The 55523-nt window shown below is 72.3% G+C and carries 55 protein-coding genes and 2 pseudogenes (2 of these 57 cut by a window edge); 37 read left to right on the top strand and 20 right to left on the bottom strand.

Translation table 11 applies throughout. The annotated features are described in order from the left end of the window. From AMK21_RS16910 to AMK21_RS16870, 9 genes are all read left to right on the top strand, one after another. On the top strand, nucleotides 1-328 hold the 3' end of the coding sequence (locus AMK21_RS16910; protein WP_073878684.1) for an ABC transporter permease. The gene continues 599 nt to the left of window position 1, outside the view; the window shows 328 of its 927 coding nt (coding positions 600-927); its start codon lies beyond the left edge, outside the window; its stop codon occupies nucleotides 326-328. Beyond that, nucleotides 321-1283 (top strand): ABC transporter permease, encoded by a 963-nt coding sequence (locus tag AMK21_RS16905; RefSeq protein WP_073878682.1) that lies wholly within the window; start codon nucleotides 321-323, stop codon nucleotides 1281-1283. The genes AMK21_RS16910 and AMK21_RS16905 overlap by 8 nt, the downstream gene beginning before the upstream one ends. A gap of 11 nt (nucleotides 1284-1294) precedes the next feature. Further along, nucleotides 1295-2350 (top strand): ABC transporter ATP-binding protein, encoded by a 1056-nt coding sequence (locus AMK21_RS16900; RefSeq protein ID WP_073878680.1) that lies wholly within the window; start codon nucleotides 1295-1297, stop codon nucleotides 2348-2350. Further along, nucleotides 2343-3485: an ABC transporter ATP-binding protein gene (locus tag AMK21_RS16895; RefSeq protein WP_073878678.1), complete on the top strand. Its 1143-nt coding sequence runs from the start codon at nucleotides 2343-2345 to the stop codon at nucleotides 3483-3485. Before AMK21_RS16900 ends, AMK21_RS16895 begins: the two co-directional genes overlap by 8 nt. A 163-nt stretch (nucleotides 3486-3648) precedes the next feature. Next, entirely contained in the window at nucleotides 3649-5280 is a 1632-nt protein-coding gene (locus tag AMK21_RS16890; RefSeq protein WP_073878676.1) for a peptide ABC transporter substrate-binding protein, read from the top strand. 111 nt (nucleotides 5281-5391) lie between these two features. Next, nucleotides 5392-6315, top strand: coding sequence for an ABC transporter permease (locus AMK21_RS16885; protein WP_073878674.1), 924 nt, complete (start codon nucleotides 5392-5394; stop codon nucleotides 6313-6315). Continuing rightward, complete coding sequence (locus tag AMK21_RS16880; RefSeq protein ID WP_073878672.1) at nucleotides 6308-7285, top strand: ABC transporter permease; 978 nt, start codon at nucleotides 6308-6310, stop codon at nucleotides 7283-7285. The genes AMK21_RS16885 and AMK21_RS16880 overlap by 8 nt, the downstream gene beginning before the upstream one ends. Before the next feature lie 13 nt (nucleotides 7286-7298). Next, the gene (locus AMK21_RS16875; protein WP_073878670.1) at nucleotides 7299-8276 is read left to right on the top strand and encodes an ABC transporter ATP-binding protein; all 978 of its coding nucleotides are present in this window, start codon (nucleotides 7299-7301) and stop codon (nucleotides 8274-8276) included. After that, entirely contained in the window at nucleotides 8266-9516 is a 1251-nt protein-coding gene (locus AMK21_RS16870) for an ABC transporter ATP-binding protein (protein ID WP_073878668.1), read from the top strand. Before AMK21_RS16875 ends, AMK21_RS16870 begins: the two co-directional genes overlap by 11 nt. Before the next feature lie 31 nt (nucleotides 9517-9547). On the opposite strand, the gene AMK21_RS16865 is transcribed toward AMK21_RS16870, so the two are convergent. Both AMK21_RS16865 and AMK21_RS16860 read right to left on the bottom strand, forming a co-directional pair. Beyond that, nucleotides 9548-10018 (bottom strand): DUF3515 family protein, encoded by a 471-nt coding sequence (locus AMK21_RS16865; protein ID WP_073878666.1) that lies wholly within the window; start codon nucleotides 10016-10018, stop codon nucleotides 9548-9550. 206 nt (nucleotides 10019-10224) lie between these two features. After that, complete coding sequence (locus AMK21_RS16860) at nucleotides 10225-12351, bottom strand: S9 family peptidase (protein WP_073878664.1); 2127 nt, start codon at nucleotides 12349-12351, stop codon at nucleotides 10225-10227. Nucleotides 12352-12521: 170 nt separating this feature from the next. Here AMK21_RS16860 and AMK21_RS16855 point away from each other — a divergent pair, with 170 nt between their 5' ends. The 5 genes from AMK21_RS16855 (at nucleotide 12522) to AMK21_RS16835 (ending at nucleotide 17628) form a co-directional block, all read left to right on the top strand. Continuing rightward, nucleotides 12522-12716 carry a hypothetical protein gene (locus AMK21_RS16855; protein ID WP_015611142.1) on the top strand — a complete coding sequence of 65 codons (195 nt, stop codon included), beginning with the start codon at nucleotides 12522-12524 and terminating at the stop codon, nucleotides 12714-12716. Between the two features lie 119 nt (nucleotides 12717-12835). Next, nucleotides 12836-13813, top strand: a complete 978-nt coding sequence (mshB, locus tag AMK21_RS16850) for an N-acetyl-1-D-myo-inositol-2-amino-2-deoxy-alpha-D-glucopyranoside deacetylase (RefSeq protein WP_073878662.1) — start codon at nucleotides 12836-12838, stop codon at nucleotides 13811-13813. Then, nucleotides 13810-14331, top strand: coding sequence for a DUF6113 family protein (locus AMK21_RS16845; protein WP_073878660.1), 522 nt, complete (start codon nucleotides 13810-13812; stop codon nucleotides 14329-14331). The genes mshB and AMK21_RS16845 overlap by 4 nt, the downstream gene beginning before the upstream one ends. A 175-nt stretch (nucleotides 14332-14506) precedes the next feature. Beyond that, on the top strand, nucleotides 14507-16774 hold the full coding sequence (locus AMK21_RS16840) for a hypothetical protein (RefSeq protein WP_073878658.1): 2268 nt from the start codon (nucleotides 14507-14509) through the stop codon (nucleotides 16772-16774). Between the two features lie 326 nt (nucleotides 16775-17100). Next, entirely contained in the window at nucleotides 17101-17628 is a 528-nt protein-coding gene (locus tag AMK21_RS16835; RefSeq protein ID WP_073878656.1) for a DUF4265 domain-containing protein, read from the top strand. Nucleotides 17629-17647: 19 nt separating this feature from the next. On the opposite strand, the gene AMK21_RS16830 is transcribed toward AMK21_RS16835, so the two are convergent. After that, nucleotides 17648-18214: a sugar O-acetyltransferase gene (locus AMK21_RS16830; protein WP_073879186.1), complete on the bottom strand. Its 567-nt coding sequence runs from the start codon at nucleotides 18212-18214 to the stop codon at nucleotides 17648-17650. Nucleotides 18215-18392: 178 nt separating this feature from the next. Between AMK21_RS16830 and AMK21_RS16825 the strand changes: the two are divergent. From AMK21_RS16825 to AMK21_RS16805, 5 genes and pseudogenes are all read left to right on the top strand, one after another. After that, nucleotides 18393-18686: pseudogene (locus AMK21_RS16825) on the top strand (ArsR/SmtB family transcription factor); the annotation flags it as partial. A gap of 165 nt (nucleotides 18687-18851) precedes the next feature. Beyond that, nucleotides 18852-21473 (top strand): class III lanthionine synthetase LanKC, encoded by a 2622-nt coding sequence (lanKC, locus tag AMK21_RS16820; protein WP_073878654.1) that lies wholly within the window; start codon nucleotides 18852-18854, stop codon nucleotides 21471-21473. A 69-nt stretch (nucleotides 21474-21542) separates the two neighbouring features. Then, nucleotides 21543-21674, top strand: a complete 132-nt coding sequence (locus AMK21_RS16815; RefSeq protein ID WP_018956281.1) for a SapB/AmfS family lanthipeptide — start codon at nucleotides 21543-21545, stop codon at nucleotides 21672-21674. A gap of 181 nt (nucleotides 21675-21855) precedes the next feature. Further along, nucleotides 21856-23625 carry an ATP-binding cassette domain-containing protein gene (locus AMK21_RS16810; protein WP_073878652.1) on the top strand — a complete coding sequence of 590 codons (1770 nt, stop codon included), beginning with the start codon at nucleotides 21856-21858 and terminating at the stop codon, nucleotides 23623-23625. After that, nucleotides 23622-25472, top strand: a complete 1851-nt coding sequence (locus AMK21_RS16805; RefSeq protein WP_073878650.1) for an ATP-binding cassette domain-containing protein — start codon at nucleotides 23622-23624, stop codon at nucleotides 25470-25472. Before AMK21_RS16810 ends, AMK21_RS16805 begins: the two co-directional genes overlap by 4 nt. Here the strand turns inward: AMK21_RS16805 and AMK21_RS16800 are convergent. From AMK21_RS16800 to AMK21_RS16790, 3 genes are all read right to left on the bottom strand, one after another. Next, nucleotides 25441-26058 (bottom strand): response regulator transcription factor, encoded by a 618-nt coding sequence (locus tag AMK21_RS16800; RefSeq protein ID WP_073878649.1) that lies wholly within the window; start codon nucleotides 26056-26058, stop codon nucleotides 25441-25443. The genes AMK21_RS16805 and AMK21_RS16800 overlap by 32 nt on opposite strands. Before the next feature lie 212 nt (nucleotides 26059-26270). Continuing rightward, entirely contained in the window at nucleotides 26271-27152 is an 882-nt protein-coding gene (locus AMK21_RS16795; RefSeq protein WP_073878647.1) for a transglutaminase-like domain-containing protein, read from the bottom strand. A 68-nt stretch (nucleotides 27153-27220) separates the two neighbouring features. Continuing rightward, on the bottom strand, nucleotides 27221-28216 hold the full coding sequence (locus tag AMK21_RS16790; RefSeq protein WP_073878645.1) for a GNAT family N-acetyltransferase: 996 nt from the start codon (nucleotides 28214-28216) through the stop codon (nucleotides 27221-27223). Between the two features lie 117 nt (nucleotides 28217-28333). Between AMK21_RS16790 and fdxA the strand changes: the two genes are divergently transcribed. Together fdxA and dapC are read left to right on the top strand one after the other, a co-directional pair. Beyond that, nucleotides 28334-28654 (top strand): ferredoxin, encoded by a 321-nt coding sequence (gene fdxA / locus AMK21_RS16785; protein ID WP_018956287.1) that lies wholly within the window; start codon nucleotides 28334-28336, stop codon nucleotides 28652-28654. Between the two features lie 142 nt (nucleotides 28655-28796). Next, complete coding sequence (gene dapC, locus AMK21_RS16780) at nucleotides 28797-29891, top strand: succinyldiaminopimelate transaminase (RefSeq protein ID WP_073878643.1); 1095 nt, start codon at nucleotides 28797-28799, stop codon at nucleotides 29889-29891. Between the two features lie 78 nt (nucleotides 29892-29969). Here dapC and AMK21_RS16775 read toward each other — a convergent pair whose 3' ends face one another. Beyond that, on the bottom strand, nucleotides 29970-30407 hold the full coding sequence (locus AMK21_RS16775; RefSeq protein WP_073878641.1) for an ATP-binding protein: 438 nt from the start codon (nucleotides 30405-30407) through the stop codon (nucleotides 29970-29972). 288 nt (nucleotides 30408-30695) lie between these two features. Beyond that, nucleotides 30696-31619: a hypothetical protein gene (locus tag AMK21_RS16770; protein ID WP_199863213.1), complete on the bottom strand. Its 924-nt coding sequence runs from the start codon at nucleotides 31617-31619 to the stop codon at nucleotides 30696-30698. Between the two features lie 131 nt (nucleotides 31620-31750). Between AMK21_RS16770 and dapE the strand changes: the two genes are divergently transcribed. Further along, nucleotides 31751-32830: a succinyl-diaminopimelate desuccinylase gene (gene dapE / locus AMK21_RS16765; RefSeq protein ID WP_073878639.1), complete on the top strand. Its 1080-nt coding sequence runs from the start codon at nucleotides 31751-31753 to the stop codon at nucleotides 32828-32830. Between the two features lie 137 nt (nucleotides 32831-32967). Further along, nucleotides 32968-33753, top strand: a complete 786-nt coding sequence (locus tag AMK21_RS16760) for a TIGR00730 family Rossman fold protein (RefSeq protein WP_073878637.1) — start codon at nucleotides 32968-32970, stop codon at nucleotides 33751-33753. Nucleotides 33754-33830: 77 nt separating this feature from the next. Here AMK21_RS16760 and folP read toward each other — a convergent pair whose 3' ends face one another. Continuing rightward, the gene (gene folP / locus AMK21_RS16755) at nucleotides 33831-34703 is read right to left on the bottom strand and encodes a dihydropteroate synthase (RefSeq protein WP_073878635.1); all 873 of its coding nucleotides are present in this window, start codon (nucleotides 34701-34703) and stop codon (nucleotides 33831-33833) included. Between the two features lie 65 nt (nucleotides 34704-34768). Here folP and AMK21_RS16750 point away from each other — a divergent pair, with 65 nt between their 5' ends. Continuing rightward, a complete protein-coding gene (locus AMK21_RS16750) occupies nucleotides 34769-35224 on the top strand; it encodes a cell division protein DivIVA (RefSeq protein ID WP_073878633.1) in 456 nt (151 codons plus the stop codon). Further along, the gene (locus tag AMK21_RS16745) at nucleotides 35221-35817 is read left to right on the top strand and encodes a DNA-3-methyladenine glycosylase I (protein ID WP_073878631.1); all 597 of its coding nucleotides are present in this window, start codon (nucleotides 35221-35223) and stop codon (nucleotides 35815-35817) included. Before AMK21_RS16750 ends, AMK21_RS16745 begins: the two co-directional genes overlap by 4 nt. Nucleotides 35818-35821: 4 nt before the next feature. Here the strand turns inward: AMK21_RS16745 and AMK21_RS16740 are convergent, their stop codons facing one another. Continuing rightward, nucleotides 35822-36634, bottom strand: coding sequence for an enoyl-CoA hydratase/isomerase family protein (locus AMK21_RS16740; protein WP_073878629.1), 813 nt, complete (start codon nucleotides 36632-36634; stop codon nucleotides 35822-35824). Nucleotides 36635-36951: 317 nt separating this feature from the next. Here AMK21_RS16740 and AMK21_RS16735 point away from each other — a divergent pair, with 317 nt between their 5' ends. Continuing rightward, nucleotides 36952-37119 carry a DUF3117 domain-containing protein gene (locus tag AMK21_RS16735; RefSeq protein ID WP_003966491.1) on the top strand — a complete coding sequence of 56 codons (168 nt, stop codon included), beginning with the start codon at nucleotides 36952-36954 and terminating at the stop codon, nucleotides 37117-37119. A gap of 89 nt (nucleotides 37120-37208) precedes the next feature. Here the strand turns inward: AMK21_RS16735 and AMK21_RS16730 are convergent, their stop codons facing one another. Next, nucleotides 37209-37874, bottom strand: coding sequence for an O-methyltransferase (locus tag AMK21_RS16730; protein ID WP_073878627.1), 666 nt, complete (start codon nucleotides 37872-37874; stop codon nucleotides 37209-37211). Between the two features lie 178 nt (nucleotides 37875-38052). Here AMK21_RS16730 and sigE point away from each other — a divergent pair, with 178 nt between their 5' ends. The 5 genes from sigE (at nucleotide 38053) to AMK21_RS16705 (ending at nucleotide 43030) form a co-directional block, all read left to right on the top strand. Next, nucleotides 38053-38811 (top strand): RNA polymerase sigma factor SigE, encoded by a 759-nt coding sequence (gene sigE / locus AMK21_RS16725; RefSeq protein WP_179115456.1) that lies wholly within the window; start codon nucleotides 38053-38055, stop codon nucleotides 38809-38811. After that, nucleotides 38808-39875, top strand: a complete 1068-nt coding sequence (locus AMK21_RS16720; RefSeq protein ID WP_073878625.1) for an anti-sigma factor family protein — start codon at nucleotides 38808-38810, stop codon at nucleotides 39873-39875. The genes sigE and AMK21_RS16720 overlap by 4 nt, the downstream gene beginning before the upstream one ends. A 144-nt stretch (nucleotides 39876-40019) precedes the next feature. Continuing rightward, nucleotides 40020-41615 carry a S1C family serine protease gene (locus AMK21_RS16715; protein ID WP_073878623.1) on the top strand — a complete coding sequence of 532 codons (1596 nt, stop codon included), beginning with the start codon at nucleotides 40020-40022 and terminating at the stop codon, nucleotides 41613-41615. Nucleotides 41616-41740: 125 nt separating this feature from the next. Beyond that, nucleotides 41741-42238, top strand: coding sequence for a sec-independent translocase (locus tag AMK21_RS16710; RefSeq protein WP_073878622.1), 498 nt, complete (start codon nucleotides 41741-41743; stop codon nucleotides 42236-42238). A gap of 126 nt (nucleotides 42239-42364) precedes the next feature. Continuing rightward, entirely contained in the window at nucleotides 42365-43030 is a 666-nt protein-coding gene (locus AMK21_RS16705) for a hypothetical protein (protein WP_073878620.1), read from the top strand. A gap of 60 nt (nucleotides 43031-43090) precedes the next feature. Here AMK21_RS16705 and AMK21_RS16700 read toward each other — a convergent pair whose 3' ends face one another. From AMK21_RS16700 to AMK21_RS16690, 3 genes are read right to left on the bottom strand one after another with little or no spacing between them, the layout of a single operon-like run. Further along, the gene (locus AMK21_RS16700) at nucleotides 43091-44224 is read right to left on the bottom strand and encodes an Mrp/NBP35 family ATP-binding protein (protein WP_073878618.1); all 1134 of its coding nucleotides are present in this window, start codon (nucleotides 44222-44224) and stop codon (nucleotides 43091-43093) included. 43 nt (nucleotides 44225-44267) lie between these two features. After that, on the bottom strand, nucleotides 44268-44777 hold the full coding sequence (locus AMK21_RS16695) for a DUF1003 domain-containing protein (protein ID WP_073879184.1): 510 nt from the start codon (nucleotides 44775-44777) through the stop codon (nucleotides 44268-44270). 40 nt (nucleotides 44778-44817) lie between these two features. Beyond that, a complete protein-coding gene (locus AMK21_RS16690; protein ID WP_073878616.1) occupies nucleotides 44818-46095 on the bottom strand; it encodes a magnesium transporter MgtE N-terminal domain-containing protein in 1278 nt (425 codons plus the stop codon). A gap of 162 nt (nucleotides 46096-46257) precedes the next feature. Between AMK21_RS16690 and AMK21_RS16685 the strand changes: the two genes are divergently transcribed. After that, nucleotides 46258-47019: a hypothetical protein gene (locus tag AMK21_RS16685; protein ID WP_073878614.1), complete on the top strand. Its 762-nt coding sequence runs from the start codon at nucleotides 46258-46260 to the stop codon at nucleotides 47017-47019. 28 nt (nucleotides 47020-47047) lie between these two features. Here AMK21_RS16685 and AMK21_RS16680 read toward each other — a convergent pair whose 3' ends face one another. Next, the gene (locus AMK21_RS16680) at nucleotides 47048-47569 is read right to left on the bottom strand and encodes a hypothetical protein (RefSeq protein ID WP_073878612.1); all 522 of its coding nucleotides are present in this window, start codon (nucleotides 47567-47569) and stop codon (nucleotides 47048-47050) included. Between the two features lie 29 nt (nucleotides 47570-47598). Continuing rightward, on the bottom strand, nucleotides 47599-48726 hold the full coding sequence (locus AMK21_RS16675; RefSeq protein ID WP_073878610.1) for a magnesium and cobalt transport protein CorA: 1128 nt from the start codon (nucleotides 48724-48726) through the stop codon (nucleotides 47599-47601). Between the two features lie 454 nt (nucleotides 48727-49180). Between AMK21_RS16675 and AMK21_RS16670 the strand changes: the two genes are divergently transcribed. Beyond that, nucleotides 49181-49765 (top strand): suppressor of fused domain protein, encoded by a 585-nt coding sequence (locus tag AMK21_RS16670; protein ID WP_030561113.1) that lies wholly within the window; start codon nucleotides 49181-49183, stop codon nucleotides 49763-49765. 91 nt (nucleotides 49766-49856) lie between these two features. On the opposite strand, the pseudogene AMK21_RS16665 reads toward AMK21_RS16670, so the two are convergent. Beyond that, nucleotides 49857-50191: pseudogene (locus AMK21_RS16665) on the bottom strand (MFS transporter); the annotation flags it as partial. 196 nt (nucleotides 50192-50387) lie between these two features. Here AMK21_RS16665 and AMK21_RS16660 point away from each other — a divergent pair. The 3 genes from AMK21_RS16660 (at nucleotide 50388) to AMK21_RS16645 (ending at nucleotide 52931) form a co-directional block, all read left to right on the top strand. Continuing rightward, nucleotides 50388-51065, top strand: coding sequence for a DUF6758 family protein (locus tag AMK21_RS16660; RefSeq protein ID WP_073878609.1), 678 nt, complete (start codon nucleotides 50388-50390; stop codon nucleotides 51063-51065). Between the two features lie 99 nt (nucleotides 51066-51164). Next, nucleotides 51165-52031 carry a PHP domain-containing protein gene (locus AMK21_RS16655; protein ID WP_073878608.1) on the top strand — a complete coding sequence of 289 codons (867 nt, stop codon included), beginning with the start codon at nucleotides 51165-51167 and terminating at the stop codon, nucleotides 52029-52031. Between the two features lie 294 nt (nucleotides 52032-52325). Beyond that, nucleotides 52326-52931 (top strand): MarC family protein, encoded by a 606-nt coding sequence (locus tag AMK21_RS16645; RefSeq protein ID WP_026241124.1) that lies wholly within the window; start codon nucleotides 52326-52328, stop codon nucleotides 52929-52931. A 127-nt stretch (nucleotides 52932-53058) separates the two neighbouring features. Here the strand turns inward: AMK21_RS16645 and AMK21_RS35430 are convergent, their stop codons facing one another. Next, a complete protein-coding gene (locus AMK21_RS35430; protein WP_199863212.1) occupies nucleotides 53059-53211 on the bottom strand; it encodes a hypothetical protein in 153 nt (50 codons plus the stop codon). Between the two features lie 219 nt (nucleotides 53212-53430). Between AMK21_RS35430 and AMK21_RS16640 the strand changes: the two genes are divergently transcribed. Continuing rightward, the gene (locus AMK21_RS16640) at nucleotides 53431-54342 is read left to right on the top strand and encodes an NYN domain-containing protein (protein WP_073878606.1); all 912 of its coding nucleotides are present in this window, start codon (nucleotides 53431-53433) and stop codon (nucleotides 54340-54342) included. A gap of 24 nt (nucleotides 54343-54366) precedes the next feature. Here the strand turns inward: AMK21_RS16640 and AMK21_RS16635 are convergent, their stop codons facing one another. Together AMK21_RS16635 and AMK21_RS16630 are read right to left on the bottom strand one after the other, a co-directional pair. Then, nucleotides 54367-55227: an alpha/beta fold hydrolase gene (locus AMK21_RS16635; protein WP_073878604.1), complete on the bottom strand. Its 861-nt coding sequence runs from the start codon at nucleotides 55225-55227 to the stop codon at nucleotides 54367-54369. Nucleotides 55228-55413: 186 nt separating this feature from the next. Further along, nucleotides 55414-55523, bottom strand: the end of a protein-coding gene (locus AMK21_RS16630; protein WP_073878602.1) for a DEAD/DEAH box helicase. The gene runs 2158 nt beyond the window's last position; the window shows 110 of its 2268 coding nt (coding positions 2159-2268); its start codon lies off the right edge, out of view — the gene reads right to left on this strand; it ends in the stop codon at nucleotides 55414-55416.

Genomic DNA, 55523 nt, shown 5'->3' with positions numbered 1-55523 from the left:
GAACCTGCGCATGGACTACGTGCGCACGGCCAAGGCGAAGGGCCTTTCCCCGTCCCGCATCACCGGGATCCATGTCCTGAGGAACTCGCTGATCCCCGTGGTCACGTACCTCGGCGCGGACCTCGGAACGCTGATGGGCGGGGCGATCGTCACCGAGCGGATCTTCAACATCCCCGGTGTCGGCTACAACCTCTTCAAGGCGATCCAGATCGAGGACGGACCGGCGCTGGTCGGTTTCGTGACCCTTCTCGTCATCGTCTACGTGGTGATGGCGCTCGTCGTGGACCTGCTCTATGCCGTGCTTGACCCGAGGATTCGCTATGCGTGACGCAACCAAGACTTCCGTCGCCCCGGCGTCCGGCGAGGAGCCCCTGGCCGGTTCGGCCGAGGCCCCCAAGGCCCCCGTGAAGGAGCTGGCCAAGCCGCGCAGCCTCCTCCAGGACGCGGTACGCGACCTCGTTCGCCGACCGCTCTTCCTGATCCCCTCCGGCATCATCCTGGTGCTGGTGGCCATGGCGGCGTTCCCGTCCCTGTTCGCCAGCGCCGACCCGCAACTGTGCGAGCTGGGCCGCTCGTTGCAGAAGCCCAGCGCCGACGCCTGGTTCGGTTACGACGCCCGTGGCTGCGACGTCTACGCCCGCACCATCCACGGCACCCGCACCTCGATCACCGTCGGCGTCCTCGCCACCCTGGGATCGGCCCTCATCGCCCTGATCTTCGGCCTCGTCGCCGGGTTCTACGGCCGGTGGGTCGACGCGGTCATCTCCCGCGGCATCGACATCGTGATGGGCATTCCGTTCCTGGTCGGCGCCATCGTGATCCTCAACAGCTTCCGCGACGACGACGGATTCCGCATCGGCGGCATCTGGGGCGTGCTCAGCGCACTCACCGTGCTCGGCTGGATGAGCATGGCCCGCATCATGCGGTCCACCGCCATGCAGACCAAGCAGTCCGACTACGTGACCGCCGCCCGCTCGCTCGGCGCCTCCACCGGCCGGCTGATGTTCCGGCACGTGCTGCCGAACGCGCTGACCCCGCTGATCGTGCTGGCGACCATCTCGCTCGGCGTGATCATCTCGGCCGAGGCGACGCTGAGCTTCCTCGGTGTCGGTATCCAGGAGCCGACCATCTCCTGGGGCGTCATGATCAACCAGTCCCTGGGGCGCATCCGCGAGGCGCTGCACCCGCTGCTCTTCCCGGCCGGCTTCGTCAGCATCACCGTGCTGGCGTTCATCATGCTCGGCGACGCGGTCCGCGACGCCCTCGATCCCAAGCTGCGCTGAGGGAGGCGTACGTGACCACCATGGAAAAAACTGCGAACGTCCCCGCCCCTCGCGACGACGACCACCAGGGCCCGCTGCTCGAAGTCCGGGACCTGCACGTCGAGTTCCACACCCGCGAGGGTGTCGCCAAGGCGGTCAACGGTGTCAACTACACCGTCGACGCCGGTGAGACGCTGGCCGTGCTCGGCGAGTCCGGCTCCGGCAAGTCCGTGACCGCCCAGGCGATCATGGGCATCCTCGACATGCCGCCGGGCCGCATCCCGCAGGGAGAGATCCTCTTCCGCGGCAAGGACATGCTCGCCATGCCCGAGGAGGAGCGCCGCAAGATCCGGGGCCGCAAGGTCGCGATGATCTTCCAGGACGCCCTCTCCTCGCTCAACCCGGTCCTGACCGTCGGCTACCAGCTCGGCGAGATGTTCCGCGTACACCTGGGCATGTCCAAGAAGGACGCCAGGCTCAAGTCCATCGAGCTGATGGACCGGGTCCGCATCCCGGCGGCGAAGGAGCGGGTCGACGACTACCCGCACCAGTTCTCCGGCGGTATGCGCCAGCGCATCATGATCGCGATGGCGCTCGCCCTGGAGCCCGACCTGATCATCGCGGACGAGCCGACCACCGCGCTCGACGTGACCGTCCAGGCCCAGGTCATGGACCTGCTCGCGGAGCTCCAGCGCGAGTACAACATGGGGCTCATCCTGATCACCCACGACCTCGGCGTGGTCGCCGACGTCGCGGACAAGATCGCGGTGATGTACGCGGGCCGGATCGTGGAGACCGCTCCGGTGCACGAGCTCTACAGCCGCCCGTCGCACCCCTACACCCGCGGTCTGCTCGACTCGATCCCGCGTCTGGACCAGAAGGGCCAGGAGCTCTACGCGATCAAGGGCCTGCCGCCCAACCTGACGCGTATCCCGCCGGGTTGCGCGTTCAACCCCCGGTGTCCCAAGGCCGAGGACATCTGCCGTACGGACATCCCGCTGCTGCACCCGGTCACCGAGCGCGACGGCACCGACCTGCCGGGCCGCGGCAGCGCGTGCCACTTCTGGAAGGAGACGATCCATGGCTGAGCTCGACAAGGAGTCCGTGGACGCCACCCCCAACGTCACCGAGGTGGAGACGGTCGACGCCGCCACCGAAGAGGAGGCCGTGGCCGCCATCCAGGCGCCGGTCGAGCGGGGCGAGCCGATTCTCCAGGTGCGCAACCTGGTCAAGCACTTCCCGCTGACCCAGGGCATCCTCTTCAAGAAGCAGATCGGTGCGGTCAAGGCCGTGGACGGGATTTCCTTCGATCTCTTCCAGGGCGAGACGCTCGGCATCGTGGGCGAGTCCGGCTGCGGCAAGTCCACCGTCGCCAAGCTGCTCATGATGCTGGAGAAGGCGACCGCCGGCGAGGTCTTCTACAAGGGCCAGGACATCACCAAGCTGTCCGGGCGCGCGCTGAAGGCCGTGCGACGCAACATCCAGATGGTGTTCCAGGACCCGTACACCTCGCTGAACCCGCGCATGACGGTCGGCGACATCATCGGGGAGCCGTTCGAGATCCACCCCGAGGTGGCTCCGAAGGGGGACCGGCGGCGGAAGGTCCAGGATCTCCTGGACGTCGTCGGCCTGAACCCGGAGTACATCAACCGGTACCCGCACCAGTTCTCCGGCGGTCAGCGCCAGCGCATCGGCATCGCCCGCGGCCTCGCGCTCAACCCGGAGATCATCATCTGCGACGAGCCGGTCTCCGCGCTCGACGTGTCGGTGCAGGCGCAGGTCATCAACCTGATGGAGAAGCTCCAGGACGAGTTCAACCTCTCCTACCTCTTCATCGCGCACGACCTCTCCATCGTCCGGCACATCTCGGACCGGGTCGGCGTCATGTACCTCGGCAAGATGGCCGAGATCGGTACGGACGCGCAGATCTACGACCACCCGACGCACCCGTACACCCAGGCGCTGCTCTCCGCGGTGCCGGTGCCGGACCCCTCAGCGCGTGAGGGCCGCGAACGGATCATCCTCACCGGTGACGTTCCGTCGCCGGCGAACCCGCCGTCGGGCTGCCGCTTCCGCACCCGGTGCTGGAAGGCGGAGGAGCGCTGCGCCACGGAGATGCCGCTGCTGGCGATCCCCGAGCGCTTCGTCACCTCGGGCGGGCCGGCCGCGCACGAGTCGGCGTGCCACTTCGCCGAGGAGAAGGACGTCGTCCACGCGGCGTGACCGAACGCTGAGCAGTACGTCGGATGCCCGGCCCTCTCCGAGGGGCCGGGCATCGTCGTGTCCGGACGCGCCCGTGCCCGTACGGGGTAAGCCCGCATGCAATACATGGCGGTATGGGGTGATATGAGGCATTGGGCTACTCGATGACTCTAGGAGGCACTTCATGCGCGGAGCCACACGGACCAGGTGGGCCGCATGTGCGGTGGCCGTCGCCCTCGCAGCGACGGCCTGCGGCGGCGGAGGTGACGACAGCGGCGGCAGCGGCGCCGACGGGATCGTCAGCTCCTCCTGGGGCGACCCGCAGAACCCGCTGGAGCCCGCGAACACCAACGAGGTGCAGGGCGGCAAGGTCCTCGACATGGTCTTCCGGGGGCTCATCCGGTACGACCCCAAGACCGGCGAGGCCCAGAACATGCTCGCCGAGTCCATCGAATCCAGCGACGCCCAGAACTTCACGATCAAGCTCAAGGACGGCTGGACCTTCTCCAACGGCGAGAAGGTGACCGCCAAGTCCTTCGTGGACGCCTGGAACTACGGCGCGGCGCTGAAGAACAACCAGAAGAACGCCTACTTCTTCCAGTACATCGAGGGGTACGACAAGGTCCACCCCGAGTCCGGCTCCGCCTCCGCCGACACGCTCGCCGGCCTCAAGGTCGTCGACGACCTGACCTTCACCGCCAAGCTCAGCCAGAAGTTCTCCCTCTGGCCCGACACCCTCGGCTACTCCGCCTTCGTACCGCTGCCCAAGGCGTTCTACGACGACCACGACGCCTGGCTCTCCAAGCCCATCGGCAACGGCCCGTACACCATCGAGTCGTACGCCAAGGGCTCCTCGATGAACCTGCGCCGCTGGGACGACTACCCCGGCGACGACAAGGCGAAGAACGGCGGCGTCGACCTCAAGGTCTTCACCGACAACAACACCGCATACACCTCCCTGACCTCGGGCAACCTCGACCTCGTCGACGACGTACCCGCCTCGCAGCTCCGGAACGTGGAGCAGGACCTCGGCGACCGGTACATCAACACCCCCGCCGGCATCATCCAGACGCTCGCCTTCCCGTTCTACACCAAGGAATGGAACACCGACGGCGCCCGCAAGGTCCGTCAGGGCCTCTCCATGGCGATCAACCGGAAGCAGATCACCGACCAGATCTTCCAGAAGACCCGCACCCCGGCGACCGACTGGACCTCCCCGGTCCTCGGCGAGGACGGCGGCTTCAAGGAAGGGCTCTGCGGCAAGGAGTGCGAGTACGACAAGGCCGAGGCCAAGAAGCTGATCGACGAGGGCGGCGGCATCCCCGGCGGCCAGCTGAAGATCTCGTACAACGCCGACACCGGCTCCCACAAGGAGTGGGTCGACGCCGTCTGCAACAGCATCAACAACGTCATGGGCAACAACCAGGCCTGTGTCGGCGGCGCGATCGGCACCTTCGCCGACTTCCGCAGCCAGGTCTCCACCCAGAAGCTGACGGGCCCCTGGCGCGCGGGCTGGCAGATGGACTACCCGCTGATCCAGAACTTCCTCCAGCCGCTCTACTACACCAACGCCTCGTCCAACGACGGCAAGTGGACCAACAAGGAGTTCGACGACCTGGTCGACCAGGCGAACGCCGAGACCGACAAGGCGAAGGCGATCACCACCTTCCAGGACGCCGAGAGGGTGCTCGTCGAGCAGATGCCGGCCGTCCCGCTCTGGTACCAGAACGGCAGTGCGGGCTACTCGGAGCGCGTCGACAACGTCGAGCTGAATCCGTTCAGCGTGCCGGTCTACACGGAGATCACGGTCAAGTGACCCGCTGAGACCGGGGCCGGGGCGCTCGACGTGCGCACCCCGGCCCCGGCTCGTTCGCCCCGTCCGCCCGTCCGCCCGTCCGCCCGTTCGCCCCGACCCCCGGAGCCCCTCATGGGACGTTATGTGGTCCGGCGGCTGCTGCAGATGATCCCCGTCTTCTTCGGCACCACGCTGTTGATCTTCCTCATGGTGAACGTGATGGGCGACCCCATCGCGGGCCTCTGCGGCGACCGCCAGTGCGATCCGGCCACCGCCGCCCAGCTGCGCTCCGAGTTCGGCCTCGACGAGCCGGTCTGGCAGCAGTACCTGACGTACATGGGGAACCTCTTCACCGGCGACTTCGGCACCGCGTTCAACGGGCAGAAGGTCACCGAGCTGATGGCCACCGCCTTCCCCATCACGATCCGGCTCACCATCGTCGCGATCGTGTTCGAGATCGTCATCGGCATCAGCCTCGGCGTCGTCACCGGCCTGCGGCGTGGTCGCCCCGTCGACACCACGGTCCTCATCCTGACCCTGGTCGTCATCGCCGTCCCGACCTTCGTCACCGGCCTGCTGCTCCAGCTCCTGCTCGGCGTCAAGTGGGGCATCATCAAGCCCTCGGTCTCCTCGGACCCCACCATCGACGAACTCCTCGTGCCCGGCCTCGTCCTCGCCTCGGTCTCGCTCGCCTACGTCACCCGGCTCACCCGGACCTCGATCGCCGAGAACGCCCGCGCCGACTACGTACGCACCGCCGTCGCCAAGGGCCTGCCCCGGCGCCGGGTCGTGGTCCGGCACCTGCTGCGCAACTCCCTGATCCCCGTCGTCACCTTCATCGGTACGGACGTGGGCGCCCTGATGGGCGGAGCCATCGTCACCGAGCGGATCTTCAACATCCACGGGGTCGGCTACCAGCTCTACCAGGGCATCCTGCGCCAGAACTCCCAGACCGTCGTCGGGTTCGTCACCATCCTGGTCCTCGTCTTCCTGGCGGCCAACCTGATCGTCGACCTCCTGTACGCCGTACTCGACCCGAGGATCCGCTATGCCTGAGCCGCAGACCCCGGACGAAGCGATCTCCCAGGCGGGCGCCGGCGGCGCGACGGACCTCGCCATGGAGGAGGGCACCAGCCTGGAGAAGACCCCGGGCGGGCCCGAGGGGACGGGGCCGGCCGGAAAGCCGCGCAGCCTCTGGTCCGACGCCTGGCGCGACCTGCGGCGAAACCCGGTCTTCATCATCTCCGCGCTGGTCATCCTCTTCCTGGTGATCATCTCGATCTGGCCCTCGCTCATCGCGAGCGGCGACCCCCTCCAGGCCGACCTGGACGACGCCCAGAAGGGCTCCGAGCCCGGCCACCCCTTCGGCTTCGACCCGCAGGGCCGCGACGTCTACACCCGGGTCGTCTACGGGACCCGCACCTCGGTCACCGTCGGCGTCTGCGCCACCCTCGGCGTCGCGATCCTCGGCAGCGTGCTCGGGGGCCTGGCGGGGTTCTTCGGCGGCTGGTGGGACTCGATCCTCTCCCGCCTCACCGACGTCTTCTTCGGCATCCCCGTCATCCTCGGCGGCCTGGTCTTCCTCTCCGTCGTCACCAGCTCCACCGTCTGGCCCGTCGTCGGCTTCATCGTCCTGCTCGGCTGGCCGCAGATCGCCCGTATCGCCCGCGGCTCGGTGATCACCGCCAAGCAGAACGACTACGTCCAGGCGGCCCGCGCGCTCGGCGCCTCCAACTCCCGGATGCTGCTGCGCCACATCACCCCGAACGCCATCGCGCCCGTCATCGTCGTGGCGACCATCGCGCTCGGCACGTACATCTCGCTGGAGGCGACCCTCTCCTTCCTCGGGGTCGGCCTGAAGGACCCGGCCGTCTCCTGGGGCATCGACATCTCCGCGGCCTCCAACTACATCCGCAACGCCCCGCACATGCTGCTCTGGCCCGCCGGTGCGCTGGCGGTCACCGTGCTCGCGTTCATCATGCTCGGCGACGCGGTGCGCGACGCCCTCGACCCCAAGCTGCGCTGAGGAGCCGGTTGCCATGTTGCTCGAAGTGCGCGATCTGCACGTGGAGTTCCACACCCGCGAGGGGGTGGCCAGGGCCGTCAACGGGGTCAACTACTCGGTGGCCGAAGGCGAGACTCTCGCCGTCCTCGGGGAGTCCGGCTCCGGCAAGTCCGTCACCGCCCAGGCCGTCATGGGCATCCTCGACATGCCGCCCGGCAAGATCACCGGCGGCGAGATCGTCTTCAAGGGCCAGGACCTCCTGACGCTCAAGGCGGAGGAGCGGCGCAAGATCCGCGGCCAGGAGATGGCCATGATCTTCCAGGACGCGCTCTCCTCGCTGAACCCGGTCCTCACCGTGGGCGAACAGCTCGGCGAGATGTACGTCGTCCACCGCGGGATGTCCCGCAAGGACGCGCGGGCCAGGTCGGTCGAGCTGATGGACCGGGTCCGCATCCCCGCGGCCAAGGAGCGGGTGGGCAACTACCCGCACCAGTTCTCCGGCGGTATGCGCCAGCGCATCATGATCGCGATGGCGCTGGCCCTGGAGCCGTCCCTGATCATCGCGGACGAGCCCACCACCGCCCTCGACGTCACCGTCCAGGCCCAGGTCATGGACCTCCTCGCCGAGCTCCAGCGCGAGCTGAACATGGGCCTCATCCTGATCACCCACGACCTCGGCGTCGTCGCGGACGTGGCCGACAAGATCGCGGTGATGTACGCGGGCCGGATCGTGGAGACCGCCCCCGTCCACGAGATCTACAAGGCGCCCGCCCACCCGTACACCAAGGGCCTCCTCCGGTCGATCCCGCGCCTGGACCAGAAGGGGCAGGAGCTCTACGCGATCAAGGGCCTGCCGCCCAACCTGCTGCACATCCCGCCCGGCTGCGCGTTCAACCCCCGCTGCCCGATGGCGCGGGACGTGTGCCGCAGCGATGTGCCGCCGCTCTACGAGGTGGACGCACAGCGCCGGAGCGCCTGCCACTTCTGGAAGGAGACGCTCGATGCACGTTGACCGCGAGGGGACCGACGGGGGCGCGGCGGGCTCCACCCTGCTGTCCAAGGCGGGGGAGGGAACGCGGCCGTACGTCGAGGGCGAGCCGATCCTCGAAGTACGGGACCTCGCCAAGCACTACCCGCTGACCCAGGGCATCCTCTTCAAGCGGCAGGTCGGCGCGGTCCGTGCCGTCGACGGCGTCGACTTCGACCTCCACGCGGGCGAGACACTCGGCATCGTGGGGGAGTCCGGCTGCGGCAAGTCGACCGTCGCACGGATGCTGGTCCACCTGGAGCGGCCCACCGCCGGCGCGATCCGCTACAAGGGCGAGGACATCTCCCAGCTCTCCGGGCGGGCCCTGAAGGCCGTACGCCGCAACATCCAGATGGTGTTCCAGGACCCGTACACCTCGCTGAACCCGCGCATGACGGTCGGCGACATCATCGGGGAACCGTACGAGATCCATCCCGAGGTCGCCCCCAAGGGCAGCCGCCGGCAGCGGGTGCAGGACCTGCTGGACGTCGTCGGGCTCAACCCGGAGTACATCAACCGCTACCCGCACCAGTTCTCCGGCGGCCAGCGCCAGCGCATCGGCATCGCCCGCGGCCTCGCGCTCAACCCGGAGATCATCGTCGCCGACGAACCGGTCTCCGCGCTCGACGTCTCCGTGCAGGCCCAGGTCGTCAACCTGCTGGACCGACTCCAGGCGGAGTTCAGCCTCAGCTTCGTCTTCATCGCGCACGACCTCTCCATCGTCCGGCACATCTCCGACCGGGTCGGGGTGATGTACCTCGGCCGGATCGTGGAGATCGGCTCCGACGCGGAGATCTACGACCACCCCACCCACCCGTACACGCAGGCGCTGCTCTCCGCCGTCCCCGTACCGGATCCGGAGGCCCGCTCCCACCGGGAGCGGATCATCCTCCACGGTGACGTGCCCTCGCCCGCCAACATCCCCTCGGGCTGCCGCTTCCGTACCCGCTGCTGGAAGGCGCGGGAGCGGTGCGAGCTGGAGGTGCCGCTGCTGGCGGTCCCGGCGGAGTTCCGGGACGTCGACTCCCCGGCCCGGCACGACTCGGCGTGCCACTTCGCGGAGGAGAAGCGCGTGGTGCCGGCGGAGGGCGAGCTGCACGCCCCGGGGCGTACGCCGGGGCCGGACGTGGAGGCACCGGGGACGACGACGCGTGGCCGGCCGGTGGAGGACGTGGGCGGGCCGGGGGAGGAGCCGGGCGGGCCGGAGGGTCCGCCGAAGGTCTGAGGCGCGCCCCCGGCCCGCTTGCTCCACGGGGTCAGCCCGCGGTGCCGCAGGGCCGGCGGGCCTCGATGCCCTTCACGGCCGGGCCGAGCGCCGATAGCACGGCCGAGGCGTCGGTGGTCTCGTTGCGGAGCCGGACCTGGACGCCGGGGTCACGGCCCTGGGTGGAGAACATCTTGGCGGTCCGGTCGTCCGCCGGCGGCTGGGCGACCCAGTCGACGCCGCCCTCGTCGATGCACTCACCACCGGCCTCGGGCTCGGGCATTCCGCAGTAGACGATGACGTCGCCGTCCCCCCAGGCGGCGGCGCCGGTCACGTCCGATCTCTCCAGGTCGTAGCCGCCCAGCCGGGCGGGGAGTTCGCCGGTGAGCGTGTCGCAGGCCGGACTGCCCGCGAAGGGAGGCGTGGAGAGGCTGTAGCCGGCCCCGCCGCATCCGGCGAGGAGGGCCGTACAGGCGGTCAGGGCGGCGGCGAGGCGCAGCGGCCCATGGATGTTCCTGGTCAAGGTGGTTCCCCCGTGCGGTGATGTGGTGGTCAGTGCGGAAACCTATCGCCCGACACCTACCCCAACCGCCGCCGGATCCGTTAACAGGCAGGCAACTTGACCGTCGTCACACCGATATACGGACGCCGCATGCTGGACGACGTACGGCCGTGCGGGTGCCGTGGACCGGCCGGGGCGCCGTCTTGTCGCTCCGGCCGGTTGGGCACTCAGGCGCGGGGCAGCCCCAGCGACCGCTTGAGGAAGTCCACCTGGAGCAGCAGCAGGTTCTCCGCCACCTGCTCCTGCGGCGTCATGTGCGTCACCCCGCTCAGCGGCAGCACCTCGTGCGGCCGCCCGGCCGCCAGCAGCGCCGAGGAGAGCCGCAGGGCGTGCGCGACCACCACGTTGTCGTCCGCGAGCCCGTGGACGATCATCATGGGGCGCACCTCCTCGGCGGCGTGGGAGAGCCCGTCCTCGGTCATCAGGGCGTTGTACGCGTACACCTCGGGCCGCGCCCCCGGGTCGCCGAGATAACGCTCGGTGTAGTGCGTGTCGTAGAGCCGCCAGTCCGTCACCGGGGCGCCCACCACCGCCGCGTGGAAGACGTCGGGGCGGCGCAGCACCGCGAGGCCGGAGAGGTAACCCCCGTACGACCAGCCCCGGATGGCGACCCGGTCCAGATCCAGCGGGAAGCGCCCGGCCAGCGCGTGCAGGGCCTCGATCTGGTCGTCCAGGGTGAGGACGAAGTCGTCCCGTACGGCCTTCTCCCAGGCGGGCGAGCGGCCCGGCGCGCCGCGCCCGTCCGCCACGATCACCGCGAAGCCCTGGTCGGCGAACCACTGCGAGGTGAGGTACGCGTTGTGGGCGGCGACCACCCGGCGGCCGTGCGGTCCACCGTACGGATCCATCAGTACCGGAAGCGGACCGTCCGATTCCTGGTAGTCCGACGGAAGCAGCACGGCGCACGGAATCCGCCGTGCGCCCCCCTCGGTGAGTGTGACCCGTGGAGCGAGCACCGGCTCCTGGGCGTGACTCGTGATCCGGACCAGCCGCTTGCCGTCCCGGACGACCCAGGCGGTCGATCCCGGCTCGTCCGGGGTGGCCGAGACCAGTACGGTCAGGTCGCCCGAGCGGACGGCGGAGTGCACACCCACCCCTTCGGAAATCCGCTCGATTCCCAGTTCGTTGATCCGGTACACATGGCTCTCGCCGGTCTCCGGCGCCGCCGCCTCCTCACCCGCCACGGCGGAGACCAGGATGTCGGACTCACCGACGTCCAGCACCGCCTGGATGTGCAACTGCGCCCCGGTCAGCGGCCGGTCGCCGACCGCCAGCACCCGCGCGCCGCCCTCGTCCGCGATCCGCACCAGCCGCCCGTCCGGCGCCCACGCGGGCACCCCGCCGAACAGGTCCAGCCACACCGGGTCCTCGTCGACATGGACGATCCGGGTCTCACCGGACTCCGGGTCCACCGCCAGATACCGCTGACTGCGCTGGTCACGGGCCTGCACGAGCAGCAGTGGCGCCCCTGCGGAGGACCAGTGGACCTGGGCCAGGTACGGGAACGCCGCCCGGTCCCAGACCACCTCCGTACGGGCCCCCTCCAGGTCGGTCACGAAGAGCCGCACCTCGGCGTTGGGCGTCCCCGCCGCCGGGTAGGCCACCTCGGCCGGCCTGCGCTCCGGGTGCGCGGGATCGGCGATGAACCACCGCTGCACGGGGCTGTCGTCGGCCCGCGCCACCAGCAGCCGGTCCGACTCGGGCGACCACCAGAAGCCCCGGAAGCGGTGCATCTCCTCGGCCGCGACGAACTCGGCCAGACCGTAGGTGACATGGGGGTCCTCCGGCTCCGCCAGTGCCCGGTCGTCCTCGCCCTCGGCGCCCACGACCCGCAGCGAGCCCTTGGAGGCGTACGCGATGAGACGCCCGTCGGGGGAGGGTCGCGGGTCGATCACCGGGCCCGGCACCGGCAGCGCCCGCGCCGTACCGGCCCGCAGCTCGGCCACGTACACCTTTCCGGACAGGGCGAACGCGGCCAGCTCGGCCGCCGCGTCCACCGCGTAGGACACGATTCCGGCCGACCCCTCACGGGTCCGCTCGCGGCGGGCCCGCTCCTGTGGCGACAGCCGCTCCGCCGAACCGCCCAGCAGCGCCTCGGGGTCGGCGACCAGCCGCTCCTCCCCGGAGGCCGGATCGAGCACCCACAGGCGGTTGGTCCGGTCGGTGCCCGAGGTGGAGCGCAGGAAGATCACCCGCGTCTCATCCGGTGAGACGGTGAAGGCGCGAGGTGCGCCGAGAGTGAACCGCTGGGTCCGTGCGTGCTGGCGGGGAAAGGACAGCTTCGGTGAGGTCATGGCCCCGAACTTAGCCTCGCGCAGCGGTCCGTGCGCCCCTCGTGCTGCTGTGCCCCGATCAATGCGTTGGCACGGATAGTTATGATCCGTAGCGCTCGGTGGGTAGGAACCCATCGGCTCTGTACATCCCCGTGTCCCCGTCCCGACCGTACTGATGGAGGTGAACCGCCGTGGCGCTCTCGATTTCGGCGGTGGTGCTGCTGGCGATCATCGTCTTCCTGCTGATCCGGAAATCCGGACTGAAGGGCGGACACGCGGTGGTCTGCATGCTGCTGGGGTTCTACATCGCGAGTTCGTCCGTAGCGCCGACCATCTCGGACCTGACGTCCAACGTGGCGGGGATGATCGGGAGTATCAAGTTCTGACCGTGCGTACGCGCTTTCCGACCGCGTGTACCCCCTTTCCGACCCGGTACGCCCGCCGTTGACCCGGTCGGCGGGGAGCGGGGGACACCGGGGGGCGCCGGGCTCGTAGGGTGGTCCCCATGAAGGACCTCCCCGCCCGCCGTCTGCTGCTGGTGCACGCGCACCCGGACGACGAGTCGATCAACAACGGCGCCACCATGGCCAGGTACGCGGCCGAGGGCGCGCACGTCACGCTGGTGACGTGCACGCTGGGCGAGGTGGGCGAGGTCATCCCGCCCGCCCTCGCCCACCTCGCCGCCGACCGGGACGACGCCCTCGGCCCCCACCGCGTGGGCGAACTGGCCGCGGCCATGAAGGAGCTCGGCGTCACCGACCACCGCTTCCTCGGCGGCGCGGGCCGGTTCCGCGACTCCGGGATGATGGGCACCGAGCAGAACGACCACCCCGGCGCTTTCTGGGCCGCCCCGGTGGACGAGGCCGCCGCCCCCCTCGTGGAGGTCGTCCGGGAGGTCCGCCCCCAGGTCCTGGTCACCTACGACCCCGACGGCGGCTACGGCCACCCCGACCACATCCAGGCCCACCGGGTCGCGATGCGCGCCGCCGACCTGGCCGCCGACCCGGCGTACGGCACCGGTGCGCCGCACACCATCGCCAAGATCTACTGGAACCGGGTGGAGCGGACCGTCCTGGAGGCCGCCTTCGACCAGCTGCGCACCACGGCACCGGACACCTTCCCGGGCATCGCGGCGGTGGACGACGTCCCCGGCGTGACCGGCGGCGACGAGATCACCGCGGAGATCGACGGATCGGCGTACGCCGGGACGAAGGCGGCGGCGATGCGCGCCCACGCGACCCAGATCGCGGTGGACGGCCCCTTCTTCGCTCTCTCCAACGACCTGGGCCAGCCGCTGCTGACGGCGGAGTGCTACCAGCTGGTGCGTGGCGTTCCGGGGGCCGTCGGGGGAGCGCGGGAGGACGACCTGTTCGCGGGGTTGCCGGAGGCGGGGACGGGTGCCGGGGCGGATGCCGTACGGGACGGGGCTTCCGGTTCCGCTTCGGGCGCCGGGCCGGATTCCGCATCGGGGGCGGACGCATGAGCACGAACCCCGGCAAGGGCCGTGACCGCGCCCGGGCACCGCGCACCGACGGGCCACGCGCCGGCGCGCGTGGTAAGGCCCCCAGCGGCAACGCACCGCATACCAACGCACCGCCCCGGGTCCCCGAAGGCACCGGCTTCACCGCCCGGCCCAACCCGGCTCGGATCGCGGCCTACTTCGGGCTCGCGGTGCTCGGCGCCCTCGTCGCGCTCGCCGGGACGCTCGTCCAAGCGGCGTGGTTCCCGGGCGGGTTGATCGTCGCCCTGGCCGGCTCCGCGGGCCTCTTCCACGGCGGCCGGGTCCTGACCGGCACCCAGATCGGCGCACTCGCGCCCGCGGTCGGCTGGTTCGTCACCGTGTTCCTTCTGCTGTCCGGCCGGCCGGAGGGCGACTATGTCTTCGGCGACGAACTCGGCCTGGTGCTCTTCATGCTCGGCGGAACCGCCGCCGCTGTGATGTGCGCCACCACCTCCAGAGTGCCGCAATCAGCCACGCGCAACGGCCGGTCCGGTATCTGAAGTGCTAAGTCCGCGCCCGGAATGCCCCCCACAGGTGTGATGCCGAGGTGGAGGTTTCCCCCGGTCGCGGAGTGTCCGACGGCGGCGGCCAGTATGGTGGTGCGCGCGCCGAGCCGTCCCCTGGCCTGCGGCATGGGGGAAGTACGGGCGGCGGAGCCAATCGGGAGAACCTGCTTTGAGTCGTGAAACTGACAGTTCGTCCTCCGGGCCCCAGGGGCACGGTGGAGCCGCGTACCCGTCGGGTACGCCGCCGTACGGATCCCGCCAGTATTCGTCGCCGGCCGGCTCGGACGAGACCCCGGAATCCGTCGATCCGCCCCGGCCCGAAGAGCCGAAGACCGAGACGACGCTGACGACGCGCATCCGGATCAACATCCCCGGGTCACGTCCCATCCCGCCGGTCGTGATGCGTACGCCGATGGCCGAGAGCGACATCGCCGCCGGCCGCCCCGACCCGGAGCGCACCGGCAGCACCCCGCGCCCCGGCACGCCGCCGTCCGCGCCCTCGGGTCTGTCCGACGGCGCGTCGGGCGGACCCGGTGCGTCCGGCGGCCCGGCCGCCCCGTCGCCCTCCCAGGCCCGTGACGGCGGCGGCTCCGCCAAGCCGTCCCCGTCCGACGAGCCGGCCAAGGCGAAGAGCGGCAGTGACTGGTTCGCCCCCCGCAAGAGCCCGGCACCGGCGCCCGCACCTGCCTCCGGTACGGGCGGTGCGCCGGGTTCCGGTGGGGCGCCCGGTACGGGTTCCGCCGGCCCCGGCCCGCTGGGTGCCGGCGGCCCGGGTGCCTCCGGCGTTCCCGGCGGCGCGGGTCCCGGTGGCGGGCCCGACGACGCCGGCCGGTCACGTCCCGACCTGCCGTACTTCTCGGACGCCGGGCCGCGCCCAGGTGACGGCCCTGGCCCCTCCGGCGCCGGCTTCCCCGGTCCCGGCGGCTCCGGCAGCGCCCTGGACGGGTACAGCACGGAGCCCCCCGGCGCGGGCCCGCGCTCCACGCCCGACCCCGGGGTCCGTACGCCCGGCCCGTCCGGCCCCACGACGGGCCCGGTCACCGGCACCTCGGCGCTGACCCCCAACCTCGACGGTGTCCCGGGGCTCGGCGGCCCCGGCCCGATGGTCCCGGGCGGCCCCGGCCCGATGGTCCCGGGCGCCCCCGGCGGTGTACCGCCCCGGCTCTCCGACGACACCGCGATCCTGACGCCGCAGTCCCCGGTGCACGACTCCGGACCAGGCGGCCATGTCTCGGGCGACACGCTGACCAGCGGCATCTCCGTGGTGCCCAGCGAGCCCCGTTCGACGTTCCCGGGCAGGCCGGGCGGTCCGGGCGGCCCCGGCGGCCCGTTCCCGGAGGGTCCCGGCGGCCCCTTCCCGGGCGGCCCCGGCGCCACCGGCGGCTCCGGTGATCCGTTCGCCGACGGGCCCCACGGCCCGGGTGCGCCCGCGCCCGGTCGCTCCGCCGCGCGCCCGGCGCCGACGCCTCCCGCACCCACCCCCGCGAAGAAGGGCCGCTCCAAGCTGGTCCTCCTCGGCGTGGCCGCCATCGTGCTGCTCGGCATCGCCTACGGCGCCGGGCTCCTGCTGAACCACTCCGAGGTCCCCAAGGGCACCACCGTGCTCGGCGTCGACATCGGCGGTGGCACGAAGGAGGAGGCGGTCACCAAGCTGGAGGCCGCTCTCGGTGAGCGGTCCCAGGCGCCGCTGACGCTGTCCGTGGACGGCAGGGAGCAGAAGCTGGACCCGGCAAAGGCCGGTCTCGTCCTGGACAGCCAGGAGACCGTGCGCGGCGCCGCGGGCAGCGACTACAACCCGGTCTCCGTGATCGGCTCGCTGTTCGGCGGGGCGCGCACCGCCGAACCGGTGATCCCGGTCGACGAGGAGAAGCTCGGCGTCGCGCTGACCGATCTGGCGGGAGTCGCCGGTTCGTCCCAGGACGGCACGATCCGGTTCGAGCCGAACAAGGCGGTCGCGGTGCCGGGCAAGCCCGGCAAGACCCTGGACGTCGGCCAGTCGCTGATCTCGGTCCGCGACGCCTACCGTGCCCAGGTGCAGACCGGGCAGGCCCGGGTGGTCGAACTGCCCGTCGCCACCCGGGAGCCCACCATCACCCAGGCCGAACTGAACCGGGCGATGAAGGAGTTCGCGGAGCCCGCGATGTCCGACCTGATCACCATCAAGGCGGGCCCGAAGCAGATCCAGTTCGGCCCGGCGCGGTCGCTGCCGCAGATCCTGTCGATGAAGGCCGTCGACGGCCGGCTGGTCGACGTCTACGACAAGGAAGCGATCACCACCCTCCTGGACGGTGTCTTCGACGGCATCGAGGCGGTCAAGGCCGACGGCACGAAGCACCCGGTCGACGCCGACGACGTGGCGCAGGCGATGAAGACGGCCCTGACCGGGAAGACCCCGGAGCAGCGCACGGTCGCCATCGACCTGACCGGCGAGGGCTGAGCCTTCCGGCCGTGAGCACCCTCGACGGCCCCCGCCCGGACACTCCGGGCGGGGGCCGCGGCCGTTTCCCCCGCCGACAGGCGCCCCGTCCCCGCCCGCCCCTGGGCGGTGGGGACGGCCATGAGCAGCGATACGGCGAGCGCGGCGAACCCGAGAGCCCTGGACCGGCGGTGCCTGCGGGGTGCGGAGCGCGGTGCGGCGATTGACCCATTTCGCGGTCGGTCGGGGCGCTCGTCGACTTCATGGACTGAAGGCGCGTGTGCCGTGGCCCCCGGCGGCGCGGTGCCGGACGAGCGGGCGTCCGGCGCAGGGGGGACCATGGGGCCATGAGCTCGCCCGCCGCCGGTCCGCCGCGCCCGCCCCGCGACGAGCGCCCGCCCCATGACGCCGGCCGGCGGATCAAGGTCTGGTTCCGCGTCGTCCCGCGCGAGGACGGGCCGCCGTACGACACCGAGGGGCTGTGGGCGACCCGGCGGAGCGCCGACACCGCCCGGGTCGACAACGTGCCGTTCCTCCAGGACGGGGTCGCCGAGGGCGAGACCGTACGGTTCACGACCGACGCGGACGGGGTGCACTGGTCCACCGGCCGGGTGGCGGACTCGGGGAACTGCACCGTACGGGTGCTGCCCCTGCCGGACGGTCCCCTCGGGCGGGACGCCCGCGCCGTGCACGAGCGGTTCGCCCCGTTCGGGCTGGGCGGCGAGGTCTTCAGCGCGGACTTCCCGCTGGTCGCGTTCACCGTGCCGGGCGGCGCGGACCTCCGGGCGATCAAGGCGCTGCTCGTCCGGGGCGAGGCCGAGGGATGGTGGCGCTTCGAGGTGTCGTGCGCAACGGAGGCGTGGCGGGCGGCTTAGAAGCGACCCCGCTCTTCGGTCACGAAGCCGCCGGCCCCGCCTCCTCCGCCTCGCCGATCTTCCGGATCACCCGGGCCGGATTGCCCACCGCGACCACGTTCGCCGGCAGGTCCTTCGTGACCACCGCCCCCGCGCCGACCACCGTGTTCTCCCCGATGCTGACCCCCGGGCAGACGATCGCCCCGCCGCCCAGCCACACGTTGTCCCCGATGGTGATCGGCTGCGCGGCCTCCCACTTGGCGCGGCGCAATTCCGGGTCGATGGGGTGGGTCGGGGTGAGGAGCTGGACGTTCGGGCCCATCTGGACGTCGGCGCCGATCGTGATGCGGGCGACGTCCAGGAACACGGCCCCGAAGTTCACGAACGTGCCCGGGCCCACGGTGATCCGGTGTCCGTAGTCCACCCGCAGCGGCGGGCGGATCTCGGCGCCCTCGCCCAGCTCGCCCAGCAGCTCGGCCAGCGCGGCGCGGCGGGCCTCGGGGTCGCCGGCCGACGTGGCGTTGAAGCGCTCGTTCAGGAGCGCCGAGCGCAGGGCGTCCGCCGCGATCTCCGGGTCGTCGGCGAGGTAGAGCTCGCCCGCGAGCATGGCCTGCCGCTGGCTGCGTGGTGCCTTCTTCGCTTCGTTCTCGGGGGAGTCGGGGGTGTCCTGGCTGGTCACGAGGTCGTCGTCTCCTTCGTTTCCTTCGCACCGGGTGATCCGTCCCCCCGCAGTCTGCCCGCCGGTTCCCGCCCGCGTCCCGCCCGCAGCCCCGGCGCCAGGGCCACGCTACGGCGTCGTCTACCCGTGCTCGGGCGCCCTCGCCGACACCGGGCGTGCCCCGGTACCGCAGGCGCTCGGCGCGCTGATCGGCCCGGCGCGGGCGGGAGTTCTCGTCCTGCTGGCCTCCCCGCTGTCCACGACCCAGCTCACCGCGCTGACCGGGCAGGGGCTGGGGTCCGTCGGCCGCCACCTGCGGGTCCTGCTGGACGCGGGGTTGGTGCGCCGCCGCCGGGACGGACGGTCCGTGCTCTGTTTCCGTACGGCGGCGGGGGACGGGCTGGTGCGCGCGGCGGGCTGAACGCGCCCCGTGCGCGCCCCTGCCCGCACCAGGGAAGTCACCGGGAGGCGGTGCGGTCCGCATGGGTCGCGCGCATGGATGAGTCGTGACATCGATGACTGTTGGCGGTGCTCATCGTTGTGACAATTTCTCTCTCGCCAGCAACGACCGAGCGAGGGGAATGTCGTGAATCCGGAGTACGCCGCGTACTGCCAGGCGGACCGCCGCTTCTACGACGCCCCCCACCGTTCCCTCGAATCCCTCGGAGAGGGGGACGAGGACCGCTCGTTCTACGCTCCGGTCCGGGGCGCGGCACCCCAGGGGTGGACCCGCTCCCGGCGCGGCGACTGGCTCTCCTTCAGCCCGGACGGGCTCCGGCTGCCGGCCCAGGGCTGGAAGATCCACATATCGGCCGCCGCTGACAACGCCGCGTCCGTGCTGGAGCGGGTCGCCGGACACTGCCTGGCCCACCGGCTGCCCTTCAAGTGCGTACCGTCGCCCGGCCTGTTGAACCTGCGGAACGCCAAGTACGCGGACCGGGCGGGGAGCGGCAAGTTCATCACCGTCTACCCGCACTCCGAGGACACGTTCCCCGAGGTGTGCGCCGCGCTGATGAAGCTGCTGGAGGGCGAGCACGGCCCGTACATCCTCAGCGATCTGCGGTGCGGGAGCGGTCCGGTGCACACCCGGTACGGGGCTTTCGCCGCCCGCTTCTGCACGGGCCCCGGCGGGCGGCCCGTGCCCGCCGTCGCCGACCCGCAGGGCCGCCTGGTCCCCGACGACCGGGGCCCGGCCTTCCGGATACCCGCCTGGGTGACGCCGCCCGACTTCCTGCGCCCGCACCTCGAGGCCCGCGCCGCCGTGGGCCTCGGCGATGTGCCGTACACCGTCGAGAAGGCGCTCCACTTCTCCAACGGCGGCGGGGTCTACCTCGGCCGCGACACCCGCACCGGTGAACAGGTCGTCCTCAAGGAGGCCCGCCCCTACGCCGGTCTCGCCGCCGACGGGGCCGACGCCGTCGCCCGGCTGGAGCGGGAGCGGGCAGCGCTGGAGCAACTGGCCGGACTGGACTGCGTACCGTCCGTGCACGACGCGTTCGAGGTCGGGGGCCACCACTTCCTCGTCCTCCAGTACCTGCCGGGCACCACCCTCAACACCGTCTTCGCCCGCCGCTTCCCGCTCGCCCGGCAGAACCCCTCCAGGGAGCTGCTCGCCGAACACGCGGCCTGGGCCGAGGAGGTGTACGGCAAGGTCGAGCGCGCCGTCGAGGCCGTGCACGCCCGATCCATCGTCATCAGCGACCTGCACATGAGCAACGTCATGGTCGACGAGGAGACCTCCCGGATCTTCCTCCTCGACTTCGAGGCCGCCTCCCCGGCCGGTGACCGGCGCCGCCAGATCGTCGCCAACCCGGCCTTCGTGGCCCCGCCCGACCGGCGCGGCACCGAGATCGACCGGTACGCGCTGGCCTGTCTGCGGCTCGCCCTGTATCTGCCGCTCACCACGCTCTTCGGCATCGACCGCACGAAGGCCGCCGGTCTCGCCCGCGAGATCGCACGCGTCTTCCCGGTGGCGGGGGAGAGCCTGCGGCCGGCGGTGGAGGAGATCCAGCGGGGTACGGAACCGGCTGCCGCGCTGCCGGCCCCCGGTGACTGGCCGGGGAGCCGCGCCGCGATGGCCCGGGCCATCGCCGCCTCCTGTACGCCCGAACGCGAGGACCGATGTTTCCCGGGCGACATCGCCCAGTTCGCCACGGCGACCGGCGGCCAGTCCTTCGCGTACGGGGCGGCCGGAGTGCTCTACGCCCTGCACGAGACCGGCGCCCCGCGCGTCGAGCCGGCCGAGGAATGGCTGCTGCGGCAGGCCAAGGACCCGGCCTCCGGCTCCCCCCTCGGCTTCTACGACGGTCTCACCGGCATCGCCTGGACCCTGAACCGGATCGGCCGCACCGCCGAGGCCGCCGACCTCATCCGGATCGTCCTCGACCAGCCCCTGGAAGGCCTGACACCGGGCCTGCACAGCGGGTACGCCGGTATCGGCCTCGCCCTCGACGACCTGGCCCGCACCGCCTCCGCCGCCGAAGGCCCGGCGCTCGCCGCCGCTGCCGGCCGCTGCACCGCCCTCGCCGTACGCGCCCTGGTCGACGGCCCGCCCTTGCCCCGGACCGGACTCCTGCACGGCGCGAGCGGCGTCGCCCTGCTGCTGGTCCGCCGGTACGGGACCACGGGGGACACCGCCCTCCTCGACCTGGCGGCCACCGCCCTCCGGCGCGACCTGGACCGGTGCCGGGCGGGCGACGACGGCGAACTCCTCGTCGTCGAGGGCAAGCGGCTGATGCCCTACCTCGGAGCGGGCAGCGCCGGCATCGCGGCCGTCATCGACGCCTTCCTGGCCCACCGCCCCGACCCGGAACTGGAGGCCGCGGGCCGCGCCCTGCTGCCGGCCGCCCTCTCCGCCTTCTACGTCCAGCCCGGACTGCTGCGCGGCTCGGCCGGACTCCTCATGCACCTGGCGTCCACGCCCCTGTGCGACGAGGAGACCCGGCAGCGCGCTGTCCGCCTCCACACCCGCCTCCTGGCCGGTCAGGCGCTCGCGTACGAGGGCGGACTCGCCTTCGCCGGCGAACAGTTGATGCGGATGTCGATGGACCTGGCGACCGGGACCGCCGGCTGCCTGCTCGCCCTCGGCAGCGCGCTGGACACCACGCCGGGCCCGCCCGCCACGCTTCCCTTCCTCGCCGCCGTTCCCCAGGCGGCCCACCCCGGCCGCGCGAGCGGCCCCACGGACCGGCTCCTTCAGGGGTCGTAGCAACACCACCGCTCAACACCCAGCCGGAGCAACGGGTTCCGGTTACCGTCCCAGAAAGGAAACACCATCATGGCGCTTCTTGACCTTCAGGCGATGGAGACCCCGGCCGAGGACTCCTTCGGTGAGCTCGCCACGGGCAGCCAGGTCTCGCTGCTGGTCTGTGAGTACAGCTCGCTGAGCGTGGTCCTCTGCACCCCGTGACGCCTCGCCGCCCGCTCCGCCGGTGACCGTACCGGCGGACCGGGTGGCCCGTCCGCCGGTCCCGCGCGGTTCGTCCGCCCGGGACCGGCGGCGTCCGTACGTCCGTACGCGATCGGCGCGGGTCCGGAGAGGGGGGACCACGTGCCGACCGACCGCCGCGAGAGCCGGAAGGCAGGAACACGTGCTGCTGAAACCCCGCCCCGCGACCGCATCCGGCCCCCGGCGGCTCGCCCGCCGCCACCCCGCCGCCCTCCTGGCCCTCCTCCTCTGCTCCATCGGCGGCGCGCTCGCCGCCCTCGCCCTGCCCGCCGCCCTCGGCCACACGGTCGACCGGCTCATCGACGGCGGGCCCGTGCCCTGGTCCGGGCTGCTGCTCTGCGCCGTACTGACCCTCGCCGAGACCGGGTTCGACGCGGGGGCGGCCGTGCTCGGCACCAGCACCACCGCCCGGCTCACCGCCCACCTGCGCACCCGCACCACCGCCCGGGTCCTGGCCGCCGAACCGCGCGACGCCCTCGCCGTACCGACCGGCGACCTCACCGCCCGGCTCACCGCCCGCACCGCCGACGCGGCGGCCGCCCCCGTCACCGCCGCAGGAGCCGTCGCGGGCGTCCTGCTGCCCCTCGGCGCGGTCACCGGCCTCTTCCTCATCGACCCCTGGACGGCGGCCGCCTTCCTCCTCGGCGCCCCCCTCCTCGTCGCCCTCCTGCACACCTTCACCCGCCGCACCGCCGACGCCGGGGCCGACTACCAGCGTGCTCAGTCCGTCATCGCCCACCGCCTCACCGAGGCCCTCGACGGCGCCGACACCATCCGCGCCGCGCGCACCGGAGCCCGCGAGTACCGCCGCATCCTCGAACCGCTCGGCGCCCTGGCCGGCCACGGCCGCCGCACCTGGACCGTGTACGGGCGGGCCGCCGGCCAGAGCGCCCTCCTGCTGCCCCTCCTCATGCTGCTGGTCCTCGCGGTCGGCGGACTCCGCCTCGGCGCGGGCGCGATCGGCGTCGGCGACCTGGTCGCCGCCTCCCGGTACGCGGCCCTCGCCGTCGGCATCGGCGCCCTCACCGGAGCCCTCGGCGCCCTCGCCCGCAGCCGGGCCGCCGCCCGCACCCTGGACCCGCTCCTCACCCTGGACCCGCTGCCGCACGAGGGGCTGGGCCCGCTCCCCGGCGGCCCGGGCCACCTCGAACTCCGGGACGTCGGTGTCGTGCAGGACGGGCAGCCGCTGCTCGCCGGCGTACACCTGACCGTCCCCGGCGGCACGTCGCTCGCCGTCGTCGGCCGCTCGGGCTCGGGCAAGTCGGTGTTCGCGGCGGTCGCCGGACGGCTCCTGGACCCGGACACCGGGACCGTGCTCCTCGACGGCGTCCCGCTCACCGCCATGGACCCCGCCCTCCTGCGCCCCGAGGTCGCCTACGCCTTCGCGCGCCCCGCCCTGCCCGGCACCACGGTCGAGGACACGATCGCCTTCGGGCCGTGGACCGCGGACCCCCAGGCGGTACGGGCCGCCGCCCGGGCCGCCCGCGCCGACGGGTTCGTCGGGCTCCTCCCGTACGGCTACGCCACCCCGCTCCCCGACGCCCCGCTCTCCGGCGGCGAACGCCAACGCCTGGGCCTGGCACGCGCGTTCGCCCATCCCGGCCGACTGCTGATCCTGGACGACGCCCTCTCCGGCCTCGACACCGTCACCGAGCACCACGTCCGCCGAGCCCTCGACGACCGGGCCGGGCGCTGCACCCGCGTGGTCGTGGCCCACCGGCTCTCCTCGGCCGCCCGCGCGGACCGGGTCCTCTGGCTGGAGGACGGCCGAGTCCGGGCGACGGGCCCGCACGAGGAGTTGTGGGCGGATCCGGAGTACCGGGCGGTGTTCCGTACGGAGGTGGCGGAGGTGGCGGAGGTGCCGCCAAGTCGGCCGCGCTCCGAAGCGATGCGGGGAGCGGGGACCCGGTGAAGGCACCCCGACCACCCCGACCGGCCCAGGGCAACACTCGCCGCAACGGCGCCCTCACCCGCGTCACGCACGACGCGCGCCCCTTCCTCCGCGCCCGCACCGGAGTTGTCCTGCGGCTGGCAGGCTGGTCCCTGCTGGAGTTCGTCCAGACCTTTCTCGGCGGATACGGCGTCGCCAGGGCCCTCGACCAGGGCTTCCTCGCCGGACGCCCGCTCACCGGCCTCCTCTGGCTGGCCGTCGCCGCCGCGGCCGTGCTCCCCGCCCAGCTCGCCACCCGCGGGGTCTTCGGACGCCTGGCGGACCTGGTGGAGCCGCTGCGCGACGGACTCGTGCGGCGCGCGGTGTCCCGGGCGCTCTCCGGAGCCCTCGCGCACCCCGCCGGCACCACCGCCCGCTCCCTCTCCCAGGTCACCCATCAGAGCGAGATCGCCCGCGACGGCTGGGCCGGACTCGTCCTGACGCTCCGGTCGTTCGTGTTCACGGTGGCCGGGGCGGTGGCGGGGCTGCTGGCCCTGGAGCCGCGGCTCCTGCTGATCGTGGCGCCCCCGCTGATCCTGGGCGCCGCCCTCTTCCTGGCCACCCTGCTGCCGATGGCCGCCCGCCAGCGCGACTACCTCACCGCCGACGAGGCGTACGCGGCCCACGCGGGCCGGACCGCCGCCGATCTGCGGGACATCGCCGCCGCCGGGGCCGCCGACCGCACGGTGGCGGAGTCCCGGGACCTGGCCGAGGACCAGGTCCGCGCGGCCCGTTCACTGGCCCGCTGGTCCGGTGTACGGGTGGTGGCGCTCGCGGTCTGCGGCCGCTTCCCGCCCCTCCTGCTGCTCCTCGGCGCTCCTTGGCTGCTGCGCGACGGCCTCACGCCCGGCGCACTGGTGGGCGCGCTGACGTACCTCACCCAGGCGCTGGCTCCAGCGGTCCAGGCGCTGATGACCATGCTCTCCACGGTCGGCGGCCGCCTGCTGGTGGTCCTGGACCGCTTCACGGACGCGCCGCCGCCCCCGGCCGAGGGCGAGGAGAAGGCCGACGGCCGAGGACCGCTTCCGGAGTTCGGGCACGGCCCCGTGGCCGAACTCCGCGCCGTCACGTTCGCGTACGGACCGGCCGCGCATCCCGTCCTGGACCGGCTCTCCCTCTCCGTCGCCCCTGGCGAGCACCTGGCCGTCGTCGGGCCGAGCGGCAGCGGCAAGTCGACGCTCGCCGCGGTCCTCGCCGGGGTGGAGGCGCCGACCGCGGGCGCGGTGCTGTGGCACGGGCGGCCGGTGCGAGGGGCCGACGCCACCGCCGTACGCGTCCTGCTGCCCCAACACGCCTACGTGTTCACCGGCTCGCTGCGCGACAACCTCCGCTATCTCCGCCCGGGGGCGGATGACCGGTCCATCGCCGCCATGATCGACGCGCTCGGCCTGGACCCCCTGCTCTCCCGGCTCGGATCACTCGACGCGGACCTGGAACCGGACCGGCTCTCCCAGGGGGAGCGCCAGCTGGTCGCCCTCGGCCGGGCCTATCTGGCGGCCCCGCCCCTCATCGTGCTCGACGAGGCGACCAGCCGCCTGGACCCGGCCGCCGAGACCCGCGCCGAGCTCGCCTTCGCCGCGCTGCCGGGCGCCCTGGTGGTCGTCGCCCACCGCCTCAGCTCGGCCCGCCGCGCCGACCGGATCCTCGTGATGGACGGCCCCCGCACCCGGTGCGGGACCTCCGCGGAACTGCTGCGGACCTCGGCCCTCTACCGGGACCTGGCAGGGCTCTGGGAACCGGACGAGGAGCCCCGCCGCAACAACGGCGAACCGGGCGGCCGGCCCCGCGGGAACGGGTTCATATCCACCCCGCCTCCTTCGCCCGTCTGATGGCGTCGACCCGATTGCGCGCCCCGGACTTCCGAATGGCGGCGGCGAGGTAATTGCGCACCGTTCCGGGGGTCAGATGCAGCCGCTGCGCGATTCCGGAGACGGTTTCCCCGCCCTCGGCAAGGGAGAGCACACTCAATTCCCTGGGCGATAAGGGCATGTCGGCCACCTGTAACAGGCTGAACGCAAGTGACTCGTCGATATGCCGCCCGCCGTCGGCCAGTTTGTGCATGACTTCGCAGAGGTCGTCCACCGGCCGGTACTTGTCGATATAGCCGCGGGCGCCCGCCTCGTAGGCCCGGCGCAGCCCCCGCGGCCGGTCGCTGCGGGTGAGAACCGCCAGCGGGCAGCTCCTGCCGTGCGGTTCGGCCAGCGACCTCACCTCCTCCAGGACGTCCAGCGCGTCCGGGCACTCGAGGTCGGTGAGCAGCACATCCGGTCCTGGTTCCGGCCCGGTGCCGGCGAGTGCCGGACGTATCGCGCCCCGATCGGCGGTCGTCACGTCTATCCCCTGCCCCGCACCGAGCAGGGAGGCCAGCGAAGCGCGCCACAGCGGCACGGTGTGGACCAGCAGAACGTTTGTCATCAAGCTGCCCTCGGCATCTCTCTCCGGGCGCGCACTACAGGCGTATCGCAGAATGCGATCGTGTGTGCGCGTCGGGTGACGGGTCTCCAGTGGAGCGCATGAGCATTCGGGTACGCCGACGAATTGGCGGATTCCCGCGCCTGATGGGCGCGGATGGGGGCGTTCGGGTGTACAGCGGGAGCGCACGGCGTGGTGCGACGGCTGGATCCGGCTCAGTTGAGCAGGGCCCGGGCCGCCTGGGCCTTGTGCCGGATCGCCTCGGCCGTGGTCGGCTCGATGGCGTCGAGCACCTCCGCGTACTCCTCCATCTCCGCCGCCCCGCGCTGGAACTCCCCGCGCTGGACCAGGAGCTGGGCCCGCTCGTAGCGCAGCCGCGCCGGGTGCGAGGGCAGCAGCAGCGAGAGCTCCACCGCCCAGAGGGCCACATCCGTGCGTTCGGGGCGGGCGGCGGCCCAGGCCCTGGTGTTGTTCAGGATCCGCAGCACGATCTCCAGCGGCCGGGCGGGCGTCAGCATGGACGGCTCCAGAGGCGCCCCCGTCGCCGCGGTGACCAGGAGGTCAGCGTCCTGGCCGGTCAGCGGCGCGCCCCCGGTGAACGGATCGACGAGCACCGGCTGTGCCGGGTCCCCGAAGCCGACCACGAAGTGGCCGGGCAGGGCCACTCCGAACACCGGGGCGCCGGCCCGGCGGGCGACCTCGATCCAGACCACCGAGAGCAGGATCGGCAGCCCCCGGCGGCGCCGCAGCACCTGCTGGAGGAGCGAGGACTCCAGCCGCTGGTAGTCCGCCGACGACCCGCCGAACTCGTGCCGCTCGCCGAGCAGTTCGGCCAGCGCCGAGGCCCAGGCGGCGGGGGAGCGGGCGCCGTGGGGCAACAGCCCGGCCAGCCGGTCCAGTTCGATCTGAGCCGCGTCGATCCCGTACGGGTCGAAGGAGGTCTCCTCCGGATCGACCGGGCGCGGTTCCTCGGGGCCGACCGGGCCCGCCTCCGCGCCCACCAGCAGACAGAGCAGCGCCAGATCCGGCCGCTCGGACCGGGCCTCATCGGCGAACTGCCGCCGGCGGTCGGCCGTACCGGAATCCTGCGCGCTCATATGCGACCCATGCCCCTGCTCGTCCCTGCTGCTGGCTCCCCCCGCCCGGCCAGGGGGTCCGGTCTCCGCTACGCGGGCCGGAAGTGGTGGTAGCGGTGGTGCGCCGCGAAGCCCATGCCGTCGTACAGCGCCCGCGCCCCTTCATTGTCCTCCTCCACCTGGAGCCAGGCGGCCGAAGCGCCCTCCTCCAGGGCCTGCCGGGCCAGGGCCGCCATCACCGAGGTGGCCAGTCCGCGCCGCCGGTGCTCGGGGGCTACCTCGACGGCCATGAACCCCGCCCACCGCCCGTCCACGACACACCGGCCGACCGCCGCAGACGCCTCGCTCCCGCCCGCCGCCGTGGCGAACCAGACCGACGGGCCGCCGCCCAGCACCCGCAGCACGTGGGGGCCGGGGGCGGAGAAGCGCTGGTAGCGCGAGAGCCACGTCTCGTCCGGCTCACGGCTCAGCCGCACCGCCGACACGTCCGCGTCCAGGTCACCGACCGGCGCCAGTGCGGCGATCCGCACCTCCGCGGTGACCTCGCGCCGCCAGCCGTGCCGCTCCAGCTCCGCGCAGAGAGCCTCCTGCGTCCCCTCGGCCCCGGTCGCCGTCTGGATGTACGGGGGCAGACCCCGCTCCTCGTACCACCGCTCGACCCGCCCGAGCGCCTCGCCGAGCGGCAGACCCGGATCGCCGAGCGGCAGCGCGGAGTTGGCGCGCCGGGTGAACCCGCCGGCGGCGCGCAGCCGCCAGTCGCCCAGGGGCTCGCTCTCCACCGGCTGCCAGGCGCGGGCGGTGACGGCGGCCAGCTCCGGGAAGGAGGCCGCCGGGCCCCTCCTGCGGGCCGGGGCGGCGGGGACGACCTTGCCCGCCACCAGGGAGGATTCCACGATGTGGACGGACTCCCCGCTCTTCGGTGTGATCGCCACCACACCGTGGTCCCATGATGTGAGAACACCGACCGTATCGGTGAACTCCGCGCCCGCGCCGCCCCTCTCGGAGCGCCGCCGCACGGAAACGCGTTTGCCCACGTCAGCCGGTGTGATCCGGACTTCCAACCGTCCGCCCATGGTGAATTCCACAGCTCAGTCCGCCCCTCCTGTTCGGATCGTGCCCGAGAACGGAGATACTAGGGGCGGGCATCGACGACGCCGCGCTCCCGCGCGAGAGCCAACGCCCTACCGAGGAGGAACGACAGCGTGACCTACGTCATCGCGCAGCCTTGTGTCGACGTGAAGGACAAGGCCTGCATCGAAGAGTGCCCCGTCGACTGCATCTACGAGGGCCAGCGATCCTTGTACATCCACCCGGACGAATGCGTCGACTGCGGAGCCTGTGAGCCGGTCTGCCCGGTCGAGGCCATCTTCTACGAGGACGACACTCCGGAGGAGTGGAAGGACTACTACAAGGCGAACGTCGAGTTCTTCGACGACCTCGGCTCCCCCGGTGGTGCTTCGAAGCTCGGTCTCATCGAGCGCGACCACGCGTTCATCGCCGCACTCCCGCCGCAGAACCAGTAGGCGGCAGCGGCACCACGTGCGCGGCCCGGTCCCGTACGGCTTGTCACCGTGCGGGACCGCGGTGTTTCCCCGTACGGCCGGAACGGCCCGAGCAACCCGAGACGGCCGGGAACGGCCTGAGAACCCGAGAAAGCAGAGCCCCGTGTCCGCAGTCTCCTCCCGCCTCCCGGTCTTCCCCTGGGACAGGCTCACGCCGTACAAGACGACGGCCCAGGCCCACCCGGACGGCATCGTGGACCTCTCCGTCGGTACGCCGGTCGACCCGGTGCCCGAGGTGATCCGGCGGGCGCTCACCGCCGCCGCCGACAGCCCCGGCTATCCGACGGTGTGGGGGACCGAGGCCCTGCGCGACGCGCTCACCGGCTGGGTGGAGGGGCGCCTCGGCGCGGTCGGGGTGACCCACGCCAACGTGCTGCCGGTCGTCGGCTCCAAGGAACTGGTGGCCTGGCTGCCGACACAGCTCGGGCTCGGCCCGGGCGACGAGGTCGCCTACCCGCGGCTCGCCTACCCGACGTACGAGGTCGGCGCCCGGCTCTGCGGCGCGGAGCCCGTCGTCTACGACGACCCGACCGAGCTGGACCCGGCCGGGCTGAAGCTCCTGTGGCTCAACTCGCCCTCCAACCCGACCGGGAAGGTGCTGGCGAAGGACGAGCTGACCCGGATCGTCGCCTGGGCGCGCGAGCACGGCGTGCTGGTCTTCAGCGACGAGTGCTACCTGGAGCTGGGCTGGGACGCCGAGCCGGTCTCGGTGCTCCACCCGGACGTCTGCGGCGGTCACTACGACGGCATCGTGGCGGTCCACTCGCTCTCCAAGCGCTCCAACCTGGCCGGCTACCGCGCCGCCTTCATCGCGGGCGACGCGGCCGTCCTCGGTGAGCTGCTGCTGATCCGCAAGCACGGCGGGATGATGACTCCCGCCCCCGTCCAGGCCGCCGCCGTCGCCGCCCTCGGTGACGACGTGCACGTGGCCGAGCAGCGTGCCCGGTACGCGGACCGCCGCCTGGCCCTGCGCGCCGCCCTGGAGGCGCACGGCTTCCGCATCGAGCACAGCGAGGCGAGCCTCTACCTCTGGGCGACCCGCGACGAGCCGTGCTGGGAGACCGTGGCGTACCTCGCCCAGCTGGGCATCCTGGTGGCGCCCGGCGAGTTCTACGGCCCGGCGGGCGAGCGCTTCGTCCGGGTGGCGTTCACCGCGACCGACGAGCGGGTGGCGGCGGCGGTCAAGCGCCTGTCCTGAGGTACCGAACGTACGAGAGGGCCCGAGGAGTGCGCGCACTCCCCGGGCCCTCTCGCGTGCATGGCGTACGGCGGTGGGTCAGCCGATCGGCAGACCGCCCAGCGGCAGGCCACCGGTGGGCAGGCCACCCGCGAGCGCGTCGGTCGGCAGGCCGCCACCGGCGGCACCGCCGACGCCGCCGACGGCCTCGCCCGCGCTGCCCGCGGTCTGGCCGGCGGTGTCCTGGACGGCCGGGGCGGCCACCTTGGCGGTCTGGCCCACGGTCCTGCCCGCGGCCGGAAGGGCGGTGCCGACGAGACGGCCGCCGGTGTCACCGGTGGCCTGGGTGCCCTGCTGGGCGGCGCTGTCCACGGTGTTGCCGAGACCGGCACCGTCCAGCGCGGTCAGACCGCCGAGGTCCGGGGTCTGCGGGAGCTCTGCGGCACCTGCGGCGCCGGCCGCACCGACCACGGGGGCCGCACCCGCGGCGATCAGCAGCGCGGTACGAGCGATCCGACGGGTCAGGGGGAGGGACATGGTGCTCCTTCGACGGGATGGTCAGTGATTCGGTCCGGTGAGCCGGACGCACTGACAACAGGGCCGAGGGGAGGGAAAGTTGCGGCGAGCAAAGGTAAAGAGTGAGTAATGCGTCCGATAATCCGCAGTGGAGGAATCCGGGCAAACGATCCATTCCGAATCCGGTTGGTGAACCGTCACTTCCCTTGGGCGGCAAGGGAATCGGTGCGGGATGAACGGACTGCCGAAGAGATGGCCCGGAAGCCCCTGAGCGGCAGGCTCAAGGGTCCGTACGGGTGACGGGCCGAACTACCGAGCGACCCGGATTCCGACGGCCGTCGTGTCCGGTTCCTTGTCCTTCGTACGTTCCGTCCGCCAGCCGGAACCGGCTTCCCAGACCCGGTCGGCATAGCTCACGCGCTCGATCAGCAGCGCCTCGGAGTGCGCCACCGCCCAGTGCGCCAGCTCCCAGCCGCGCTGCGGCGCGCGGCCCTCCGCCTTCGCCCGCGCCGTCGCCGGTACGGGCACCGAGACGGTGGCGGCGGCCGACGCGCCCGCCGCCTTCGTGGCGGGCAGGACGTCCTTGCCGAAGGTGCGGATCAGCTCGGCCCGCACCTGCGCCGCGTCCCCCGGGCTCTCAGCGGTCCGCTTCGGCGGCGTGCAGTTCAGCGAGGCGGGCTCGCGCCCGGTCAGCGCGGCGGCCAGCAGCGCGGCGTCCGGCTCGTGCTTCGCGTACGCCTGAGGGAAGCCGCTGCGCTGCACGCGCTGCGCCGCCACGGTCAGCGGGAGCCGCGAGTACCCCGGGACCTCGGCGAGGTGGTCGTAGAACTCCCCGGCCGAGTAGACCGGGTCCATGATCTCCGCCACGGTGCCCCAGCCCTGCGAGGGCCGCTGCTGGAACAGGCCCACCGAGTCCCGGTCCCCGTAGTCGATGTTGCGGAGCGTGGACTCCTGGATCGCCGTCGCGATCGCGATGGTCACCGCCCGCTCCGGCATCCCGCGGGTGGTCCCCACGGCGGAGATCGTCGCCGCGTTCGCCGCCTGGTGCAGGCTCATCTCGTAGGTGTGGTCCCCGTCGGCGGCCCGGACCACACAGCGCGGCGCGGACTCGGTGGTGGAGGAGTCGTACTGAACGGCCAGATAACCGCCCAGCGCGGCGAGCACGGCGAAGGCGGCCGCGTAGCGGAGGAGGCGGCTGCGGCGACGGCGGGCGGGGCTGGCTGTCCGGGGCACGGGCCCCACCGTACTGGAGGGTACGGCCGGGGGCCGATACCTCTGTCCGCCAGGGCGGTGACCGGGCGTGGCACCCCGGTCCTCCAGGGGGCGTGACCCTGCCCCTGCGCCCGTCCTCTAGGGTCGTGGCCATGTCCGACAGCACGCTTGACCTGACCCTGGACGGCCCGGCGCTCACCGCCCGGCTCGTCGACATCCCCTCGGTCAGCGGGGAGGAGAAGGCACTCGCCGACGCGATCGAGACAGCGCTGCGCGGCCTGCCCCATCTGACCGTCGACCGCCACGGCAACAACGTCGTCGCCCGCACGAACCTCGGCCGCGCCGAGCGTGTCGTCCTCGCCGGGCACATCGACACCGTGCCGATCGCCGGCAACGTCCCCTCCCGCCTCGACGCGGACGGCGTCCTCTGGGGCTGCGGGACCACCGACATGAAGGCCGGCGTCGCCGTCCAGCTCCGGATCGCCGCGACGGTCCCCGAGCCCAACCGCGACCTGACCTTCATCTTCTACGACAACGAAGAGGTCGCCGCAGACCTCAACGGCCTCGGCCACATCGCCACCGCCCACCCCGACTGGCTCGCCGGAGACTTCGCCGTCCTCCTGGAGCCCTCCGACGGCGAGGTGGAGGGCGGCTGCCAGGGCACGCTGCGGGTCCACCTGCGTACAGCAGGGGAGCGGGCGCACTCCGCGCGCAGTTGGATGGGGTCCAACGCCGTCCACGCCGCCGCTCCGATCCTGGCGAAGCTCGCCGCGTACGAGCCCCGCCGCCCGGTCATCGACGGCCTCGAATACCACGAGGGGCTCAACGCGGTCGGCATCGAGGGCGGCGTCGCCACCAACGTCATCCCGGACGCCTGCACCGTCGTCGTCAACTACCGCTACGCCCCCGACCGCACCGAGGAGGAGGCCATCGCCCACGTCCGCGAGGTCTTCGCGGACTGCGGGGTCGCCGAGATCGTCATCGACGACCACTCCGGCGCGGCCATGCCCGGCCTCTCCCACCCCGCCGCGAAGGCGTTCATGGAGGCGGTCGGCGGCACGGCCCGGCCCAAGTTCGGCTGGACGGACGTCTCCCGCTTCGGCGGCCTCGGCGTCCCCGCGGTGAACTACGGCCCCGGCGACCCGATCTACGCCCACAAGCGCGACGAGCACGTGGTGGTCGAGAGGATCACCCACTGCGAGGACCGCCTCCGCTCCTGGCTGACCGCCTGACCGCCTGACGGCCTGATCGGCTGGACGCCCGACGCACGGCATTCCCCCCTACGTAACCTCCGCCGATCTACGCTGGCCGGACGCAGCACGACACAGCCCGACCCAGGCACGACGCAGGTCGGTGGAGGGAGCGGAACATGGGCAACGCCGAGGACGCACGGATCCCTGAAGGTGCGGAGGTCCCGGAGGGCGCGGTGGCCCCCGAGGAACAGTGGCTGGGCCCGGTACTGCGCCGCAGGGAGCAGGTCCAGCCCGGCACGACCGATCAGCGGCTGCTGGACTCCGAGGGCGACTCCGAGTGGGTGCATACCGACCCGTGGCGGGTGATGCGCATCCAGTCGGAGTTCGTCGAGGGCTTCGGCGCCCTCGCGGAGCTGCCGAGCGCGATCAGCGTCTTCGGCTCGGCCCGCACCCCGGCCGGATCGGCGGAGTACGAGGCCGGGGTCCGGATCGGCAAGGCGCTGGTCGACGCGGGCTTCGCGGTGATCACCGGCGGCGGCCCCGGCGCGATGGAGGCCGCCAACAAGGGGGCCAGGGAGGCGAACGGCGTCTCGGTCGGCCTCGGCATCGAGCTGCCCTTCGAGTCGGGGCTGAACCCGCACGTCGACATCGGCGTCAACTTCCGCTACTTCTTCGTCCGCAAGACGATGTTCGTGAAGTACGCCCAGGGCTTCGTGGTCCTGCCCGGTGGCCTCGGCACCCTGGACGAACTCTTCGAGGCGCTGACCCTCGTCCAGACCGGCAAGGTCACCCGCTTCCCGATCGTCCTCTTCGGCACGGCCTACTGGGGCGGCCTGGTCGACTGGCTCCGCGAAACGGTGGTCGCCGGCGGCAAGGCCTCGGAGAAGGATTTGCTGCTGTTCCACGTGACGGACGACGTGGACGAAGCGGTGACACTGGTGACGAAGGAGGTCGGGCGGTGATCTCCGGCCCGTCCGGCGTTTGAGGACATCTTTCCAGCTGTCGGGGTGGGGCGGCTCCGGATGCCGCCCCACCTTCCCTACGCCAGCCCCCGCCGCGCCACCGCCGGAGGCCGGTGCCCGGCGATCGACGCCACCATGTCCAGGACCTGCCGCGTCTCCGCCACCTCGTGCACCCGGTACACCCGCGCCCCCAGCCACGCCGACACCGCGGTCGTGGCCAGCGTCCCGATCACCCGCTCCTTCACCGGCCGGTCCAGCGTCTCGCCCACGAAATCCTTGTTGGAGAGGGAAACCAGCACCGGCCACCCCGTCTCCGACATCTCCTCAAGACGACGCGTCGCCTCAAGAGAGTGCCGCGTGTTCTTACCGAAGTCGTGACCCGGGTCGATCATGATTCCGTCCGCCCGCACCCCGAGCTGAACCGCCCGCTCCGCAAGCCCCACCGTCACGCGCAGGATGTCCGCCATGACGTCGTCGTACGCGATCCGGTGCGGCCGCGTCCGCGGCTCCGCGCCCCCCGCGTGCGTGCACACGAGCCCCGCCCCGTACCGCGCGGCGACCTCCGCCAGCTTCGGGTCGACCCCGCCCCACGCATCGTTCAGGACGTCCGCCCCGGCCTCGCAGACCGCCTCGCCCACGTCGTGCCGCCAGGTGTCCACGCTGATCACCACATCCGGGTGGCGGCGGCGGACCTCGGCGACGAACCCGACCGTGCGGCGCGCCTCCTCCTCGGCGCTCACCTCCTCGCCGGGGCCGGCCTTCACCCCGCCGATGTCGATGATCGCGGCGCCCTCGGCCACCGCCCGCTCGACCCGGGCGAGCGCCGGCTCGTCCTGGAAGGTGGCGCCCTGGTCGTAGAAGGAGTCCGGGGTCCGGTTCACGATCGCCATGATCACCGGCTCGTGCGGACCGAACTCCCGCCGCCCCAGCCTGAGTGCACCGCTTCGCATCCCGTGATTCCTCCTCGATAGCCCGCCTGCGACCCTAACGTCCCTGCCCTGACTGTCCGTGCCGCATGGCACCATCGGAGCCGGTCGAGGTTTCCGCCACCGGGGAGATGCGCGTGTTCTGGTTCTTGCTGCTCACGATGGTCGTGGTCGTCACGGCGGTCACCCTCGCGGTGGTCGGCGGTGGCGGGAGCGCCGTGCTCCAGGACGTGGAGCCCCAGCGGTTCACCGACCCCCTGCCCACGACCCGCCCGGTCGGCCGGGCGGACGTCGAGGCGCTGCGGCTGCCGATGGCCGCCCGCGGGTACCGGATGGCGGACGTCGACGAGGCGCTGTCCAGGCTCGGCGCGGAGCTGGCCGAGCGGGACGCCCGGATCGCGGAGCTGGAGTCCGCCCTGGCCGGGGCGCAGGCGTCCGCGGTGACGACCGGGGCCGACCTCTTCGAGCAGCCGGGGGACCGGCCGGCCGGGCCCGGCGACCGGCAGACCGGCGGACCGGCCCGCGGCGAGGACGACGGACGATGAGCGGCGGAGCCGTGCCGGCCCCCGACGGCGGGCTGCGCTGCCCCTGGGGCCTGTCCACCGAGGACTACCTCGCCTACCACGACACCGAGTGGGGCCGCCCGGTCCACGGGGACGACGCCCTCTTCGAGCGGCTCTGCCTGGAGGCGTTCCAGTCCGGGCTCTCCTGGCTGACGATCCTGCGCCGCCGCGAGACCTTCCGTACGGCCTTCGCCGGGTTCCGGATCGTGGAGGTCGCGAAGTTCACCGACGCGGACCGGGAGCGGCTCCTGGCCGACCCCGGCATCATCCGCAACCGGGCCAAGGTCGACGCCACCCTCGCCAACGCCCGGGTGCTCGCCGACTGGCCGGCCGGGGAGCTGGACGAGCTGATCTGGTCCTACGCCCCCGACCCGGCCGGCCGGCCCGCCCCGCGCGGGCTGGGCGACGTCCCCGCCGTCACCCCGGAGTCCACCGCCCTCGCCAAGGACCTGAAGAAGCGCTCGATCCGCTTCGTCGGCCCGACCACCGCCTACGCCCTGATGCAGGCGTGCGGCCTCGTCGACGACCACCTCGCGGACTGCGTGGCCCGGGGCGGCGGCTCCCCCGCCGGGTGAGCGGCTACTTCCCCAGGTAGACCGGCTTCTCCTTCGCCAGGAACGCCTCCACCGCGATGGTGTGGTCCTGCGACGCGCCCGCCCGGGTCTGGAGTTCGTCCTCCTTCTCCAGCGTCTCGGCGAGCGTGTGCCCGGCGCCGTACGCCATGGACTCCTTCAGCGCGGCGTACGCCACCGTGGGACCGTCGGCCAGCGCCCGGGCCACCGCCGCGGCCTCCTCGGCCAGCTCGTCCGCCGGGACCACACGGTTGACCAGGCCCAGCTCCAGGGCGTCCTGGGCGGAGATCGAGCGCGGGAAGAACAGCAGATCGGCGGCGCGGCTCGGCCCGATCAGCCGCGGCAGCGTCCAGGAGACGCCCGAGTCGGCGGTCAGGGCGACGCCCGCGAACGAGGTGTTGAACGAGGCCGTCTCGGCGACCACCCGGTAGTCGGCCGCCAGCGCGAAACCGAACCCGGCCCCTGCCGCGACGCCGTTCACCCCGGCGACGACGGGCTTGGCCATCTCCGTGATGGCCCGCACGATCGGGTTGTAGTGCTCCTGCACCGTGCTCAGCGCGTTCCCGCTGCCCGACGCGCGGGTCGCCGTCAGCGTGGCGACATGCTCCTTGAGGTCCTGACCGACGCAGAAGGCGCGCCCGGTGGCCGTGAGCAGAACCGCCCGTACGGCGGGGTCCGCGGCCGCCGCCCGCAGGGAGTCCCGGAGGGCGACCTTCGCCGCGGTGTTCATGGCGTTCATCGCCTCGGGTCGGTTGATCGTGATCGTCGCGAGACCCTCGCTGACGTCGTACAGCACGGTGTTCGCCTGCTCGTCGGCCATTGCTGTCCATCCCCTCACTGCTCGGGCATCGTTGCCACTGGAGGCAAGCATGGCCGACGCGGCGCGGGGCGTAGATGTGACCTGCGTCTAACAATTGGCTCTCACCTGGCGGCCCGGGGCGGCGCAGTATCGCAGCCGGATCGCCGAATTGGGGGGTTTTGGGGGAGCGCGTTGCGTAAGCGATGCAGAGCGATGTTGGTCATCGGGGTCCCTGATGCGGGATAATGGCGAAGAAGCAATGTGTTCGATGCCGGTGAGGCAGCGCCTGTCATGGGGCCGCCGGTTGCGATGAGCTGGTTTCAGGAAGGGGAACGAGCATGGCGGCCATGAAGCCGCGGACGGGCGACGGCCCGCTCGAGGTGACAAAGGAGGGGCGGGGCATCGTCATGCGCGTTCCGCTCGAAGGCGGCGGTCGGCTTGTTGTCGAGCTGACTCCGGACGAGGCCGATGCCCTCGGCGACGCGCTGAAGAAGGTCGTCGGCTGACGCGGAACGCCCATCACCTTCACCACTGCCCGGAACGGATCTCCGTACCGGGCAGTGGTGCGTTCACAGGCGTCGCTGCGGGTACGGTCTCAGCCGCGCCGGACCGCGCAGAGGAGCCCGTCGCCGACCGGCAGCAGCGTCGGCATCAGCTCCTGGCTCTCGCGCACCGCACGCAGCAGCTCCCGCAGCCGCAGCACCTCGGCGGGCTGCGCGGCGGAGTCGACGGTGCGGCCGTCGGCGAAGACGCCCTCGAAGCAGACCAGCCCGCCGGGGCGCAGCAGGCGCAACGATTCAGCGAGGCAGTCGAGGCTCTCCAGCCGGTCGCCGTCGCAGAAGACGAGGTCGTAACCGCCGTCCGCGAGCCGGGGCAGCACGTCCAGCGCGCGGCCGGGGATGAAGCGGGACCGGTTGGGGGCGAAGCCCGCCTCGCGGAACGCCTCGCGGGCGAACTGCTGGCGCTCGGGCTCCGGGTCCACCGTGGTCAGCACGCCGTCGGGGCGCATCCCGTGCAGCAGATAGATGCCGGACACGCCCGTGCCCGTGCCGATTTCCGCCACCGCTTTGGCATCCGCGGCGCCGGCCAGCAGGCGCAGCGCGGCGCCGGTGCCCGGTGACACCGAGCGGAGCCCCAGCTCACGGGCCCGTTCCCGGGCCCGGTGCAGGGCTTCGTCCTCGGCGACAAAGGCGTCGGCGAACGCCCAGCTCGTCTGCCGGTTGGCGGTAATGACCCTCTCCTGTCCCCGTAGTTGGCGCAACGGTGACTGTATCCGCTGGACCCGGGAACCCGCAGATGGGACCGGGCGTTGTGCAAGGAGTGGGGAAAGCGCAGCCCCCCGGCCCGCGGATCGGACCGGTGAGCGTGTGCGAAGTCCCGGGTGAACCCCGGCCCCAGCAGGGAAAGAGGCTTATCCGGAGCTAACGGGCGAGGTGGCTATGGTAGGGGCTCCACTGGACACCACCAGAGCCGATAGGGGAGGTGCGGCTGCGCCTGTGGATCGGGGCGGGGTGCTGCGGCGCCTTCTCAGGTCGGCCGGTGAGCCGAAATCCGTGACCAACATTGCTGACCGTTCTTCCGAAAACTCCGCACCGACCGCGACCTTCGCCTCCGATGCGGACCAGGCGTGGACCCCGCCCTCATGGGAAGAGATCGTCAGCACGCACAGCGGTCGCGTGTACCGCCTTGCCTACCGGCTGACGGGTAACCAGCACGACGCCGAGGACCTCACGCAGGAGGTCTTCGTCAGAGTCTTCCGCTCGCTGTCGACGTACACGCCCGGCACGTTCGAGGGCTGGCTGCACCGCATCACCACCAATCTCTTCCTGGACATGGTCCGGCGCAAGCAGCGGATCCGCTTCGACTCGCTCGGCGACGACGCGGCCGAGCGGCTGCCCAGCCGCGAGCCGTCCCCGCAGCAGGTCTTCAACGACACCCACTTCGACGCCGACGTGCAGCAGGCGCTGGACACCCTCGCGCCCGAGTTCCGCGCCGCCGTCGTCCTCTGCGACATCGAGGGCCTCAGCTACGAGGAGATCGCCGCCACCCTGGGCGTGAAGCTCGGTACCGTGCGCAGCCGCATCCACCGCGGCCGCTCGCACCTGCGCAAGGCGCTCAAGCACCGTTCGCCCGAAGCCCGCGCCGAGCAGCGCTCCCTGGCGGACGCGGTCCTGGCAGGGGAGGGCGGAACGGCGTGAGCGGCACAGGTCCGACCGGTCCCACCCCCGCCGAAGCGCATCTGGGGGACCGGCTCGCCGCGCTGGTCGACGGCGAGCTGAATCACGACGCCCGCGAGCGGGTGCTGGCCCACCTGGCGACCTGCGCCCGGTGCAAGGTCGAGGCCGACGCCCAGCGCCGCCTCAAGAGCGCCTTCGCCATGTCCGCCGCACCCTCGCCCTCCGAGGGGTTCCTGGCCCGCCTGCAGGGCCTTCCCGGGGGTCCTGGCGGCGACGACACCGGTGCCGGGAGGCCGTTCGGCTCCGGTGGGCCGTTCGCCGACGAGTTCTTCCCGCCGCCGGGGTCGTCCGGCTCCACCCGCCGGGACTCCGCCGCATCCCCCTCCCCGCTGGACGACTTCGGGTACTTCCCCGCGGCCCACGGCTCCGCCGCGGTCCTCCCCGGCGGCTCCCGCTCCGCCTTCCGCATCCACGAGATGGCCCGGGACGCCGAGCGCTCGCCGTGGCGCGGCAGGCGCTTCGCCTTCGCCGCGGCCGGCGCCGTCTCCCTGGCGGCCATCGCGCTCGGCGGCACCCTGCCGCTGGACTCCGGCCCGGAGCCGCTCCTGCGCGCCGAGGGCAGTGGCAACAGCGTGACGCCGCTCGACGCGGCGACCCGCGCCGGGGGCTCCGAAGCGGCGGTCAGCCGCCGCGGCGGCGCCCAGTCGGTGGGCGGTGACCGCCTGGCCGTCAACCGGTCGGCGGCCGATGTGTCCTTGACCGGCGCGCACCGGCCCTCGCCCACGCTCACCCCATCCCCGGCATCCGCCGCTCCCACGGTGAAGCCGCCTCTGTCCCCGCGGCCGCAGACGACGGCCCCGCCGCTGTTCTCCACCTCGGCGCTGGGCGGACACCCCTTCACGTCTCCCGTGCTGAACGTGTCCGTGCCGCCGCTGATACGTCCGGCCGGTGGCTCCACGCCGCTGCTCGCGGCCGTGCTGGGCAGCGGCTCGACGACGAAGGCGCTCACCCCGCCGGTGTCCTCGGGGCCGGGGCAGCCCGCGCCGACCAACGACCTGTCGAGCCCGCTCTCCCCCCGGCGCTGACGGGAAGCAGGCCGATCCCCGGCCGGACCCGGACGGGGCCCTGGCCGAACCACGACGGGACCCCTGCGCGGGGATTCGCAAACCTGGTTGAATCCGGGGAGGGACGCCTCTGTGGGGCGTGCAGAGGCCAGTTGCGGGGAGATCATGGACGACGGTAGGCCCACCGGGCCGCAGGCGAAGTGGTGGAGCCGCCCCGCGACGGGGCGGCCCGGCCGCGACGAGCCGGAGAGCCGGGACGGCGGCGAGGGCGACGCCCCGTCGGCGCGGCCCGACAGCCCCGGCCCGACCGATACCGCCGCGCCCGCGCACAGCCCCGCGCCCCCAGCCGGCCAGGAGCCGCGCCTCTCCCGCCCGTCCGGGCCGCCGCTGCACGAGCCCGACGCGTACAGCACCCCGCCCTACGGGGGCCCCGGACCGTGGGCGCCCGCGCCACCGGTCCAGCGGCCGACCCCGGCCCACGGAACCCCCGTACCCCCGCACGCCGCGCCCCTGCCGCCGCAGCCGTCCCCGGTGCCCCCGCAGGCCACCCCCGTACCCTCGCAGCGGCTCCAGTACGACCCCTGGGGCGCGCCGGGGCAGCCGTTGACCCAGGTCGGACCGCCGGCCGGCACCGAGCCGGGCCGCCGGAGGAACCGCCGCGGCGGCGCCTTCGCCGGAATGCTGCTGCTGGCCCTGGTCGCCAGCGGCATCGGCGGCGGCGTCGGGGCGTACGTCGAGCGCACCGGCGGCCTGACCACCGTCGAGCTGCCCCAGGCGAGCGCTGACAACGGCGACCGTGCCCCCGAGAGCGTCGCGGGCATCGCCGCCAGCGCCCTGCCCAGCGTGGTCACGCTGCACGTCAGCGGGACCGCCGAGTCCGGCACCGGCACCGGCTTCGTCCTCGACGGCCGGGGCCACATCCTCACCAACAACCACGTCGTCGCCCCGGCCGGATCCAGCGGCGACATCACCGTGACGTTCAGCAGCGGTGAGACGGCCGCCGCCGAACTCGTCGGAGGGGACAGCGGCTACGACCTCGCCGTCGTCCGGGTCCGAGGGGTCTCCGGCCTCAAGCCCCTGCCGCTCGGCAACTCGGACAACGTCCGGGTGGGCGACCCGGTGGTGGCCATCGGCGCCCCCTTCGACCTGTCCAACACGGTCACCTCCGGCATCATCAGCGCCAAGCAGCGCCCGATCACCGCGGGCGGCGAGAAGGGCGACGGCAGCGACATCAGCTACGTCGACGCCCTCCAGACCGACGCCCCGATCAACCCCGGCAACTCCGGCGGCCCGCTGGTCGACACCCAGGCCCGCGTCATCGGGATCAACAGCGCCATCCGCGCCGCCGACAACGGCAAGGGGACCGAGCGCGGCGGCCAGTCCGGCTCCATCGGCCTCGGCTTCGCGATACCGATCAACCAGGGCAAGCGCGTCGCCGAGGAGCTGATCAACACGGGCCGGGCCACCCACCCCGTGATCGGCGTCACGCTCGACATGAAGTTCACCGGCGACGGCGCCAAGGTCGGCGAGAAGGGCCCCGAGGACGGCCCCGCCGTCACCAAGGGCGGCCCGGCCGCCAAGGCGGGTATCAGGTCCGGCGACGTGATCACCGAGGTCCAGGGCCAGCGTGTGCACAGCGGGGAGGAGCTGATCGTGAAGATCCGCGCCCACCGTCCTGGCGACCGGCTGGAACTGCGGCTGACCCGAGGTGGCAAGGAGCTGTCCGTCACGTTGACGCTCGGCTCGGCGAGCGGCACGTGAGCGACACGGCAAGGTACCGCCCGGACAGGTCGGCCAGGTACCGTTGACGGGTCCGGGCACCCGTCCCACCTGGCCGGGACGGGCGGAGAAGCCGGGACCAGGCGGAGAACACGAGGAGCAGCTAGGTGTTCAATGACATAGGCGCACTGGAGCTGCTGACGCTCGGGGTGCTGGCCGTGCTGGTCTTCGGCCCCGAGAAGCTGCCCAAGCTCATCCAGGACGTCACGCGCACCATCCGCAAGATCCGTGAGTTCTCGGACAGCGCCAAGGAAGACATCCGTACGGAGCTCGGCCCGCAGTTCAAGGACTTCGAGTTCGAGGACCTCAACCCCAAGACGTTCGTCCGCAAGCAGCTGATGGACGGCAACGACGACCTGGGGCTGAAGGAGATCCGCGAGAGCTTCGATCTGCGCAAGGAGATCGCCGACGTCACCGACGCGGTCAACGGGCGCACGCCGGCGCCCGATTCCGCCGACAGTGCGGCGAACGGGTCGGCGGGGGCATCGGGCACCGCCACCTCGCCCAGCCTCACCAAGACCGGCGACACCACCCCTGACCTGCTGAAGAAGACCCCGCAGCAGGCGCAGCCCGAGCGTCCGCCCTTCGACGCGGACGCCACCTGACGCCAGGTCAATCCCGACTCGTCCGGACGGTATGGCTATTCTCCATCTGTCCGGTTGCGAGGACGCCCATGCCCGCGGGGGGCGGGCCGCTCCGGATCAGGACTGATCGAGGAGGCGGCCGCTCAGATGGAGACGACGAGTCGGGTGGATACGGACGGTGCCCCTGGCACGGTCACGGCGCAGGAGGTACCGGCGGCCCGGCGGCGTACCGTCGACGGCTACCTGGAGGCCTCTTTCCCCTGGTACGGGCTGGACGAGGCCTTCACAGGGCCGCGCTGGCTGATGCAGGTCGGCACGGCGGCGGACGGCACCGTGCAGCACGGCTCCACCGGGCACGGCGACGAGCCCTCGGTGAAGACGGACGGCTCCGCCGCCGAGAAGGAACGGTTCGCGGCCGTCATCACGGTCGCCGCCAGCCCCGTCAGACGCAGCGGTGACGGCACAGGGGTCCTGGACGCCACCACGGTCTCCTCGGCCGCCTGGCTGGCCGGCTCGGGCCTGCTGGCGTACACGTGGCCGCCGCTGATGGACCACACCCTGCGCGACGACTGGCTCGACCAGCAGACCGAGACGGCGTTCACCCTCGCCGACGACCTCGGCTCCGCGCCCTGGTCGACGCTCTCCCTGCCGGTGGACGGGGTCCCGGTGGAGTTCCACTACCGGGAGTCCGAGTTCGGCTGGGTGCTGGCCGGGTCCGCGCACGAGGGCGTGCACATCGGGGCGTACGGGCGGGGGATGAGCGCGTACGGGCTGGGGTTCGCGGTGATCAAGGACATCACCACGTACGAGTGAGCCCGAGGCGTGCGGACGGGCTGGCGGAACCAGCCCGTCCGGCGCTTGAGGACGAAGGGGTCAGAACTTGTTGCGCGGGGTGATCCCCAGCGACATGCCCGACAGGCCGCGCTGGCGGCCCCCCAGCTTCTCCGCGATCGAGCGCAGCGCCTTGCCGGCCGGGGAGTCCGGGTCCGACAGGACCACCGGCTTGCCCTCGTCGCCGCCCTCGCGCAGCCGTACGTCGATCGGGATCGAGCCCAGCACGGGCACCTCGGCGCCGACCGTCCGGGTCAGGCCCTCGGCGACCCGGGCGCCGCCGCCCGAGCCGAAGACGTCGACCATCTCGTCGCAGTGCGGACACGGCATGCCCGACATGTTCTCCACGACGCCGACGATCTTCTGATGGGTCTGTACGGCGATGGAACCGGCCCGCTCGGCCACCTCGGCCGCCGCCTGCTGCGGGGTCGTGACGACCAGGATTTCCGCGTTCGGCACGAGCTGCGCCACGGAGATCGCGATGTCACCGGTGCCCGGCGGCAGGTCCAGGAGCAGGACGTCCAGGTCGCCCCAGTACACATCGGCGAGGAACTGCTGGAGCGCCCGGTGCAGCATCGGGCCGCGCCACACCACGGGCGCGTTGCCCGGGGTGAACATGCCGATGGAGATGACCTTCACGCCGTGCGCGGACGGCGGCATGATCATGTTCTCGACCTGGGTGGGCTTGCCGTCCGCGCCGAGCATCCGGGGCACGCTGTGCCCGTAGATGTCCGCGTCCACGACGCCCACCTTCAGGCCGTCGGCCGCCATCGCCGCCGCGAGGTTCACCGTCACCGAGGACTTGCCGACGCCGCCCTTGCCGGAGGCGACCGCGTACACGCGGGTCAGCGAGCCGGGCTTGGCGAAGGGCACCTCCCGCTCGGCGGTGCCGCCGCGCAGCGAGCTCGCCAGCTCCTTGCGCTGCTCGTCGCTCATGACGTCGAGGGTGACCTCCACGCGGGAGACACCCTCCACACGGGAGACCGCCTCCGTCACGTTCCTGGTGATCGTCTCGCGCATAGGACAGCCGGAGACCGTGAGATACACCGTGACAGCGACTACACCGTCAGGATCGATCTCGACCGATTTCACCATGCCCAGCTCGGTGATCGGGCGGTGGATCTCCGGGTCGTTCACTGTCGCCAGTGCTTCAAGCACCGCGTCTTCCGTAGCCATACCGACGATGTTACGGCGCCGGGCCCTACGGGCGGGTAGCCCGTCAGCGGTCGCCTTCGTCACTCTCGGACGTGAGGAGGATCCGGCGGTCCTCCATGTCCCTCACCACGTCCTGCAGTTCCGAGCGGATCCAGTCCCGGGTGGCGACCTCGCCCAGGCCCATCCGCAGCGCCGCGATCTCCCGGCTGAGGTACTCGGTGTCGGCGATGGAGCGCTCGTTCTGCTTGCGGTCCTGCTCGTGGGTGACCCGGTCCCGGTCGTCCTGCCGGTTCTGGGCCAGCAGGATCAGCGGGGCCGCGTACGAGGCCTGGAGCGAGAGCATCAGGGTCAGGAAGATGAACGGGTACTCGTCCCAGCGCAGATCCTTGGGCGCGTAGATGTTCCACAGCACCCAGACGATGATGATCAGCGTCATCCAGACGATGAACCGTCCGGTCCCCAGGAACCGGGCGATCCGCTCGGAGAACCGGCCGAACGCCTCCGGGTCGTACTCCGGCAGCAGCCGCCGCCGCGGCGACTTCGGCTGGTCGAGCCGGGTACGCGGCGGGCGCATCAGGCCCGAGGCGCCCGTGGAGGCGGCCTTCGTCCGTTCCTCACGTTCGGCCAAGGCGGATGCCCCCCTCGCCGTGGAAGTCGGTCTCGCGCCAGTCGTCGGGCAGCAGGTGGTCCAGGACGTCGTCCACGGTCACCGCGCCCAGCAGGGACCCGCTCTCGTCCACCACGGGTGCGGAGACCAGGTTGTACGCGGCCAGATAGCTGGTCACGGTCGGCAGCGGGGTGTCCGGGGGCAGCGGCACCAGGTCGCTGTCGACGATGGAGCTGACCAGCGTGAACGGCGGATCGCGCAGCAGCCGCTGGAAGTGCACGGTGCCCAGGTACTTGCCGGTCGGCGTCTCGTCGGGCGGGCGGCACACGTACACCTGTGCGGCGAGCGCAGGCGACAGGTCCGACTGACGGACCCGGGCGAGCGCGTCGGCCACCGTGGCGTCCGGGCGCAGCACGATCGGCTCGGTCGTCATCAGACCACCCGCCGTCCGCTCCTCGTACGCCATGAGGCGGCGCACATCGGCGGCGTCGTCCGGCCGCATCAGGGTCAGCAGCCGCTCCTTGTCCTCCTCGGGCAGCTCCGAGAGCAGGTCGGCCGCGTCGTCCGGGTCCATCGCCTCCAGGACGTCGGCGGCCCGCTCCTCCTTGAGCTTGCCGAGGATCTCCACCTGGTCGTCCTCGGGCAGCTCCTCCAGGACGTCGGCGAGCCGGTCGTCGTCGAGCGCCGCGGCCACCTCGACCCGGCGCTTGGGGGAGAGGTGGTGCAGGGCGTTGGCCACATCGGCGGGGCGCAGCCGCTCGAAGGTGGCGACCAAATTCTCGGCGCCCTGCCCGTGCTCCTCCAGCGAGAAGCCGCTGACCGCCGACCACTCCACCGTCAACGTCTCGCCCTTGCGGCGCAGCGCCCCGCCGCGCCCCTTGCGGACGAAGTACTTGTCGATCTCCCAGTCCCGGCGGGCGGGCAGCTGCTGGATCGCCACGTCCAGGACGGTGACCTCCTCGTCGGTCTCCACCAGCTGCACGCGCCGGTCGAGGAACTCGCCGAGGACGAGCCGTTCGGTGGGCCGCTGTTCGAAGCGCCGCATGTTGACCACGCCGGTCGTGATGACCTGGCCGGACTCGACGCCCGTCACCCGGGTCATCGGCAGGAAGATCCGCCGTCGGCTGACCACCTCGACGACCAGACCCAGGATGCGCGGCGGCCGTCCGCCGATCCGCAACATCGCCACCAGGTCGCGGACCCGGCCGACCTGGTCCCCGTTCGGGTCGAACACGGGCACCCCGGACAGGTGCGAGACGAAGACCCTGGGTGCTCCTGCCGCCATGCTCCGCCTCCTTCTCGAACAGCCGTACTCCGTGATCAGGCTAGCCCCTGCCGTGGTGGCGCGCCCCGGCGGACCCGTGCGTACGGCTGGCTGCCGGACGGCGCCCGGAGCCCGGGTACGCTGCGCTCTGCCCCCCGATCGCAGTTGAGAGGCAGTACGCCCGTGACGTCTTTTGCCCCGGCCGTCCGGAATCATCGCCGGACCGCGCTCGCCGTCGTGCTCTGCGGCGGGCTCGTCGCGGCCCTCACCGCCTGCGCGGGCGAGGACCCGGACAAGGGGACCAACGGGATCGGGAAACTCTCGGCCGAGCAGATCGACACGAAGAGCAGAGCGGCTGCCGACAGCGCGGGCGGGGTACGGCTGGCGGGCACCCTGGTCAGCAAGGGCGGCACCTACATGCTGAACATGAAGCTCAGCGACAAGGGCGGCATGGGGTCGGTCTCCTCCAAGAAGCGCAGCTTCGTGCTCCTGCGGATCGAGGACGAGCTCTTCATCAAGGCCGACGCCGACTTCTGGCTGCACGAGGAGGACGGCAAGGCGGGCCGCTCCGACCAGGAGGCCGCCGAGAAGCTCGGCGGCAAGTACGTGAAGGTCCCCGAGGACGACCCCAGCTACCGCCAGCTGCGCGGCTTCACAGACAAGAAGGTCCTCCTGGACGGCCTGCTGACGCTGCACGGCACCCTGAACAAGGGGGCCCGGGACACCGTCACCGGACACCGCACCATCCAGCTCCTGGGCGGCAAGGGCGAGGGCGGGGCGCTCGACGTCTCGCTGGAGGGCAAGCCGTACCCGGTACGGGTGGCCCGCGGCGGCGGCGGGGGCACCGTCACCCTGGCCGACTGGGGGCGCACCGTCCCGCTGGAGGCCCCGGAGGACGACGACACCGTCGACTACGGCGGCAAGCTCCCCAAGTCCTCCGGCTGAGCGGCCCCTCAGCCCTTCCGGAGCCCCCTCAGCCCTTCCGGCGCCGCTTCAGCAGCAGCCGGGGCAGCCCGGCCGGTACGGGCCGGCGCGTGGTCGCCGCGGTCGGCAGCGGGGCGGCGGCCAGCGAGGTGTCCGGCAGCTCCGTGCTGACCGCCTCGGGCGTCAGGCGCACCACCGCGCACTCGCGCGCCCAGCGCTCCGTCATCACTTCGGCGTCCGGCGCGTTCAGCCGTTTGCCCTTGAGCTCGGCGACGGCCGCCTCCCACTCCTCGGAGTGCGGCGCCAGCACCCGTACCCCCGCTGTCCAGGCGACGAGCCGGCCGCCCTTGTCCTTGCTGCGTACGGTGACCTCGGCGCGGCCGCCGCCGGTCAGGCCCTCGGGCAGCGGCTGCTCGCCCGGGCCGTCCCCGACGAGGTGGGCCGCGCCCTCGTGCCAGACGTGCCACACCGCGCGGGCGGGCCCGGCGGCCCTGACCCAGATGAGGCCGGACTTCTTCGTGGCCTCCTCGACGAGGGCCTTCTCCAGCAGGGCATCGGCAGCATCAGTCATGGGCGGGAGCTTAGACCGGCCGCCGCGGCTCACAGCCAGCCGTTGCGCTTCAGGATGCGGTGGATGGAGAAACAGACCGCCCCGATGAGGCCGAGCACCAGCGGATAGCCGTACTTCCACTCCAGCTCAGGCATGTAGTCGAAGTTCATGCCGTAGACCCCGCAGATCATCGTGGGCACGGCGATGATCGCCGCCCAGGAGGTGATCTTGCGCATGTCCTCGTTCTGGGTGACGGTCGCCTGCGCCAGATTGGCCTGGAGGATCGAGTTCAGCAGCTCGTCGAAGCCGATGACCTCCTCCTGGACCCGGGCGAGGTGGTCGGCGACGTCCCGGAAGTACTTCTGGATGTCGGGGTCGATCAGCCGCATCGGCCGCTCGCTGAGCAGCTGCATCGGGCGCAGCAGGGGCGAGACGGCCCGCTTGAACTCCAGCACCTCACGCTTGAGCTGGTAGATCCGCCCCGCGTCCGAACCGCGCCGGCCGCCCTTGGCCGGGGTGGAGAAGACATCGATCTCCACCTCGTCGATGTCGTCCTGCACCGCCTCCGCCACCGCGATGTACCCGTCGACCACATGGTCGGCGATGGCGTGCAGGACGGCGGAGGGGCCCTTGGCGAGCAGCTCGGGGTCGTCCTGGAGGCGGTGGCGCAGGGCACGCAGGGAACCCTGCCCGCCGTGCCGGACGGTGATGACGAAGTCCCGGCCGGTGAAGCACATCACCTCGCCGGTCTCCACGACCTCGCTGGTCGCGGTCAGCTCGGCGTGCTCCACGTAATGGATCGTCTTGAAGACGGTGAACAGCGTGTCGTCGTACCGCTCCAGCTTCGGCCGTTGGTGGGCGTGGACGGCGTCCTCCACGGCGAGCGGGTGGAGCCCGAACTCCCGGGCGATGCCCGCGAATTCCTCCTCCGTCGGCTCGTGCAGGCCGATCCAGGCGAAGCCGCCCTCCTCGCGCACCTGAAGCATCGCCTCGTGCGGCGTCGGGGTCGCGGACCCCTCCAGGCGGCTGCCGTCGCGGTAGACCGCGCAGTCGACGACGGCGCTGGAGGCGGACGGGTCGCGGGTGGTGTCGTACGCGTTGTGGGGGGCGCTGTTCTTACGGAGGGAGGGACGCAGGGAGGGGCGCACGGCAGCGCGCAGGTCACGGATCATCGACATGGCTGGCTCCTTCACGGAGGGCCGTCGGCGAGGGCGTGGAACAGCCCGGAATGGGGACGTGCGCTCACGTCCGCAAAGCGGGCTCCACCGCGCGGGCGCGATGACGGCGTTCGCAACAGACAGGCAAAGAACGGGAGACTCTTCCGCGGATTCCTGGTGCTCTTCCGTGGGCGAACGACCGTCAGGGGGCCATCGGCGATGGCCGACGAGGCGTCAGTTCAGCGGGAAGCTCAATGGGAACGACGGTACGCGGAAGGGTGATCGGTACTGCACGGTCGACTTGGATCCATAGCAGTCCCCACCTCCTCCGGCCGGTCCCCCGTGGGGGACGACGTGTCGTCGGGACAGAGAGAGCGACGCTTCTGCGCGCTGTCCCGACCGGCGGCCAGGCTATCAGCCGCCCCGGACCGAATCCCTTACTTTGCCCACTCCACGCGCACTCTATGCTCGCCGGATGGCAGAAATTCTCGCTCTGGTCGAAGCCCGGCTCCGCTCGGCCCTCGGGGAACCGGACGCCCGCGCCGATGTGACCTTCCTCGGCACGGACCGTATCGAGGTGCTCCGCTTCCTCGACGGCGACGTGGTGCGATACGCGACGCTCGGCATGTCCGGACAGCCGATGGCCGACCCCACGTCGCCGCTCGCCGACCCGGTGAAGGGCCCGCGTGCCGAGCTGGTCCTCTCCGTGCGGGTGGGGCTCGCCGACACCGACCAGGTGCTGCGCCCCCTCGCCGTGCTGGCCGCCTCCCCGCAGGTCGAGGGGCTCATCGTGGCGCCGGGTGCCTCGCTGGACCTGGGCGATCCGCTGTGGCCCGGCGCGCCGTTCACCTCGGTGCTGGTGGCGGAGTCCGGGGGCCTGGTGGAGGACCTGGAGCTGGACGAGCCGATGGACCCGGTCCGCTTCCTGCCGCTGCTGCCGATGACCCCCAACGAGGCCGCCTGGAAGCGGGTGCGCGGGGCGCAGGAGCTCCAGGAACGCTGGCTCACGCACGGTACGGACCTGCGCGACCCGCTGCGCACGTCCGTACCGCTGGACTGAAACTCCTGCTCTCACCGGTCGGCGAAGACCGCCACGCTGTCCTCCAGGGCGTGCGCCGGCTCCAGCTCCTCGGCCTCGTGGGTCAGCGCCGTAGTTGTATGACGGAGGACGAGGTGCCGGAGAGCGCGGGGAAGACGGCGACGAGCGCGAGGCCGGCGAGCAGGATCCGCCGGCCGCCATGCGGCTGGAGACGAAGCCGGTGACGAGCATGGCGACGGCGGTGATCAGGAAGTACGAGGTGAACAGCGCTTACGCCTGAGTGGGTGTGGCGGCAAGGCCCGGGGCGATGGACGGCGGGATCGGGTCCACCAGGCCGATCCCCATGAAGGCGACCACCGAGGCGCCCGCCGTGGCCCGGACGGCCTTCGGCCGGCGCAGGGCGCTGGTGGCCGCGGCCCCTTCGTCGAACGGGTCCTCTCCTGGCATGGGTCCTGGCATGGGTCCTGGCATGGGACCTGACTCCTTCTCTCCTCCAGGTCGATGCGTCATACACAGAATAAATTAGACGAACTAATAAATGCCTGCCACATCTATTGCTTCTCGCTTCTCCCTGGCGGCAGCCACGCTGCGGACGGGTGATCGTCCTTGACGCGGCGACCGGCGGGGAGGACCGTTGGGCTCCATGAGGGGCGAACCCAGTTGCCCGAAGTGCGGTGGCCGGGTCAGGGCGCCCGGTCTTTTCGCCGACGCCTGGCAGTGCTCCGTGCACGGCCAGGTGCACCCGATGCAGCCGGTCGTTCCGCCGAGCGTCGAGGCGCTCGGCGTCGTGGTGCACCGCTCGCAGGTGCCCGTCTGGATGCCCTGGCCACTCCCCGTGGGCTGGCTGTTCACCGGCGTGGCCGGCGCGGGTGACGACCGCAGCGGCGGCCGCGCGACCGTCGTCGCCTGCTCGGGCCCCGGACCGCTGGGCGGCATGGGCGAGCTGCTGCTCGTCGCCGAGGAGCTCGGTGTCGGACTCGGCGCCCGGTACGCGGGGATCGACGGCCTCGACCCCGGTCCCCACCTGAATGTGGACTCCGTCCCCGACGCCAAGGTCCACGCGGCCGGCCGCCCCACCCCGCTCTGGCACGTGCGCAACGCTCCGGAGGACAGGGCGGTCTTCGCCGGCGAGGCGCGCGGTCTGTGGCTGTGGGCGATTCTGTGGCCCGAGCAGTCGGGGCTGCTGATGTACGACGAGCTGGTGCTGACCGACCTGCGCGACGCCGGGGGAGAGGTGGACCTCGTTCCCTGCGGGGCCCTGACTCCGCGCCTGCTCGCCGCCCCGGAGGCGCCGCCCCGGCAGGGGACGAGCGAGCGCTAGATCACGCCGGACCGGGGGCGATCCCGGCCGGGGGCCTGGTGCGCGGCGGTTATCCTTGAGCGGTCCCCCGTCCGCCCGCGAGCCCTGGAGTCACGCGTCGTGCGCATCGACCTGCACACCCACTCCACCGCATCGGACGGTACGGACACCCCCGCCGAGCTGGTCGCCAACGCCGCCGCCGCGGGCCTGGACGTCGTCGCGCTCACCGACCACGACACCGTCGGCGGCCACAAGCAGGCCATCGACGCGCTGCCCGAAGGGCTCACCCTCGTCACCGGGGCCGAGCTCTCCTGCCGCGTCGACGGTGTGAGCATGCACATGCTGGCGTACCTCTTCGACCCCGCCGATCCCGACCTGGAGCGCGAGCGCGAGCTCGTCCGCGACGACCGGGTCCCGCGCGCCCAGGAGATGGTCCGCAAGCTCCGCGCCCTCGACGTCCCCATCACCTGGGAGCAGGTCGCCCGCATCGCCGGGGACGGCTCGGTCGGCCGCCCGCACGTCGCCGCCGCCCTCGTCGAACTGGGCGTCGTGCCCACGGTCTCCGACGCCTTCACGCCCGACTGGCTGGGCAACGGCGGCCGGGCCTTCGCCGCGAAGCACGAGTTCGACCCCTTCGAGGCGGTCCGGCTCGTCAAGGCGGCGGGCGGTGTCACCGTCTTCGCCCACCCGGCCGCCTCGAAGCGCGGTGAGACGGTCCCCGAGGCCACGATCGCCGCGCTCGCCGCCGCGGGCCTGGACGGCATCGAGGTCGACCACATGGACCACGACGAGCCCACCCGGGCCCGGCTGCGCGGTCTCGCCCGGGAGCTGGGGCTCCTGCCCACCGGCTCCAGCGACTACCACGGCAGCCGAAAGACCGTCGGGCTCGGCGAGTACACCACCGACCCCGAGATCTACGGCGAGATCACCCGGCGCGCCACGGGAGCCTTCCCGGTGCCGGGCGCCGGTGGAGCCGGCCGCCGCTAGGGGGCGTCCGGCGGATCAGGACCGGGCCCGCGGCGCCTGGCACGGCACTTCGCGGCGTTGCCGAAACGCCCGAATCGCTCCGCGATGAGGACGTTCCGGCGCCTTGCGATGCACCGCACCAGACGCCGCGGCCTATCCGGTCCTGATCCGCCGGACACCCCCTAGACCCCCCTCGCTTCCACCGCGTCACGTCCCACTCCTCGCGCGCCCTTTTCTTCTGCCGTCGTACGCCGACGGCCGCCGACCGGGCCCGCGCGCCCCCGTACCGCCCGCTCATCTCTCGCAAGGCTCACCGTGTTCGACGTCGCTGTCTTCGGATCCCTCTTTCTCACCCTTTTCGTGATTATGGATCCGCCCGGGATCACCCCGATCTTCCTGGCCCTCACCGCGGGCCGCCCTGCCAAGGTGCAGCGCAGGATGGCGCTCCAGGCCGTCGCGGTCGCCTTCGGTGTGATCGCCGTCTTCGGTCTGCTCGGCCAGCAGATCCTCGACTACCTGCATGTCTCCGTGCCCGCCCTGATGATCGCGGGCGGCCTCCTGCTGCTGCTCATCGCGCTGGACCTGCTGACCGGAAAGACGGACGAGCCGACGCAGACCAAGGACGTCAACGTGGCGCTCGTACCGCTGGGCATGCCGCTGCTGGCCGGTCCCGGCGCGATCGTCTCGGTCATCCTGGCCGTGCAGCACGCCGACGGCTTCGGCGGCCAGCTCTCCGTGTGGTCGGCGATCGCGGCCATGCACGTGGTGCTCTGGCTGGCGATGCGCTACTCGCTGGTGATCATCCGCATCATCAAGGACGGCGGGGTGGTCCTGGTGACCCGGCTCGCGGGAATGATGCTCTCGGCCATCGCCGTACAGCAGATCATCAACGGCGTCACCCAGGTCATCCAGACCTCCTGAGGCGCCCCTCCCGCACCCCGGACACCACAGCGCCCCCGCACGGTCCTTCCGTGCGGGGGCGCTTCGTCTTTAGCGGCGCAATGCGTGATCAGGCGTCAGATGTCAGAAGCCCACGACCCTTGAAGCGTTACGAAGCCGAGCTGTCGGCCGGCCGGATGTAGATGCGCTGGCCTATGGCTGCGGCCTGCTGCACGATCCGGTTGACGGAGGCGGCGTCCACGACGGTGCTGTCCACGGCGGTACCGTCGATGTCGTCGAGTCGCATGATCTCGAAGCGCATATGGCTTCCCTTCGTCCGATCCTCCTGCTGGAGAACTGCTGGTGCGGGCGATACGGCCTACCCGCGAGGATAGGGACGCGAGGCTTCCCTCGCGTTCCACGAGTGTTACAACGGCCTGCCCGGTACAAACATTCCCTACGCTAAGGAAATTTTTTGGATGTCTAAGTACCCGTTGGTAGTCACCCGTACACAGCCCTGTCCCCAGACCATGAGGTCCGCATGAGCACGGCGGACCCGCGGCTTCCCCGCCCGGCCGATATCGCCGAGCGCCTGGACCGCACCAACGAGCTCCTCCAGCGGATGCTCGTCGAGGTGTCCAAGACCCCCTCGACGCACGCGATCTTCGTGGACGCGGGCTATGTGTACGCCGCGGCCGGGCTGCTCGTCACCGGCACCGAGGACCGCCGCTCGTTCGACCTCGACGCCGAAGGGCTGATCGAGGCCTTCATCGACAAGGCCCGCACGATCTTCGCCGACAGCCGGCTGCTGCGCGTGTACTGGTACGACGGGGCCAGGCGCCGCATCCACACCACCGAGCAGCAGGCCATCGCCGAACTCCCCGACGTCAAGGTGCGGCTCGGCAACCTCAACGCCAACAACCAGCAGAAGGGCGTCGACTCCCTCATCCGCACCGACCTCGAATCGCTCGCCCGGCACCGCGCCATCAGCGACGCGGCCCTCATCGGCGGCGACGAGGACCTCGTCTCGGCGGTCGAGGCGGCCCAGGGCTACGGGGCGCGTGTCCACCTCTGGGGCATCGAGGCCGGCGAGGGCCGCAACCAGGCCGAACCGCTGCTCTGGGAGGTCGACAGCCAGCGCACCTTCGACCTCGACTTCTGCCGCCCCTACGTCACCCGGCGCCCGGTCACCACGTACGAGGACGACACCCCGGCCCCCTCACGGGAGGACGTCCGCTTCGTCGGCGCCCAGATCGCCGCCGCCTGGCTCGCCGCCCGCGGCCGCGAATCCCTCGCCGACCTGCTGCCCGGCCACCCCTATCTGCCTGGCTCGGTCGACCAGGACCTGCTGGTGGAGGCCGAACGCCTGCTCCAGCACTCGCTGCGCGGCCACGCGCACCTGCGCCGGGCGCTGCGCGACGGATTCTGGCAGCACCTGCAGTCGCAGTACTGACCCGTATCCCTGCGGGCGAGGGCTTCAGTCGGCCGGAACGCCGTCCCAGAACGCGGCGAGCGCCTCGGCGCTCTCATGTGGGCGGGCGGTGTTGGGGGAGTGCTCGGCCCCCGCGATCATGGTGCGGTGGGCGCCGAGCCGCCGGGCCATCGCGTCGAACTGCTCCACCGGCCATACGTCGTCGCGCTCGCCGGACAGGACGTGGACGGGCAGCCCGAGGGCGGCCAGCTCGTCCACCCGGTCCGGTTCGGCGGAGAGCTGGGCGCCGGTGGCGATCAGCTGCGCCGGGTGGTGGCGCAGCCAGCGGCGGCGCATGTCCTCGCCGTCGCCGGTGTCGGCGTCCTGCGGCGGGTCCAGGGCCCGCATCGCCTCCCACACCTCGTCCATGGTGAGCACGGAGAGCGCGTCGCTCAGCATCTTCACCTTGTCCCGCTGGGCGGCGACGACCTCGGCGGGGCCGGAGGACATCAGCGTCAGCGAGCGGAACGGGGTGGCGTCGAGCAGGACGGCGGCACGGGCGATCTGGCCGCCGAGCGAGTGCCCGAGCAGGTGCAGCGCCCCCTCGCCCCCGGCGAGGGCGGCCGCCTGGGCGAGCACATCGCGGGCCAACTCCCCTTGTGCGTAAGTCTCCTGGCGGTCCGTCCCCTCGGACTCGTACTGCCCGCGGCCGTCGACGGCGACCACCCGGTACCCGGCCGCGCACAGCGGTTCGAGCAGCGCGATGAAGTCCTCCTTGCTTCCGGTGTATCCGGGCAGCAGGAGGGCGGTGGCGCGTGCGGGGGCGTTCGCCGGTACGGCGTCCAGGACGGCGAAGTCGCCGCGCTCGGTGCGCAGGACGCGGGAGGTGGCGCAGGCGGGCGGCGTGAAGGTGGGCGGGCGGCTCATGGGCCCGAGGCTATAGCCGGGACGGGACGGGGGCACCACCGGGCGGGCCGGGCCCGTCACCGGAGCACCACCGGGCGTGCGGGCCTCGTCCCGGGTGTCCCGGCACTCTGGACGCCCCGGGCAGCGAAGAGGCCCCGGCCCCCCGCAGATGCGGGAGGCCGGGGCCTGAAGGGTCTCGCGGGACCGTCAGCTCTCGGTCGTCGCCGTGGCCTGGCCCGCGGCGCGGGTGGCGCGGCGGCGGCGGGGCTTCGCCTCGGCGGCGGCCTCGCTCACCACGGCCTCGGCCTCGGAGACCA

The organism is Streptomyces sp. CB00316 (assembly GCF_001905595.1).
Taxonomy (GTDB): domain Bacteria; phylum Actinomycetota; class Actinomycetes; order Streptomycetales; family Streptomycetaceae; genus Streptomyces.
The sequence above is the reverse complement of the archived record's forward strand: the minus strand, read 5'-3'. Positions and strand labels throughout refer to the sequence as shown.

Excerpts from the sequence above, each read along its gene's own strand:
- dapE (WP_073878639.1), top strand. The coding sequence starts at position 31,751 with ATGTCCGACAGCACGCTTGACCTGACCCTGGACGGCCCGGCGCTCACC.
- AMK21_RS16870 (WP_073878668.1), top strand. The coding sequence starts at position 8,266 with ATGCACGTTGACCGCGAGGGGACCGACGGGGGCGCGGCGGGCTCCACC.
- AMK21_RS16680 (WP_073878612.1), bottom strand. The coding sequence starts at position 47,569 with ATGACTGATGCTGCCGATGCCCTGCTGGAGAAGGCCCTCGTCGAGGAG.
- AMK21_RS16740 (WP_073878629.1), bottom strand. The coding sequence starts at position 36,634 with ATGGCCGACGAGCAGGCGAACACCGTGCTGTACGACGTCAGCGAGGGT.
- AMK21_RS16735 (WP_003966491.1), top strand. The coding sequence starts at position 36,952 with ATGGCGGCCATGAAGCCGCGGACGGGCGACGGCCCGCTCGAGGTGACA.
- mshB (WP_073878662.1), top strand. The coding sequence starts at position 12,836 with ATGAAGGACCTCCCCGCCCGCCGTCTGCTGCTGGTGCACGCGCACCCG.
- AMK21_RS16705 (WP_073878620.1), top strand. The coding sequence starts at position 42,365 with ATGGAGACGACGAGTCGGGTGGATACGGACGGTGCCCCTGGCACGGTC.
- AMK21_RS16860 (WP_073878664.1), bottom strand. The coding sequence starts at position 12,351 with ATGACCTCACCGAAGCTGTCCTTTCCCCGCCAGCACGCACGGACCCAG.
- AMK21_RS16815 (WP_018956281.1), top strand. The coding sequence starts at position 21,543 with ATGGCGCTTCTTGACCTTCAGGCGATGGAGACCCCGGCCGAGGACTCC.
- AMK21_RS16695 (WP_073879184.1), bottom strand. The coding sequence starts at position 44,777 with ATGCGCCCGCCGCGTACCCGGCTCGACCAGCCGAAGTCGCCGCGGCGG.
- AMK21_RS16635 (WP_073878604.1), bottom strand. The coding sequence starts at position 55,227 with ATGAGCCGCCCGCCCACCTTCACGCCGCCCGCCTGCGCCACCTCCCGC.
- AMK21_RS16670 (WP_030561113.1), top strand. The coding sequence starts at position 49,181 with ATGGCAGAAATTCTCGCTCTGGTCGAAGCCCGGCTCCGCTCGGCCCTC.
- AMK21_RS16835 (WP_073878656.1), top strand. The coding sequence starts at position 17,101 with ATGAGCTCGCCCGCCGCCGGTCCGCCGCGCCCGCCCCGCGACGAGCGC.
- AMK21_RS16880 (WP_073878672.1), top strand. The coding sequence starts at position 6,308 with ATGCCTGAGCCGCAGACCCCGGACGAAGCGATCTCCCAGGCGGGCGCC.
- folP (WP_073878635.1), bottom strand. The coding sequence starts at position 34,703 with ATGCGAAGCGGTGCACTCAGGCTGGGGCGGCGGGAGTTCGGTCCGCAC.
- AMK21_RS16800 (WP_073878649.1), bottom strand. The coding sequence starts at position 26,058 with ATGACAAACGTTCTGCTGGTCCACACCGTGCCGCTGTGGCGCGCTTCG.
- AMK21_RS16895 (WP_073878678.1), top strand. The coding sequence starts at position 2,343 with ATGGCTGAGCTCGACAAGGAGTCCGTGGACGCCACCCCCAACGTCACC.
- AMK21_RS16745 (WP_073878631.1), top strand. The coding sequence starts at position 35,221 with ATGAGCGGCGGAGCCGTGCCGGCCCCCGACGGCGGGCTGCGCTGCCCC.
- AMK21_RS16905 (WP_073878682.1), top strand. The coding sequence starts at position 321 with ATGCGTGACGCAACCAAGACTTCCGTCGCCCCGGCGTCCGGCGAGGAG.
- AMK21_RS16640 (WP_073878606.1), top strand. The coding sequence starts at position 53,431 with ATGAGCACGGCGGACCCGCGGCTTCCCCGCCCGGCCGATATCGCCGAG.
- AMK21_RS35430 (WP_199863212.1), bottom strand. The coding sequence starts at position 53,211 with ATGCGCTTCGAGATCATGCGACTCGACGACATCGACGGTACCGCCGTG.
- AMK21_RS16750 (WP_073878633.1), top strand. The coding sequence starts at position 34,769 with ATGGCACCATCGGAGCCGGTCGAGGTTTCCGCCACCGGGGAGATGCGC.
- AMK21_RS16760 (WP_073878637.1), top strand. The coding sequence starts at position 32,968 with ATGGGCAACGCCGAGGACGCACGGATCCCTGAAGGTGCGGAGGTCCCG.
- AMK21_RS16885 (WP_073878674.1), top strand. The coding sequence starts at position 5,392 with ATGGGACGTTATGTGGTCCGGCGGCTGCTGCAGATGATCCCCGTCTTC.
- AMK21_RS16700 (WP_073878618.1), bottom strand. The coding sequence starts at position 44,224 with ATGGCTACGGAAGACGCGGTGCTTGAAGCACTGGCGACAGTGAACGAC.
- sigE (WP_179115456.1), top strand. The coding sequence starts at position 38,053 with ATGGTAGGGGCTCCACTGGACACCACCAGAGCCGATAGGGGAGGTGCG.
- AMK21_RS16675 (WP_073878610.1), bottom strand. The coding sequence starts at position 48,726 with ATGTCGATGATCCGTGACCTGCGCGCTGCCGTGCGCCCCTCCCTGCGT.
- AMK21_RS16845 (WP_073878660.1), top strand. The coding sequence starts at position 13,810 with ATGAGCACGAACCCCGGCAAGGGCCGTGACCGCGCCCGGGCACCGCGC.
- AMK21_RS16830 (WP_073879186.1), bottom strand. The coding sequence starts at position 18,214 with ATGCTCGCGGGCGAGCTCTACCTCGCCGACGACCCGGAGATCGCGGCG.
- AMK21_RS16890 (WP_073878676.1), top strand. The coding sequence starts at position 3,649 with ATGCGCGGAGCCACACGGACCAGGTGGGCCGCATGTGCGGTGGCCGTC.
- AMK21_RS16795 (WP_073878647.1), bottom strand. The coding sequence starts at position 27,152 with ATGAGCGCGCAGGATTCCGGTACGGCCGACCGCCGGCGGCAGTTCGCC.
- AMK21_RS16775 (WP_073878641.1), bottom strand. The coding sequence starts at position 30,407 with ATGTCCCTCCCCCTGACCCGTCGGATCGCTCGTACCGCGCTGCTGATC.
- AMK21_RS16690 (WP_073878616.1), bottom strand. The coding sequence starts at position 46,095 with ATGGCGGCAGGAGCACCCAGGGTCTTCGTCTCGCACCTGTCCGGGGTG.
- AMK21_RS16660 (WP_073878609.1), top strand. The coding sequence starts at position 50,388 with ATGAGGGGCGAACCCAGTTGCCCGAAGTGCGGTGGCCGGGTCAGGGCG.
- AMK21_RS16875 (WP_073878670.1), top strand. The coding sequence starts at position 7,299 with ATGTTGCTCGAAGTGCGCGATCTGCACGTGGAGTTCCACACCCGCGAG.
- AMK21_RS16715 (WP_073878623.1), top strand. The coding sequence starts at position 40,020 with ATGGACGACGGTAGGCCCACCGGGCCGCAGGCGAAGTGGTGGAGCCGC.